Annotated in this window: 47 protein-coding genes (1 of these 47 running past the window's edge); 30 read left to right on the forward strand and 17 right to left on the reverse strand. The window is 64.8% G+C overall.

The features are described from left to right. Positions 1-132: 132 nt before the first annotated feature. Positions 133-2,172 carry a methyl-accepting chemotaxis protein gene (locus tag ACFQX9_RS28670; RefSeq protein ID WP_377791206.1) on the reverse strand — a complete coding sequence of 680 codons (2,040 nt, stop codon included), beginning with the start codon at positions 2,170-2,172 and terminating at the stop codon, positions 133-135. 344 nt (positions 2,173-2,516) lie between these two features. Here ACFQX9_RS28670 and ACFQX9_RS28675 point away from each other — a divergent pair, with 344 nt between their 5' ends. The 4 genes from ACFQX9_RS28675 (at position 2,517) to ACFQX9_RS28690 (ending at position 7,566) form a co-directional block, all read left to right on the forward strand. Next, the gene (locus ACFQX9_RS28675) at positions 2,517-3,002 is read left to right on the forward strand and encodes a (2Fe-2S)-binding protein (protein ID WP_377791207.1); all 486 of its coding nucleotides are present in this window, start codon (positions 2,517-2,519) and stop codon (positions 3,000-3,002) included. Between the two features lie 84 nt (positions 3,003-3,086). Further along, positions 3,087-5,429: a xanthine dehydrogenase family protein molybdopterin-binding subunit gene (locus ACFQX9_RS28680; protein WP_377791208.1), complete on the forward strand. Its 2,343-nt coding sequence runs from the start codon at positions 3,087-3,089 to the stop codon at positions 5,427-5,429. 13 nt (positions 5,430-5,442) lie between these two features. Next, positions 5,443-6,243 (forward strand): xanthine dehydrogenase family protein subunit M, encoded by an 801-nt coding sequence (locus ACFQX9_RS28685; RefSeq protein ID WP_247474479.1) that lies wholly within the window; start codon positions 5,443-5,445, stop codon positions 6,241-6,243. Positions 6,244-6,453: 210 nt separating this feature from the next. Further along, positions 6,454-7,566, forward strand: coding sequence for a CaiB/BaiF CoA-transferase family protein (locus tag ACFQX9_RS28690; protein ID WP_026233200.1), 1,113 nt, complete (start codon positions 6,454-6,456; stop codon positions 7,564-7,566). A 205-nt stretch (positions 7,567-7,771) separates the two neighbouring features. On the opposite strand, the gene hppD is transcribed toward ACFQX9_RS28690, so the two are convergent. Next, positions 7,772-8,887: a 4-hydroxyphenylpyruvate dioxygenase gene (gene hppD, locus ACFQX9_RS28695; RefSeq protein WP_018456583.1), complete on the reverse strand. Its 1,116-nt coding sequence runs from the start codon at positions 8,885-8,887 to the stop codon at positions 7,772-7,774. Between the two features lie 121 nt (positions 8,888-9,008). Here hppD and ACFQX9_RS28700 point away from each other — a divergent pair, with 121 nt between their 5' ends. Together ACFQX9_RS28700 and ACFQX9_RS28705 are read left to right on the forward strand one after the other, a co-directional pair. Next, positions 9,009-9,488, forward strand: coding sequence for an Lrp/AsnC family transcriptional regulator (locus ACFQX9_RS28700; RefSeq protein ID WP_018456584.1), 480 nt, complete (start codon positions 9,009-9,011; stop codon positions 9,486-9,488). A gap of 74 nt (positions 9,489-9,562) precedes the next feature. Next, entirely contained in the window at positions 9,563-9,874 is a 312-nt protein-coding gene (locus ACFQX9_RS28705; protein ID WP_018456585.1) for a DUF1272 domain-containing protein, read from the forward strand. Between the two features lie 134 nt (positions 9,875-10,008). On the opposite strand, the gene fahA is transcribed toward ACFQX9_RS28705, so the two are convergent. From fahA to ACFQX9_RS28730, 5 genes are all read right to left on the reverse strand, one after another. Continuing rightward, positions 10,009-11,280 (reverse strand): fumarylacetoacetase, encoded by a 1,272-nt coding sequence (gene fahA / locus ACFQX9_RS28710; protein WP_377791209.1) that lies wholly within the window; start codon positions 11,278-11,280, stop codon positions 10,009-10,011. Between the two features lie 174 nt (positions 11,281-11,454). After that, positions 11,455-12,801: a homogentisate 1,2-dioxygenase gene (hmgA, locus tag ACFQX9_RS28715; RefSeq protein ID WP_377791210.1), complete on the reverse strand. Its 1,347-nt coding sequence runs from the start codon at positions 12,799-12,801 to the stop codon at positions 11,455-11,457. Next, on the reverse strand, positions 12,798-13,760 hold the full coding sequence (locus ACFQX9_RS28720) for an MBL fold metallo-hydrolase (RefSeq protein ID WP_377791211.1): 963 nt from the start codon (positions 13,758-13,760) through the stop codon (positions 12,798-12,800). The genes hmgA and ACFQX9_RS28720 overlap by 4 nt, the downstream gene beginning before the upstream one ends. 25 nt (positions 13,761-13,785) lie before the next feature. Further along, positions 13,786-14,007, reverse strand: a complete 222-nt coding sequence (locus ACFQX9_RS28725; protein ID WP_027515089.1) for a DUF2783 domain-containing protein — start codon at positions 14,005-14,007, stop codon at positions 13,786-13,788. 13 nt (positions 14,008-14,020) lie between these two features. Further along, on the reverse strand, positions 14,021-15,661 hold the full coding sequence (locus tag ACFQX9_RS28730; protein WP_377791212.1) for an FAD-dependent oxidoreductase: 1,641 nt from the start codon (positions 15,659-15,661) through the stop codon (positions 14,021-14,023). Positions 15,662-15,770: 109 nt separating this feature from the next. On the opposite strand from ACFQX9_RS28730, the gene ACFQX9_RS28735 reads away from it, so the two are divergent. Beyond that, on the forward strand, positions 15,771-16,313 hold the full coding sequence (locus ACFQX9_RS28735; protein ID WP_018456591.1) for a MarR family winged helix-turn-helix transcriptional regulator: 543 nt from the start codon (positions 15,771-15,773) through the stop codon (positions 16,311-16,313). Here ACFQX9_RS28735 and ACFQX9_RS28740 read toward each other — a convergent pair whose 3' ends face one another. Further along, on the reverse strand, positions 16,314-17,120 hold the full coding sequence (locus tag ACFQX9_RS28740) for an N-acyl homoserine lactonase family protein (RefSeq protein WP_377791213.1): 807 nt from the start codon (positions 17,118-17,120) through the stop codon (positions 16,314-16,316). 383 nt (positions 17,121-17,503) lie between these two features. Between ACFQX9_RS28740 and ACFQX9_RS28745 the strand changes: the two genes are divergently transcribed. The 4 genes from ACFQX9_RS28745 (at position 17,504) to ACFQX9_RS28760 (ending at position 24,069) form a co-directional block, all read left to right on the forward strand. Further along, positions 17,504-19,015, forward strand: coding sequence for a caspase family protein (locus tag ACFQX9_RS28745; protein ID WP_377791214.1), 1,512 nt, complete (start codon positions 17,504-17,506; stop codon positions 19,013-19,015). Between the two features lie 145 nt (positions 19,016-19,160). Next, positions 19,161-19,832 carry an OmpA family protein gene (locus ACFQX9_RS28750; protein ID WP_026233202.1) on the forward strand — a complete coding sequence of 224 codons (672 nt, stop codon included), beginning with the start codon at positions 19,161-19,163 and terminating at the stop codon, positions 19,830-19,832. 158 nt (positions 19,833-19,990) lie between these two features. After that, the gene (locus ACFQX9_RS28755; protein ID WP_018456595.1) at positions 19,991-20,920 is read left to right on the forward strand and encodes an efflux RND transporter periplasmic adaptor subunit; all 930 of its coding nucleotides are present in this window, start codon (positions 19,991-19,993) and stop codon (positions 20,918-20,920) included. Next, positions 20,920-24,069 carry an efflux RND transporter permease subunit gene (locus ACFQX9_RS28760; RefSeq protein WP_085348880.1) on the forward strand — a complete coding sequence of 1,050 codons (3,150 nt, stop codon included), beginning with the start codon at positions 20,920-20,922 and terminating at the stop codon, positions 24,067-24,069. Before ACFQX9_RS28755 ends, ACFQX9_RS28760 begins: the two co-directional genes overlap by 1 nt. A 205-nt stretch (positions 24,070-24,274) precedes the next feature. Here ACFQX9_RS28760 and ACFQX9_RS28765 read toward each other — a convergent pair whose 3' ends face one another. Beyond that, positions 24,275-24,949 (reverse strand): Crp/Fnr family transcriptional regulator, encoded by a 675-nt coding sequence (locus ACFQX9_RS28765; RefSeq protein WP_018456597.1) that lies wholly within the window; start codon positions 24,947-24,949, stop codon positions 24,275-24,277. A 235-nt stretch (positions 24,950-25,184) separates the two neighbouring features. On the opposite strand from ACFQX9_RS28765, the gene ACFQX9_RS28770 reads away from it, so the two are divergent. Together ACFQX9_RS28770 and ACFQX9_RS28775 are read left to right on the forward strand one after the other, a co-directional pair. Then, the gene (locus ACFQX9_RS28770) at positions 25,185-27,254 is read left to right on the forward strand and encodes an AsmA family protein (protein WP_377791215.1); all 2,070 of its coding nucleotides are present in this window, start codon (positions 25,185-25,187) and stop codon (positions 27,252-27,254) included. A gap of 284 nt (positions 27,255-27,538) precedes the next feature. After that, entirely contained in the window at positions 27,539-29,986 is a 2,448-nt protein-coding gene (locus ACFQX9_RS28775) for an adenylate/guanylate cyclase domain-containing protein (RefSeq protein ID WP_377791216.1), read from the forward strand. 102 nt (positions 29,987-30,088) lie between these two features. Here ACFQX9_RS28775 and ACFQX9_RS28780 read toward each other — a convergent pair whose 3' ends face one another. Together ACFQX9_RS28780 and ACFQX9_RS28785 are read right to left on the reverse strand one after the other, a co-directional pair. Then, entirely contained in the window at positions 30,089-31,384 is a 1,296-nt protein-coding gene (locus tag ACFQX9_RS28780) for a Spy/CpxP family protein refolding chaperone (protein WP_377791217.1), read from the reverse strand. 138 nt (positions 31,385-31,522) lie between these two features. Beyond that, complete coding sequence (locus ACFQX9_RS28785) at positions 31,523-32,551, reverse strand: LysM peptidoglycan-binding domain-containing protein (RefSeq protein ID WP_377791218.1); 1,029 nt, start codon at positions 32,549-32,551, stop codon at positions 31,523-31,525. Positions 32,552-32,737: 186 nt separating this feature from the next. On the opposite strand from ACFQX9_RS28785, the gene ACFQX9_RS28790 reads away from it, so the two are divergent. The 10 genes from ACFQX9_RS28790 to ACFQX9_RS28835 all read left to right on the forward strand — a co-directional run bounded on the left by ACFQX9_RS28790 (position 32,738) and on the right by ACFQX9_RS28835 (position 43,442). Next, positions 32,738-33,430 (forward strand): hypothetical protein, encoded by a 693-nt coding sequence (locus tag ACFQX9_RS28790; RefSeq protein WP_377791219.1) that lies wholly within the window; start codon positions 32,738-32,740, stop codon positions 33,428-33,430. A 139-nt stretch (positions 33,431-33,569) separates the two neighbouring features. Then, positions 33,570-36,233: an EAL domain-containing protein gene (locus ACFQX9_RS28795; RefSeq protein ID WP_247474458.1), complete on the forward strand. Its 2,664-nt coding sequence runs from the start codon at positions 33,570-33,572 to the stop codon at positions 36,231-36,233. A 212-nt stretch (positions 36,234-36,445) separates the two neighbouring features. Beyond that, on the forward strand, positions 36,446-37,405 hold the full coding sequence (locus ACFQX9_RS28800; RefSeq protein ID WP_368506871.1) for a helix-turn-helix domain-containing protein: 960 nt from the start codon (positions 36,446-36,448) through the stop codon (positions 37,403-37,405). A gap of 98 nt (positions 37,406-37,503) precedes the next feature. Next, positions 37,504-37,794: a hypothetical protein gene (locus ACFQX9_RS28805; protein WP_085348874.1), complete on the forward strand. Its 291-nt coding sequence runs from the start codon at positions 37,504-37,506 to the stop codon at positions 37,792-37,794. Between the two features lie 103 nt (positions 37,795-37,897). After that, positions 37,898-39,103 carry an NAD(P)/FAD-dependent oxidoreductase gene (locus ACFQX9_RS28810; protein ID WP_085348873.1) on the forward strand — a complete coding sequence of 402 codons (1,206 nt, stop codon included), beginning with the start codon at positions 37,898-37,900 and terminating at the stop codon, positions 39,101-39,103. A gap of 79 nt (positions 39,104-39,182) precedes the next feature. Further along, positions 39,183-39,980: an acetoacetate decarboxylase gene (locus tag ACFQX9_RS28815; RefSeq protein ID WP_018456607.1), complete on the forward strand. Its 798-nt coding sequence runs from the start codon at positions 39,183-39,185 to the stop codon at positions 39,978-39,980. Between the two features lie 32 nt (positions 39,981-40,012). Continuing rightward, positions 40,013-41,017 carry a patatin-like phospholipase family protein gene (locus tag ACFQX9_RS28820; protein WP_377791220.1) on the forward strand — a complete coding sequence of 335 codons (1,005 nt, stop codon included), beginning with the start codon at positions 40,013-40,015 and terminating at the stop codon, positions 41,015-41,017. Between the two features lie 34 nt (positions 41,018-41,051). After that, entirely contained in the window at positions 41,052-41,834 is a 783-nt protein-coding gene (locus ACFQX9_RS28825) for a 3-hydroxybutyrate dehydrogenase (protein WP_247474453.1), read from the forward strand. Positions 41,835-41,962: 128 nt separating this feature from the next. Further along, the gene (locus tag ACFQX9_RS28830; protein WP_166517548.1) at positions 41,963-42,880 is read left to right on the forward strand and encodes an MBL fold metallo-hydrolase; all 918 of its coding nucleotides are present in this window, start codon (positions 41,963-41,965) and stop codon (positions 42,878-42,880) included. 202 nt (positions 42,881-43,082) lie between these two features. Next, positions 43,083-43,442 carry a hypothetical protein gene (locus ACFQX9_RS28835; RefSeq protein WP_377791221.1) on the forward strand — a complete coding sequence of 120 codons (360 nt, stop codon included), beginning with the start codon at positions 43,083-43,085 and terminating at the stop codon, positions 43,440-43,442. Positions 43,443-43,509: 67 nt separating this feature from the next. Here ACFQX9_RS28835 and ACFQX9_RS28840 read toward each other — a convergent pair whose 3' ends face one another. Then, positions 43,510-43,632 (reverse strand): hypothetical protein, encoded by a 123-nt coding sequence (locus tag ACFQX9_RS28840; protein WP_018456612.1) that lies wholly within the window; start codon positions 43,630-43,632, stop codon positions 43,510-43,512. A 95-nt stretch (positions 43,633-43,727) separates the two neighbouring features. Then, a complete protein-coding gene (locus ACFQX9_RS28845) occupies positions 43,728-43,904 on the reverse strand; it encodes a hypothetical protein (RefSeq protein WP_157642977.1) in 177 nt (58 codons plus the stop codon). A gap of 138 nt (positions 43,905-44,042) precedes the next feature. Between ACFQX9_RS28845 and ACFQX9_RS28850 the strand changes: the two genes are divergently transcribed. From ACFQX9_RS28850 to ACFQX9_RS28860, 3 genes are all read left to right on the forward strand, one after another. Next, positions 44,043-44,174, forward strand: a complete 132-nt coding sequence (locus ACFQX9_RS28850) for a hypothetical protein (RefSeq protein WP_256465316.1) — start codon at positions 44,043-44,045, stop codon at positions 44,172-44,174. A 120-nt stretch (positions 44,175-44,294) separates the two neighbouring features. Continuing rightward, complete coding sequence (locus tag ACFQX9_RS28855; protein ID WP_377791222.1) at positions 44,295-45,419, forward strand: lactonase family protein; 1,125 nt, start codon at positions 44,295-44,297, stop codon at positions 45,417-45,419. A 282-nt stretch (positions 45,420-45,701) separates the two neighbouring features. Beyond that, entirely contained in the window at positions 45,702-46,589 is an 888-nt protein-coding gene (locus ACFQX9_RS28860; protein WP_026233210.1) for an efflux RND transporter periplasmic adaptor subunit, read from the forward strand. 165 nt (positions 46,590-46,754) lie between these two features. Here the strand turns inward: ACFQX9_RS28860 and ACFQX9_RS28865 are convergent, their stop codons facing one another. Continuing rightward, complete coding sequence (locus ACFQX9_RS28865; RefSeq protein ID WP_018456617.1) at positions 46,755-47,603, reverse strand: caspase family protein; 849 nt, start codon at positions 47,601-47,603, stop codon at positions 46,755-46,757. 424 nt (positions 47,604-48,027) lie between these two features. On the opposite strand from ACFQX9_RS28865, the gene ACFQX9_RS28870 reads away from it, so the two are divergent. From ACFQX9_RS28870 to ACFQX9_RS28880, 3 genes are all read left to right on the forward strand, one after another. Next, positions 48,028-49,755, forward strand: a complete 1,728-nt coding sequence (locus ACFQX9_RS28870) for a hypothetical protein (protein ID WP_085358483.1) — start codon at positions 48,028-48,030, stop codon at positions 49,753-49,755. Between the two features lie 215 nt (positions 49,756-49,970). Next, entirely contained in the window at positions 49,971-50,711 is a 741-nt protein-coding gene (locus tag ACFQX9_RS28875) for a thermonuclease family protein (protein ID WP_026233211.1), read from the forward strand. A 107-nt stretch (positions 50,712-50,818) separates the two neighbouring features. Beyond that, positions 50,819-52,006: an alanine--glyoxylate aminotransferase family protein gene (locus tag ACFQX9_RS28880; protein ID WP_018456620.1), complete on the forward strand. Its 1,188-nt coding sequence runs from the start codon at positions 50,819-50,821 to the stop codon at positions 52,004-52,006. Between the two features lie 103 nt (positions 52,007-52,109). Here ACFQX9_RS28880 and ACFQX9_RS28885 read toward each other — a convergent pair whose 3' ends face one another. Beyond that, positions 52,110-53,222 carry a hypothetical protein gene (locus ACFQX9_RS28885; protein ID WP_377791224.1) on the reverse strand — a complete coding sequence of 371 codons (1,113 nt, stop codon included), beginning with the start codon at positions 53,220-53,222 and terminating at the stop codon, positions 52,110-52,112. Further along, on the reverse strand, positions 53,222-54,658 hold the full coding sequence (locus tag ACFQX9_RS28890; protein WP_231189627.1) for an MBOAT family protein: 1,437 nt from the start codon (positions 54,656-54,658) through the stop codon (positions 53,222-53,224). The genes ACFQX9_RS28885 and ACFQX9_RS28890 overlap by 1 nt, the downstream gene beginning before the upstream one ends. Before the next feature lie 148 nt (positions 54,659-54,806). On the opposite strand from ACFQX9_RS28890, the gene ACFQX9_RS28895 reads away from it, so the two are divergent. After that, a complete protein-coding gene (locus ACFQX9_RS28895; RefSeq protein ID WP_377791225.1) occupies positions 54,807-56,906 on the forward strand; it encodes a S9 family peptidase in 2,100 nt (699 codons plus the stop codon). A gap of 110 nt (positions 56,907-57,016) precedes the next feature. Here ACFQX9_RS28895 and ACFQX9_RS28900 read toward each other — a convergent pair whose 3' ends face one another. Beyond that, on the reverse strand, positions 57,017-57,671 hold the 3' portion of the coding sequence (locus tag ACFQX9_RS28900; RefSeq protein ID WP_085358481.1) for an SMP-30/gluconolactonase/LRE family protein. Its footprint extends 437 nt past the window's final position; the window shows 655 of its 1,092 coding nt (coding positions 438-1,092); its start codon lies beyond the right edge, outside the window — the gene reads right to left on this strand; it ends in the stop codon at positions 57,017-57,019.

The raw sequence follows: 57,671 nt of genomic DNA on the forward strand, positions 1-57,671 counted from the left end.
CACCCCGCGCAAATGCCTTGACTTCAGAACCCCGGCCGAGGCCTTCTCCTCTCAACTGTTGCACTTCGAGTGTGAATCCACCTCCTGGCTTTCGCCAGGACGACGGCGGAGGCGTGGCGCGAAGGTCGAGCGCTACGCCGCCCGGATATTCCCCATGAAGCGGTCGAGCTCGGCGCGCAGGCGGGTGCTTTCGGACGACAGCGTCTTGGCCGAGTGCAGCACCTCTTCCGAGGCCGAGCCGGTTTCGGCGGCGCCGCGGTTGACCTGGCCGATGTCGGTGGCGGCGGTCTGAGTGCCCTGCGCGACGGTCTGGACGCTGCGCGCGATTTCCTGCGTCGCCGCGCCCTGCTGCTCCACCGCGCTCGCAATCGAGGTCGAGATCGACGAGATCTGGCCGATGGTGGCGCCGATCTCCTTGATCGCCGCAACCGACTCGGCCGTGGCGCCTTGCATGCCCGTGATGTGCGAGGAGATCTCGTCGGTGGCCTTCGCGGTCTGGCTCGCCAGCGACTTCACTTCGCTGGCGACCACTGCAAAGCCGCGGCCGGCTTCGCCGGCGCGTGCCGCCTCGATGGTCGCGTTCAGAGCCAGAAGATTGGTCTGCTCGGCGATCGCCGTGATGAGCTTGACGACTTCGCCGATCTGCTGGGCGGCATGCGAGAGCTTGCCGATGCGATTATCGGTCTCCTTTGCCTGCACCACGGCAGCTTCGGCAATGCGGCTGGAATCGCGGACCTGGCGGCCGATCTCCTCGACCGAGGCCGAGAGCTCTTCGGTCGCGGTCGCCACCGACTGCATGTTGCTGGAGGCCTGCTCGGAGACGTCGGCGACCTGGCTCGACAGGCTCTGGGTGGTCTCGGCGGTGCGGGTCAGCGTCGAGGCCGCCGATTCCAGCTGCACGGCGGAAGCCGAGACGTTGGAGACGATGGCACCAACCGCGCTCTCGAAATCATCGGCGAAACGAATCAGCTCGGAACGACGGCTTGCGGCCTGCTCCCTGTTCTGAAGTTCGTTGGCGGCGGCGTCGCGCTCGGCCTTGGCCACGGCCTGCACCTTGAATTCTTCGACCGCGCCGGCCATCTCGCCGATCTCGTCCCTGCGGCCGAGGCCCGGCAGCACGACGTCGAAATTGCCCGAGGCGAGCTCGCGCATCGCCTTGCACATCGCAATCATCGGACGCGAAATGCCGGTGCCGAGCAGGAAAGCGAGGACCGCGCCGAGCAGCGTACCGCCGACGGCCAGCATCAGCACCAGTTGCTCGGTCTTCCCGATGGTCGCTTCCGATTCGGACTCCAACCGCTGCTGCTCGGCAACGAGGTCCGCCTTCATGGCGGTGGCACCCTGAAGGATCGCGCCGGCCGAGCCGCTCATCTCGGTGACGAGCTCGTCGATCATCTTGGCGTTGGCTATCAGTTTCTCCAGCGATTCCCGATAGGCACCGAGCAATCCCTTGGCGTCCTTCAGGCCGGCGACGATCTTGTCGTCCATGGAATAGACCGCGTTGAGCGAGTTCTCGACGAATTTCAACCGCGCCAGCGCGCTGGTTGCGATCGCCTGGTCGGACGTCAGCACGAAATTGGTCGCCGCCCCGCTCGCGGTCTGGAATTGGGCATTGACCTGCTTGGTCCCGAACTCGATCGCCTGCGCCTCGGAATCGGAGGCATTGTTGCCGATGTCGTCGAGCTTGTATTTCAGGAGGTTGGCGTTGCGCATGAGCTGGTTCTGCACCAGCAGCGCGCTGTCACGCTTGGCCTGGAGGACTTTCGCGAAGGTCGCGGAGAAGTTTGAAAACTCCTTGGCGAGCTTGTCCAGACTTTCCTGCCGCGCCGGCTTCTTGGCGCTCTTGACCGCCTGGTCGATGGCGCTCTTCAGGCCGGTCTCCGCGTCCAGCGCCGTCTTGGCGTCGTCCTCCTTGCCGGTGACGACGAAATATCTGACGGCCGAGCGATAGGCGAGCAGCTCCCGGTCGATGTTACGGGCGAGATCGGCCTCGGTGACACTGGTGCGGTAGGACCCGACCCCGGACGAGACCCGCTCGAAGCCAAAATAGGAGAAGGCCATGCTGCCGGCGGAGATCACCAGCACCGCGGCAAAGCCCAGAATGATCTTGGCGCGGAACCTGAGGGTCGGCATTATTGTGCGCTTCGACGACGACGCGATACGCCCGGACATTCCCACCCCCATTTTCATTCAGCCGAGATCCGGTGGCGCCCCGCCCCCTGACCTGGCTGCGCAAAACTAAGGCAGAATCGATAAGGGGCGGTAAATTCGGTGCGCCCGCAGAGTTTCCGGCTCTATCGGCCAAGGCGAGCCGGATGGGCGATATGGACGCTGGCATCCCAGCTGGCGCCCCGGCGCCGCAACCCGATCCGGCCGACTCGCCCCCCAAACCAATGTTGGGCATTCTGGATCAATGACTTTTCCATGACGCGGGCGACCAAAATCGTAGTTGCAAAGTTCCGGGTCGCTGTCTCTAATTAGAAACAATCAAAATCGATCCCGGGAGGACTTCAGCCGTGTCTACAGTCAAACTGACGGTGAACGGCAAGGCCGTTGCCGTCGACGTCGAGGACCGCACGCTGCTGGTACAGCTGCTGCGGGACCACCTCAACCTCACCGGAACCCATGTCGGCTGCGACACCAGCCAGTGCGGCGCCTGCGTCGTCCATATAGACGGCAAGGCGATCAAATCCTGCACCATGCTGGCAGGACAGGCCGACGGCGCCAGCATCACCACGATCGAAGGCATCGCCAAGGGCGACGAGCTGCACCCGATGCAAGCGGCCTTCCGCGACAATCACGGCCTGCAGTGCGGCTATTGCACGCCGGGCATGATCATGTCGGCGATCGACATCGTGCACCGCTATGGTGGCCAGCTCGACGAGGCCACCGTCCGCCACGAGCTCGAAGGCAATATCTGCCGCTGCACTGGGTACCACAACATCGTCAAAGCCGTGCTGGATGCGGCAGGCCGCATGAAGGTCTCGCAGGCGGCCGAGTAAGCGGCCCGCCTCGAAATAAGAACGATCGCCGCCGCTTTCGAGGGAAAGCGCGGTCAAGACAAATTCCGGTCGGGAGGACCAGACATGGGCGTTGAAGGCATTGGCGCGAGCGTCGTGCGCAAGGAAGACAAGCGTTTCATTACCGGCAAGGGCCGCTACGTCGACGACATCAAATTGCAGGGCATGACCCATGCCCATTTCATCCGCAGCCCGCACGCGCATGCCAAGGTGAAGGGGATCGATCCCGCCGAGGCGCTGAAGATGCCGGGCGTGGTCGCTGTGCTGACCGGTCAGCAAATCGTCGACGACAAGGTCGGTAACCTGATCTGCGGCTGGGCCATCACCTCCAAGGACGGCAGCCCGATGAAGATGGGCGCATGGCCGGCAATGGCGCCGGAGACCGTGCGCTTCGTCGGTCAGGCCGTCGCAGTCGTGATCGCCGAGACCAAGAATCTCGCACGCGACGCGGCCGAAGCCGTGGTCGTGAACTATGAAGAGCTGCCCGCGGTCGCCGACGTCCACGCCGCGATCAAGTCCGGCGCGCCGCAGCTGCATCCCGAAGCTCCCGGCAACCAGGTTTATGACTGGGTGATCGGCGACGAGGGCGCCACCGATGCCGCCTTCGACAAGGCCGCCAACGTGGTGAAGCTCGACGTCACCAACAACCGTCTCGCGCCGAACGCGATGGAGCCGCGCGCGGCAATTGCCGATTACGATTCGGCGGAAGAGCATTTCACGCTCTACACGACGTCGCAGAATCCGCACGTCGCCCGCCTCGTGCTGTCGGCGTTCTACAACATTGCACCCGAGCACAAGCTGCGCGTGATCGCACCCGACGTCGGCGGCGGCTTCGGCTCCAAGATCTTCATCTATCCCGAAGAGATGGTGGCGCTGTGGGCCTCGAAGAAGGTCGGCCGTCCCGTGAAATGGACCGGCGACCGCACCGAAGCCTTCCTCACCGATGCGCATGGCCGCGACCACGTCACCCACGCCGAGATGGCGTTCGACGCCAACAACAAGATCACCGGATTGAAGGTGAAGACCTACGCCAATTTCGGCGCCTACATGTCGCTGTTCTCGTCGTCGGTGCCGACCTATCTCTACGCGACGCTGCTGTCGGGCCAGTACAACATCCCGGCGATCCATGCCGAGGTGGTCGGGGTCTACACCAACACCACGCCGGTCGACGCCTATCGCGGTGCCGGCCGCCCCGAGGCGAGCTATCTGATCGAACGTCTGATGGAGACGGCGGCGCGGCAGTTGAAAGTCGATCCGGCCGCGCTGCGCCGGACCAACTTCATCACCCAGTTCCCGCACCAGACGCCGGTGATCATGGCTTATGACACCGGCGACTTTAACGCCTCGCTCGACGCCGCGATGAAGGCGATCGACTATGCCGGCTTTGCCGGGCGCAAGGCCAAGGCGAAGGCCGACGGCAAGCTGCGCGGCATCGGCGTGTCCTGCTACATCGAGGCCTGCGGCATCGCGCCGTCGAAGGCCGTCGGCAGCCTGGGCGCCGGCGTCGGTCTTTGGGAGTCCGCCGAAGTCCGCGTCAACCCGGTCGGCACCATCGAGGTCCTGACGGGATCACACAGCCACGGCCAGGGTCACGAGACCACGTTCTGCCAGCTCGTAGCCGAACGCCTCGGCGTTCCCATCAGTCAGGTCTCGATCGTCCATGGCGACACCGACAAGGTGCAGTTCGGCATGGGCACCTATGGCTCGCGCTCGGCCGCCGTCGGCCTCACCGCGATCCTGAAGGCCATGGAGAAGATGGAATCCAAGGCCAAGAAGATCGCCGCGCATGCGCTGGAAGCCTCGGAAGGCGACATCGTCATCGAGAACGGCGAGTTCAAGGTCGCCGGCACCGACAAGGCGATCGCCTTCCCGATGGTCGCACTCGCGGCCTATACCGCGCACAATCTGCCCGACGGGATGGAGCCGGGCCTGAAGGAAAGCGCCTTCTACGATCCGACCAACTTCACCTTCCCGGCCGGCACATATATCTGCGAGCTCGAGGTCGATCCCGGCACCGGCAAGACCTCCTTCGTCAACTTCGTCGCGGCCGACGATTTCGGCCGTTTGATCAACCCGATGATCGTCGAGGGCCAGGTCCATGGCGGTCTTGTGCAAGGCATCGGACAAGCGTTGCTCGAGCACGCGATCTACGACGCCAACGGGCAGCCGGTCACGGCCTCGTTCATGGACTACGCCATGCCGCGCGCCGACGACGTTCCCTCGTTCAACCTCTCCCACACCACGACGCTGTGCCCGGGCAATCCGCTCGGCATCAAGGGTTGCGGTGAGGCCGGTGCGATCGGGGCGTCAGCGGCCGTGATCAATGCGATCACGGATGCGATCGGCAAGAACAATCTGGAAATGCCCGCAACCCCGGACAGGGTGTGGCGCACGATCCACGCGGCTTAAGGGAGGAACGAAGATGTACCAGACCGTTTATCATCGCGCGTCCTCGGTTGACGAAGCCGTCAGCCTGTTCTCCAAGAGCAGCGAAGCCAAGTTCCTCGCCGGCGGCCAGACGCTGCTGCCGGTGATGAAGCAACGCCTCGCCAGTCCGTCCGACGTCATCGACCTCGGCAAGATCAAGGAGCTGCAGGGCGTCGAGCTCTCGGGCGACGTGCTGACCATCAAGGCCGGCACGACCTATTTCGACATCATGCAGAATGCCGACGTGAAGAAGGCGATTCCCGCAATTGCCTATCTCACTTCGGTGCTCGGCGACCCCGCCGTGCGCTATCGCGGCACGATCGGCGGCTCGATCGCCAACAACGATCCCGCCGCGGATTTTCCCGCCGCGCTGCTCGCGCTCGGCGCCACCGTGAAGACCAACAAGCGGTCGATTACGGCGGATGACTTTTTCCAGGGCATGTTCACGACCGCGCTGGAGGACGGCGAGCTCATCACCGCCGTGTCGTTCCCGGTTCCGGCGAAGGCTGGCTACGAAAAGATGCGCCATCCTGCGTCTCGCTTTGCGCTGACCGGCGTGTTCGTCGCGCAGACGAAGTCGGGCGAGATTCGGGTGGCCGCCACCGGCGCCTCGCAAGGCGGCGTGATGCGGGTCCCGGCCATCGAAGCGGCGCTGAAGGCGAACTGGTCACCGTCGGCGATCGACGGCGTGAGCATTTCGGCGAGCAATCTGCTGGCCGACATCCACGGCACGGCGGAGTACCGCGCCAACCTCATCAAGGTGATGGCGCAGCGCGCGGTGGCTGCCGCTCGCTGATCATCGCGCCTTAGCGCCTCGACGCAAATTTTCCGCGGCGCGCACTTCGGTGCGCGCCGTTTTATTTTAGCCACGCGACATGAAAACCGCTTGCCTCACTGGCGTGAAGGCGAGAAAAGTTAATCGGCCAATTAACTCGCCCCGCAGAGGAACGCCTTGGCGCTTGCCGACCATCGGCAATATGCGCCTTGGATCCGAGGAAACAAACACGTGCTCGATCAATCAGCCCAAAACTCCTCCGTCCGCACCTCCGGCCCGCTGTCGGGCTTCCGCATCGTTGAATTCGCCGGCATTGGACCGGGCCCGTTCGCCTGCATGATGCTGGCCGACATGGGCGCCGAAATCGTCACGCTCGATCGGGTCGGCGCCAGGAAGAACATGAAGTCGGTCGCAGGCCGCGGCCGCAAGGTGGTCGAGCTCGACCTCAAGGACCAGGCGGCGATCGCGGAGGTACTCGATCTGCTTGCGAATGCCGACGCGCTGGTCGAGGGTTTCCGTCCCGGCGTGATGGAGCGGCTCGGTCTCGGGCCTGACGTGGTGCTCGCGCGCAATCCAAAGCTGGTCTACGGCCGCATGACCGGCTGGGGCCAGCAAGGCCCGCTCGCCAATGCCGCCGGCCACGACATCAACTACATCTCCATCACCGGCGCGCTCGCCGCGATCGGCACGAAGGAAGCGCCGGTGCCGCCGCTCAACCTGGTCGGCGATTTCGGCGGCGGCGCGCTCTATCTCGTGGTCGGCGTGCTTGCGGCGCTGCTGGAGGCCTCGCGGTCAGGCAAGGGCCAGGTCGTCGATGCCGCGATGTGCGACGGCGCGGCATCGCTGATGTCGTTCTTCTTCGACATGACCACGCTCGGCCGCTGGACCGAAGGCCGCAACGAGAACTTTCTCGACGGCGGCGCACATTTCTACGGCGTCTACGAATGCGCCTGCGGCCATTTCGTCTCGATCGGCTCGATCGAGCCGCAATTCTACGCGCTGCTGCGCGAGCACGCCGGCCTGACCGACCCCGATTTCGATGCGCAGATGGACCGCAAGGCTTGGCCCGCGCTGAAGGAAAAACTGAAGACGGTGTTCAAGAGCAAGACGCGCGAGGACTGGTGCAAGATTATGGAAGGCACCGACATCTGCTTCGCGCCGGTGCTGACCATGTCGGAAGCGACCGAGCATCCGCACATGGTCGCCCGCAACGTCTTCGTCGAGCGCCACGGCGTGAAGCAGCCGGCGCCGGCGCCGCGCTTTTCGCGGACTCCATCGGCGGTGCGCGAGCCGGAAGTGGCGGAGATCGGCGCGGTGACCAAAGCCTGGAAGGCGGAGCGTTAAGTCCTCCGCTGTCGCATCACACTCCGGGTCGTCCTGGCCTAGTGCGCAATTGCGCACGGGGGCCAAGACCCATAGCCACCAACGCGGTTTGACGAAGACTCGGAGTTACCAGTTCGCCCAATGACCGCTCCCTGGGGTAATTGGTCCTGGCTTTCGCCAGGACGACGGCGGCACTTAATGCCACCGCGTTCCAGACAACGGCCGCCTACGCCGCATCCACCTTCAGCACCCCGCGCCGGATCTGGTCCTCCTCGATCGATTCGAACAGCGCCTTGAAATTGCCTTCGCCGAAACCGTCGTCGCCCTTGCGCTGGATGAACTCGAAGAAGATCGGGCCGATCGCGTTGGCCGAGAAGATCTGCAGCAGCACCTTGGTCTGGCCGCCGTCGACTACGCCTTCGCCGTCGATCAGGATGCCGTTCTTCTGCAGCCGCGCGATGTCCTCGCCATGCTTCGGCAACCGCGCGTCGATCCGCTCGAAATAGGTCGCGGGCGGCGCTGGCATGAAGGGCAGACCGGCCTCGCGCAAGTCCTCGATGGTGCGGTAGATGTCGCGGCAGCCGCAGGCGATGTGCTGGATGCCCTCGCCGCGATAGATATTGAGATATTCCTCGATCTGCCCGGAATCGCCGGCGTCCTCGTTGATCGGAATCCGGATCTTGCCGTCGGGGCTGGTCAGCGCGCGCGAGAACAGGCCCGAGGCGCGGCCCTCGATGTCGAAGAAGCGGATCTGGCGGAAATTGAAGAGCTTCTCGTAGAAGCCCGTCCACACGTCCATGCGGCCGCGGTGGACGTTGTGGGTGAGGTGATCGAGATAGAACAGGCCGGCGCCGGCAGGACGCGGATCGCGCGCACCCAGCCATTCGAACTCGCTGTCATAGGCCGATCCCTTGGCGCCATAGCGATCAGCGAAATAGAGCAGGCTGCCGCCGATGCCCTTGATCGCGGGGACGTCGAGCGTCTTCTGCGCGGAGGACGCATCGGCAGGTTCGGCACCGAGCGAAATCGCGCGGTCATAGGCCTTCTTCGCATCGACGACGCGAAACGCCATCGACGGCGCACAGGGGCCGTGCGCGGCGACGAAATCGTGACCCTGGGTGCCGGGCTCCTCGTTGACGAGGTAATTGATGTCGCCCTGGCGATAAACCGTGATCTTCTTCGTTCTGTGCCGCGCGACGGGCACATAGCCCATCAGCTTGAACAAGGCGTGCAACTCTTGCGGATTGGGATGCGCATATTCGACGAACTCGAACCCGTCGGTGCCCATCGGATTCTCGGCGCTGATCGTGGCCGGCGGTGCATCGTGCGGAAACGGACCCATGGTGTTCTCCCAAATTGCTGCTGAGAGGAACTATCCTTCATGGGACGCGCAAGGGGCGTGCAAATGAGACGGCTTTTGATTAACGTATGCACAGTTTGTGCATGAAGTGGGTGAAACGCGCATGACTTTGGTGGATGCCTTCGACCTCAAGATCCTGGGCGCGCTCCAGGACGACGGCCGTCTCACCAACCAGGAGCTCGCCGACCTCGCAGGCCTCTCGGCCTCGCAATGCTCGCGCCGGCGGATGCGGCTGGAAGAGGAGAAGGTCATTGCGGGCTATCATGCCGATCTCTCCAGCGAGGCGCTCGGCTTCGGCGTGGTCGCCTTCATCCAGGTGACGCTGGCGACCCACTCGCCGGACAATTCCAAGCGGTTTCGGACTCTGGTCAACCGCATCGACGAGATCCAGGAGGCCTACTCGCTGACAGGCGACGCCGACTACGTGCTCAAGGCCGTGCTGCACGACCTCAAGGGCCTCTCCAACCTCGTCAACGACGTGCTGATGCCGCACCAGAGCGTCGCGCATGTGCGCTCCTCGATCGTGCTCGACAGGCTGAAGGAAAGCACGCGTCTGCCGCTGAAGGAAATCAAGCCCGGCTGAAATCGAGGGAAATCCGGCATTCGCGCTGCGCGCGCGATCTGCGATGATCCCGGCCAATCTGCGGAGATTGAGCCATGGCCCTCCAGCTTCGACCGAACTGCGAATATTGCGACCGCGATCTGCCCCCGAACGCAACCGATGCGCGGATCTGTTCCTATGAATGCACGTTCTGTGCGGACTGCGTGGAGACGAAACTCTCCAACGTCTGCCCGAACTGCGGCGGCGGTTTTGCGCCGCGCCCGATCAGGCCCACGCAGGAATGGCGACCGGGCGTGTGCACGACCAACCAGGCGCCGTCGGACAAGCGGGTGCATCTGAAGTACAGTCTGGAGGACGTCGCGACGCATTGCGCGCGGTTACGTGAGGTGCCGCCGGAGAAGCGGTAGACTCTCACCATGTCATTGCGAGGAGCCCTTGCGACGAAGCAATCCAGACTGCCACTGCGGAAAGACTCTGGATTGCTTCGCTACGCTCGCAATGACGGAGAATGTGGATAGAGCGTCGCATCGCTTCCCAGCAATCACTCCGCCGCCAAAATCGTCCCCTCGACCTCGCCAAAACCAACGCGATAGCCTTCGCCCTGGCACCAGCCGCGCATGACGAGGCTGTCGCCGTCTTCCAGGAACGACCGCTTGGCGCCGCCGGGCAATTCGATCGGCTCGGTGCCGTTCCAGCTGATCTCCAGCAGGCTGCCGCGCTGGTTCTTCTCCGGACCGGAAATGGTGCCGCTGCCGAGGAGATCGCCGACATTCATGGCGCAGCCGGAGGAGGCGTGGTGCATCAGCTGCTGCACCGACGACCAGTACATGTATTTGAAGTTGGTGCGGCTGATGCCGGCGGGCGCGTTGGCTCCGGCGGCGCGCAAGGAGACGTCGAGTTCGAGATCGTAGTTCTGCGGCTTGCCCTGCTTGAGGTAGTCGAGCGGCACCGGCTCCTGCTGCGGCCCGTTGAGGCGGAATGGCTCCAGCGCCTCGCGCGTCACCACCCACGGACTGATCGAGGTCGCGAACGCCTTGGCGAGGAACGGCCCGAGCGGCACATATTCCCATTGCTGGATATCGCGCGCGCTCCAGTCGTTGAGCAGCACGAAGCCGAAGATCATCTCCTCGGCTTGCGGCTCCGTGAGCATGCCGCCCATTGGCGACGGCTGGCCGACCACCACGCCCATCTCCAGCTCGAAATCGAGCCGCTTGCACGGTCCGAAGCTCGGCGCCTCCACATTCGGCGGCTTGAGCTGCCCGCGCGGGCGCTTCACCTTCGTGCCGGAGACCACGACAGTCGAGGCACGGCCGTTGTAAGCGATCGGCATATGCAGCCAGTTCGGCTGCAGTGCATTGTCCTTGCCGCGGAACATGACGCCGACATTGGTGGCGTGTTCTTTCGACGAATAGAAATCGGTGTAGCCGGAGACCGCAAACGGCAGATGCAATCTTGCGTCGCGTATCGGCACCAAGGCCTGCTTGCGCAACTCCTCGTTGTCGCGCAGCTCGGGATGATCGGCGCGCAGGAGTTCGCTGATCCGCGCCCGCGTCTTCGTCCAGACCTTTGGCCCCAAGGCCATGAAAGCATTGAGCGACGGCGTCGAGAACACGCCGAGCGGCCCCACGTCGAGCCGCGAGTCCTGCTCAAGCTCCCAGAGATCGAGCACATAGTCGCCGATCGCCACGCCGACGCGCGGCGTCGGATTGGCCGCGGTCGAGAACACACCATAAGGCAGGTTCTGGATCGGAAAATCGGAGGCGGGATCGACGCCGATGAAGGAGCGGAGGCTGGGGTCGTTGGGATGTGGCATCACTTGGCTCGGTCTTTCCCTTCTCCCCTTGTGGGAGAAGGTGGCGCGAAGCGCCGGATGAGGGGTATCTGTCCGCGAGTCCGAAGGAGAGGTTCACGCGCGGATAGAACCCCTCACCCGTCTCGCCGCTATGCGGCGAGCCACCCTCTCCCACAAGGGGAGAGGGTAAGAAGCTTACGGCTTGCTCGGATCGAACCGCTTCTCGAGGCCCTTCCAGCAATCCGCGTAGTCATGCTGCAACGTCGCGGAATTCGCGGCGTGCGCGGTGACGCGCTGCGCGTAGCGGGTCTCGAACATGAAGGCCATGGTGCCGGTCAGCTTGACCGGCTTCAGCTCGCCGTTGCTGGCGTGCTCGAAGGCATCGCGATCGGGGCCGTGCGGCAGCATGCAATTGTGCAAACTCATGCCGCCCGGCACAAAACCTTGCGGCTTGGCGTCGTACACGCCGTAGATCAGGCCCATGAACTCGCTCATGATGTTCATGTGATACCACGGCGGGCGGAAGGTGTTGTCGGCGACCATCCAGCGCTCGGGGAAGATCACGAAGTCGATATTCGCCGTGCCCGCGGTCTCCGACGGCGAGGTCAGCACGGTGAAGATCGAGGGATCGGGATGATCGAAGCCGATCGCGCCGACCGGCGAGAAGGTGCGCAGATCATATTTATACGGCGCATAATTGCCGTGCCAGGCGACGACGTCGATCGGCGAGTGGGGCAACTGCGTCCTGAACAACGATCCGCCCCATTTCACGAACAGCTCGGTCGGTGAGTCCTTGTCCTCGTAGTGCGCGACCGGCGTCAGGAAGTCGCGGGCATTGGCGAGGCAGTTGGCGCCGATCGGCCCGCGCTCCGGCAGCGTGAAGGCGCCGCCGTAGTTTTCGCAGAGATAGCCACGCGCCGGTCCGCTCGGAATCTCCACCCGGAACTTGACGCCGCGCGGGATCACCACGATCTCGCCGGGCTCGGCGTCGATGCGGCCGAACTCGGTGACGATGCGAAGATTGCCCTGCTGCAGCACGAACATCAGCTCGCCGTCGGCATTGTAGAAGTGCTGGTCCACCATCGATTTGGTGATGAGATAGACGTGGGCGGCCATGCCGGCCTGGGTGTTGACGTCACCGGCGGTGGTCATGGTCTGCACGCCCTGAAGGAAGGTCATGTCCTCCTTCGGGATCGGCGCCGGATCCCAGCGCAATTGCGCGATCGGCAGGTCGTTTTCGTGGCACGGTGCCGAACGCCACAGGCCGCGGTCGACCTTCTCGAAACGACCCGAGTGTTTCACCGACGGGCGAATGCGATAGAGCCATGAGCGCTCGTTGCTGCCGCGCGGCGCCGTGAAGGGCGAGCCGGAGAGCTGCTCGGCATAGAGGCCGTAGGCACAGCGCTGCGGCGAGTTGCGTCCGATCGGCAGCGCGCCCGGCAGCGCTTCGGTCTCGAAACTGTTGCCGAAGCCGGACATGTAGCCCGGCGTGACCTGGGCCGTGCTGCGAATGATCTGATCGGGCGAGGTGTTGATGTTCATGATGATCCTCCTCCTTGCAGGGCGGCCCACATCTCCTGGTCGCGCTTGTCGGTCCAGATCACGGGGTCGTCGATCCCCGACGCCTCGTCATAGGCGCGAGATACGTTGAACGGCAGACAGTGCTCGTAGATGGCGAAGCTCGAAAATTTCGGATCCATGACCTCGCGCGTCGCGGCCATCGATTCCTTCAGCGTGCGGCCCTTGGCGACCGAGATTTCGGCGGCGCCGTAGAGCGAGGTGACGAAGTCGCGCGTCATCGCGATGGCTTCGCGCACCGTGGCGACACCCTTCAACGCATCGCCGCGGCCCGGCGCGATCGCCTTGGGATTGAAGTGACGGATCTCGTTCAGCGTCAGCGGCCATTCGCGCAGGTGTGCGTCGCCACAATAGCAGGCCGAGTGGTATTCGATCAGGTCACCGGAGAACATCACCTCGGCATCCGGCACCCAGGCGACGATGTCGCCCGAGGTATGGCCGGCGCCAAGCTGCATCAGGCGTACCTCGCGCTTGCCGAGATAGATCGACATCTCGCCTTCGAAGGTCAGCGTCGGCCAGGTCAGGCCGGGTATGCTCGATGCGTCCTGAAACAGGCGCGGGAAGCGGCCGTACTCGGAATCCCAATCCTGCTGGCCACGCTCCTCGATGAGGCGATAGGTCTCCTGCGAGGCGACGATGCCCTGCGCCTTGTAGGCGGAGGCGCCGAGCACGCGCACGGCGTGATAATGCGACAGCACGACATATTTGATCGGTTTGTCGGTGACGGCACGGACGCGCTCGATCACCTTGTTGGCCATCGCCGGCGTCGATTGCGCGTCGAACACCAGGCAGCCGTCGTCGCCGACGATGATCGCGGTGTTCGGATCGCCCTCCGCGGTGAAGGCGTAGAGATCGGTGCCAATCTCGGAGAAGGTGATCTTCTTCTCGGAGAGGTCGCCGGTGGATGCGAAGTTCTTCGCCATCAATTCATCCTTCAAGTCTTTGGGGCTATTGTTGTTGCTGCTGCTGCTGGCCGTCGATCATGCGCCGCTTGGCGAGGAGGATCGCCTCCCGCAGCACGTCGATATCGCCGATATGGTTGGCGAGGATCAGTACCAGCGCCGCGTCGAAGTCCGCGCTCTGCTCGTCGGTGAAGCCACGATGCGCCTCCACAATGGCGCGAAAGGCGTCGTCGGGTCGCGCGAAGTTGGAGCTGGTGGAGAGCGGCATGCGAGTCCTCAATTCAAGCAAATTCTTGATTCAAGCCCTGCGCCCGTGACAGCGCTGCCGCGACGCCAGCGCGCGTGGGGTGGCGGAAGCGCGCCGCAACGTAACCGTCCGGCCTTAATAGGTAGGCTGAGCCTGGTTCCGCATCATAGCGCTTTGCAGTGAGCCCTGCCGGATCTGCGAGCCCGTCCTCACCGCCGATGCAGATGTCCTTCACACCAACAGGCGCATCGATCGCCGCGCCGTTGCCGAACGACAGCAAGGTGAAGTCTGTTCCACCCTTGCGGAATGCATCCGTCAAATAGGCTTGCTCGCCCGCGCGCGTCGTAACGGGAGCATCGAGCATCGAACAACCCGGGAGCGGGCCACCGCGCCACGCATCCGCATCCGGCGATGACAGCGGCGAGTCATAGCTGCACGGCACCGAGAGCCGCCCGCCATTGACCATGCGCTTGCCGAATTCCGTTTCCTTGGCCAGCGACAGCACCGCCTTGCGCAGCCGCGCTTCCTGATGCGAGTTCGGCGCCATGAAATCGGTCGAGCGGGTGGATTCGCGGATGTTCTCGTCGGCCGCCAGACTGCGCTCGACGTGATAGCTCTCGAGCAGGCTCGCGGGTGAGGCGCCGCGCAGCACGCGGTCGAGCTTCCAGGAGAGATTCTCGGCGTCCTCGAGTCCCGAATTGGCGCCGCGCGCGCCGAAGGGCGAGACCTGGTGCGCGGAATCGCCTGCAAAGATCACGCGGCCATGGACGAAGCGATCCATCCGCCGGCACTGGAATTTGTAAAGCGAGATCCACTCGAACTCGAACTTGTCGTGGCCGAGCATGCGCGCAATCCGCGGCCGCACGTTCTCGGGCTTCTTCTCGACGACGGGGTCGGCATAACGATTGAGCTGAAGGTCGATGCGCCAGACATCGTCGGGCTGTCGGTGCAGCAGCGCCGAACGTCCCGCATGAAACGGCGGATCGAACCAGAACCAGCGCTCGGTCGGGAATTCCGCGGTCATCTTGACGTCGGCGATCAGGAACTGGTCCTCGAACACCTGTCCGGCGAAGTCCGCGCCCACCATCTGCCGCAGCGACGAGCGCGCGCCGTCGCAGGCGACGACATATTGCGCGTGCAGGCGATAGGCGCCCTCCGGCGTCTCTATCGTCAGCGCGACGGAATCGTTGCGGCTCTCCAGCGCCGTCACCTTGTTGCGCCAGCGCAAATTGATCTCGGGCAGCTCGCTGATGCGGTCGACCAGATAGGCTTCGGCGTAATATTGCTGGAGATTGATGAAGGCCGGCCGCTTGTGACCGTCCTCCGGCAGTAGATTGAACTGGTAGAGCTGCTGCTCGCCGTGGAAGATGCGGCCGACGCTCCAGACCACGCCCTTGTCGACCATGCGGTCGCCGACGCCGAGCCGGTCCCAATATTCCAGCGAGCGTTTCGAGAAGCAGATCGCGCGGGAGCCCTCTCCGATGCGGTCGGCGTCATCCAGAAGAACGACGCGCTGGCCGCGTTGGGCAAGGTCGATCGCAAGCGACAGCCCGACCGGGCCAGCGCCCACGATCACCACGGGATGCTCGGCCGAGCTCTGGCCGGGACGATCCTGATCGGGGTGGCGGCGATAGCCGAACTGGGTTTTGGCCTGATGCGTATTGGCCTTCGCCATGCGCTAACCTCGGCTCTGGTCAGGAGAGGCCTGATCTGCTAATAGTCTCACGTGCAACTATTTTGGACCGGAGCCGGCCGGCCGTCAACTGGAATTCGGAGCGCTCTCCTTGGCGAGGACATCCAGCGACATCGCGCTGAAGACACGCGAGGCCGATGAGGCTTCACCGCGGCCAAAAACACGGCTCGACCTGTTCAGGTTCGTGCCGTTCCGCCTCAACCGGCTCGCCGCGGAGGTGAGTTCCGCACTCGCCGTCGAATATCAGGAGCGTCACGGCCTCGACATCCCCGCCTGGCGCGTGATCGCGACGCTCGGCTTCCGCAACGATGCCTGCAGCGCGCAGTACGTCGCGCAATGCACCCGCACGCACAAATCCACGATCAGCCGCGCGGTGACCATGTTGCTGCACCAGGGTTTGATCGAGCGCGTCGAGAACGAAGCCGACCGTCGCGAATTCCGCCTCCGACTGACCAGGAAAGGCCGCACGCTCTACGAGGAGCTGTTTCCGCAATTGCTGCGGCGGGAAGACGAGATCCTCGCCTGCCTCACCGCGCAGGAGCGCAAACAGCTATCGACGCTGCTCGGCAAGATCGAACAGAGCCTCGATTTGATCCAGACCAGCGAAGAGGCCGACGCCAAGCAGGCGTATTGATCACTTCGCAAATGATCGCGACGGCGGCAAATGCAGCGCCCAGACATCGACCTTGTCGCTGGCGCGCGGATAGATCTCCGTCACGATCGGATCATGGCCGGGAATGAACCGGTCAGGATGGCCGGCGAGGCGCTCGATGGTCTCCCAGCCAACCGCCATGTCGCCGACATTGTAGACGATCGGGAATGGGCTTCTGCGCTGGAGATTGGCGTAATAATGCGCGGCATCGGACGCCAGCACCACCGGTCCGCGCGCGGTCTCGACTCTGACCACCTGCAAGCCGTCCGAATGGCCGCCGACGCGGTGCAAGGTGATGCCGGGCGCGACCTCGCCGTCGCCGGAATAGAAATTGACGCGCTCGCCATAGACATGGCGGACCATCTGGGTGACGTGCTCGACCGAGAACGGATGTCGCAGCAGTCCGTTGCACATGCAGCGCCCCGTCGCGTAGGCCATCTCGCGCTCCTGGAGATGGAAGCGGGCGTTCGGGAAGCGGTCGAGATTGCCGGCATGGTCGTAATGCAGATGCGTCACGATGATGTCGCGAATGCTCGCTGCCGCGACACCAAAGCGCTCCAGCGCGTCGACCGGATTGAGCGTCAGCTTGCGCGCCCGCGCGGACGCTTCCTCGGCATTGAAGCCGGTATCGACCAGGATGTCGCGGCCGTTGCCGCGGATCAACCAGACGAAATAGTCGAGATCCTGCGCCGCGCTGTCATGCGGGTCGGGCGCGAGGAAGTTCATGTGGGGCGTGCGCGGCGACATCGTCGCATAGCGCAGTGCGTAGATTTCGTAGGCGTTTCCCATGGTTTTGATCTTGCTCTTTTTGTGGATGCACCTTCAGCGGCGATCGACCGCACCAAGCCATCGTCCACCGCAAAGGTCAAACACCGCAGGTTGAAGGAGGCCCGTCCGCAATGTGAGACCAATCACATTGTTGTCGCCATGGCTGCCCTAATTTGCAGCCGCAATGACAACCAGCATGACAACCAGAATGCATCGCGTGCGATCATGACCGCCCGTTTATTCCCCCGCAACATGCCCATGCGTCGCGGTCAATTGTCGCGATAGCGCCGAATCCGCAAGCGGTTGACGCCCCCCTCCCCCGGTTTGATAATGCACATTGCGTAAGTTAAGGTCGCCGCGGCGCAAGCTGGAAACGGCGCCTTTTTGGCTGGATCGCGCTAATTATGAAAATTCGCCTGCTTTTCGTTCTATCCTTGCTCGCGTCGCTCATCCCGACCGCTCCGTCACTTGCGGCCGGCGATCGCTTTGCGCTGGTCATCGGCAATGCCAAATATCCGGACGCCGACGCTCCCCTGAAGGAACCGCTCAACGACGCGCGCGACGTCGCCGACGAGCTCAAGCGCGACGGCTTTTCCGTCGAGATCGGTGAGAACCTGACCGGCGACGGCATGCGCCGCGCCTTCGACAAGCTCTACGGCAAGATCAAGCCGGGGTCGGTGGCACTGGTGTTCTTCAGCGGCTTCGGCATCCAGTCCGCGCGGCAGAGCTATTTGCTGCCGATCGATGCGCAGATCTGGACCGAATCCGACGTGCGGCGCGACGGCATCAGCCTCGAAACCGTGCTCGGCGAGCTCAACACCCGCGGCGCCGGCGTCAAGATCGCGCTTGTCGACGCCTCCAGGCGCAATCCGTTCGAGCGTCGGTTCCGCAGCTTCTCGGCCGGCCTCACCCCCGTCATAGCGCCGAACGGCACGCTGGTGATGTATTCGGCGGCGCTGGCCTCGGTGGTCTCGGACGCCGGCGGCGAGCACAGCCTGTTCGTCCAGGAACTCCTCAAGGAAATCCGCGTCCCCGACCTGATGGCCGAGGAGACGCTGAACCGCACCAAGATGGGCGTCACCCGCGCCTCCAGGGGCGAGCAGGTGCCGTGGATATCCTCATCACTGGCCGAGGATTTCTCGTTCATTCCAGGGGCCGGCGGGTCGCGCCCGACCACCACGCCGCCACCTGCGCCTCCCCCGCCGCCGGTCGTCGCCAACAACCCGCCGCCGACTCCACCCGCACCTTCACCGCCTCCGCCGCCGAAACCGGCCGAGACGGTGGCTGCGCCCGCTCCGTCACCGAAGCCGCAGGTCGAGGCTGCCTTGCCGCCGGCACCGCCGCCGCCTCCGCCTGTGATTCCGGCCGATCCCGCCACCGCTCCGAGCATGGAGAGCGGGCCGAGTGCGGCCGCCCTGGCCGAGGACCCCACCATCAAGGGGCTGACCGCCAAGATCGCGGCCAATCCGGATGACGTGAACGCGCTTTACCGGCGCGGTCAGGTCTATGCCAGCAAGGGCGCCTACAGCCTGGCCATCAAGGATTTTGACGAGACGCTCCGGATCAACCCGAAGGACGTCGAGGCGTTGAACAATCGCTGCTGGACCCGCACCGTGGTCGGCGACCTCCAGGGCGCGCTGAAGGATTGCAACGAGGCCCTGCGGCTGCGACCGAACTTCGTCGACGCGCTGGACAGCCGGGGGCTCGTCAATCTGAAATCGGGGGCGGTCAAGAACGCTATCGCCGATTTCGAGGCCGCCCTGAGGATCAATCCGCGCTTGACCTCCTCGCTGTTCGGACGCGGGATCGCCAAGCAGCGCAATGGCTCGGCCCAAGAGGGCGCGCTCGACATCGCCAATGCCAAGGCGATGGACCCGAACATTGTTCAGGAATTCGCAAGCTACGGAGTGCGTTGATATTTTTTTGAATCGGGGCCGATGTGCCTCGAACCCGCGACGGCCCGGCGAAGACTAATCGAACGGATGCCGCAGGCCGTCCTTTCGGGGGGCTTATTGCAGGATTTTCGAACCGCACCAGCTGGCTGCGCAGGAGGGACTGGCTATGAGATTGGCTGCAAAGGGACTTACCGCAATCCTGTCCATCATCACCGTCGGCGCCGCGCTGTCGCTGACGATCCCGCTGGCATTCGCAGCCGACGACGGCAACAGCAAGAACGTCACCGAGGACGAGATCGTCCGCGCGCTGGCGCCGCCGCCGAAGAAGCCGCTGACCCGCGGCCTCTCGATCGCTCCGCAGGCCGATCCCGCACCGAGTGCCACGGAGACCAAGCTGATCCAGTCCGTGCGCGGCCGCTCGACACGGTCGCTGTCGTCGACCGAGCGTGAAGAAATCGCGTCGGCGGCCAAGGACAAGCCGAACATCGATCTGGAAATCACGTTCGACTACAACTCGGCCAATATCAGCGCCAAATCGCTTGCCTCGGTCCAGGCGCTCGGCCGCGCGCTGACCAGCCCCGACCTGAAAGGCTCGACCTTCGTGGTCGCCGGCCATACTGACGCCGCCGGAAGCGAGAGCTATAATCAGGATCTGTCGGAGCGCCGCGCGGATTCGATCAAGCGCTATTTGGTCGACAAATACAGCATCTCCGCGACCGACCTCGTCACGGTCGGCTACGGCAAGAGCAAGCTGAAGGACCCGGCCCAGCCGATGGCGGAAGTCAATCGTCGCGTGCAGGTCGTCAACATGGAAAACAAGACTACCGCATCGAAGTGACCACGACGTAATCCTTTGAAGTGACAAGTCGTGATGTGGTGTAAAGTCTCGCTTCCAGCGCGCGTCCCGCAGCCTTGCGGGACGCTGCTTTATTTCAGGGAAACGCTCTCCATGGGCCGCGCGCGGATGGCCGTGAGCCAGGCCAGGACGATCCGGCAATGAACCTCTCCCAATATCTCAAGCCAGCCGGAACGGTGATCTTCGTCGTCGCGCTCGGCGTCGGCTATTATCTGTTCGAGCACCGGCACCGCGCCGAGCCCAAGGAAACGCCGAGCGAGGCGCTGGTCATCGTGACCAAGTCGACCAATGCCTGCTTCTCCGACCTGGTCCGAGTGACCGGCTTCTTCGTGCCGCGCCGCGAAGCCGTGGTCGTCGCCGACCAGGAGGGATCCAGGGTCACCGACCTCTTCGTCACCGAAGGCACCCTCGTCACCGACAATCAGGAGCTGGCGCGCCTGACCGCACCGCCCCAGATTCCGGGCCAGCCGCCGCGGCCCGGCCCGCAAGGTCCGGTCTCGCTGAAGGCCTCTGCGCCGGGCCTCGTCACCGAGGTCCGCACCATCGTCGGCGCGCCGGCCTCGCCGCAGGCCGGCCCGATGTTCCGTATCGCCGTCAACAACGAGATCGAGCTGGACGCGCAGGTGCCCGCGGTGCACATGGCCAAGCTCAGCTCCGGCGCGACCGTGCGCATCAGCCGCGACGACGCGCCCGATTTGATCGGGCGGGTCAGGCTAGTCGCGCCCGAAATCGATCGCGCCACCCAGCTCGGCCGCGTGCGCATCAGCGTCACCAACAATCCCTCGCTGAAAGTCGGCGTGTTCGCCCGCGCCTCGATCGACGCCAAGCGAAGCTGCGGCGTCGCGGTTCCCAAGACCGCGATCGACCATCTCACCGTGCAGGTCGTCAAGAGCAACATTGTCGAGACGCGCAAGGTACGGGTCGGGCTGTCTTCGGACAGCGCGACGGAAATCCTGGAAGGCCTCAATGTCGGCGAGATCGTCGTCGCCGACGCCGGCTCTTCGCTGCATGATGGCGACCAGATCAAGACCATGTTCGCTGATGAACTCGATCGCACGCGGGTACGCTGATGGCTCTCAATATCTCGGCATGGTCGATCCGCAATCCGCTGCCGTCGGTCGTATTTTCCATCATCCTCCTGATCCTCGGCTGGGTGTCCTTCACCAAGCTCGCGGTGACGCGGCTACCCTCGGCCGACATTCCCGTGATCTCGGTCGCGGTATCGCAGTTCGGCGCGGCACCCGCCGAGCTCGAATCCCAGGTCACCAAGACGGTTGAAGACGCCGTCTCCGGTGTCGAAGGGGTCAGGCACATCACCTCGCAGATCACCGACGGCCTGTCGGTGACGACAATCCAGTTCGCGCTGGAAACCAACACCGACCGCGCGCTCAACGACGTCAAGGACGCGGTGACGCGCGTGCGCTCGAACCTGCCACAGAACGTCACCGAGCCGCTGATCCAGCGCGTCGATGTCATCGGCCTGCCGATCGTCACCTATGCCGCGATCTCGCCCGGCAAGACGCCGGAGCAGCTCTCCTATTTCGTCGACGACGTGGTCAAGCGCGCGCTGCAAGGCGTGCGCGGCGTCGCCCAGGTCGAGCGCATCGGCGGTGTCGAGCGCGAGATCCTGGTCTCGCTCGATCCCGACCGCCTGCAATCGATGGGGCTGACGGCCGTCAACGTCAGCCAGAGCCTGCGCGGCACCAATGTCGACGTCGCCGGCGGCCGCGCCGAGATCGGCAAGAACGACCAGGCGATCCGCACCCTCGCCGGCGCCAAGACGCTGAGCGATCTCGCCGGCACCATGATTCCGCTGTTCGGCGGCGGCGAGGTCCGGCTCGACGATCTCGGCACCGTCACCGACACCATCGCAGACCGCCGTACCTTCGCCCGCTTCAACGGCGAGCCGATCGTCGCGCTCGGCATCAAGCGCTCCAAGGGTGCCAGCGACGTGAAGGTCGCCGAGGCCGTGCAGAAGCGCATCGACACGCTCAAGGCAACTTATCCCGACGTCGACCTGAAGGTGATCGACACTTCGGTCGAATATACCAATGGCAATTACCACGCGGCGATCTCGACCCTGTTCGAAGGCGCCATCCTCGCCGTCGTCATCGTGCTGTTGTTCCTGCGCGACCTGCGCGCCACCATCATCGCCGCGATCTCGCTGCCGTTGTCGATCTTCCCGGCATTCTGGGCGATGGACCTGCTCGGCTTCTCGCTCAACCTCGTCAGCTTCCTCGCCATCACGCTGTCGACGGGTATTCTGGTCGACGACGCCATCGTCGAGATCGAGAACATCGTCAGGCACATGAACATGGGCAAGTCGCCCTATCGTGCCGCCCTGGAAGCCGCCGACGAGATCGGCCTCGCGGTGATCGCGATCTCGCTGACGATCATCGCAATCTTCGCGCCCGCGAGCTTCATGTCGGGCATCGCCGGACAGTTCTTCAAGCAGTTCGGCATCACCGTCTCGGTACAGGTGTTCTTCTCGCTGCTCGCGGCGCGCTTCGTCACGCCGGTGCTCGCCGCCTACTTCCTCAAACATAGCAATCACCAAGAGCCGCCGCCCGGCCGCGTGCTGCGGTCCTATCACAGGCTCGTGGCCTGGTCGGTGAAGCACTATTTCATTACGGTGCTGGTCGGCTTCGGCGTCTTCGCCGCCTCGATCTGGAGCATTACGCTGCTGCCGCAGGGTTTCCTGCCGGCGCAGGACAGCTCGCGCTCGTTGGTTGCGCTCGAGCTGCCGCCGGGCACGCAGCTCGCCTACACCGAAAAAGTCACCGAAGACATCGTGGCGCGCCTGCGCAAGCGGCCCGAGGTGAAGAGCATCTTCGTCGACGGCGGCCGCGTTCCACCGGGGACCCAGGAAGTCCGGCGCGCCGCCTTGATCATCAATTACACGCCCAAGGACAGCCGCGACATCACCCAGCGCGAGCTCGAATTCTCGATCAGCCAGGAGCTGGAGAACATTCCAGACATCCGCTTCTGGTTCCTCGACGAGAACGGCCTGCGCGCCATCTCGCTGGTCGTGACCGGCGCAGACGCCAACATCGTCAACAACGTCGCCAGCGAACTCGCGACGCAGATGAAGCGGATTCCCACCATCTCCAACGTGATCTCGGAAACCACGCTGGAGCGGCCCGAGCTGCGCGTCGAACCGCGCGCCGATCTCGCCGCACGGCTCGGCGTCTCAACCGAAAGCCTATCGCAGACCATCCGCGTCGCCACCATCGGCGACGTCGGCCCCGCGCTTGCCAAGTTCGACGTTGGCGACCGTCTGGTGCCGATCCGAGTGCAGCTCGAGGATGCCGCGCGCGGCAATCTGAAGACGCTCGAACAGTTGCGCGTGCCGCTCGGCGAGCACGGCGAGAAGGGCGGCGTGCCGCTGTCCGTCATCGCCGACGTCAAGCTCGACCAGGGTCCGACCAGCATCAACCGTTACGATCGCGAGCGACAGGCGACCGTCGCGGCCGATCTCGTCGGCTCCGCCGCGCTCGGCGACGCCACCAAGAAGATCTACGATCTGCCGGTCATGAAGAGCCGTCCGAAGGGCGTGAAGGTCTCCCCCTCCGGCGACGCCGAAAGCCTGAACGAACTGTCCGAAGGCTTTGCCACCGCGATCACGGCGGGCCTGATGATGGTCTACGCCGTTCTGGTGCTGCTGTTCGGCACTTTCCTGCAGCCGATCACCATCCTGTTCTCGCTTCCGCTCTCGATCGGCGGCGCGATCGCGGCCCTGCTGATCACCGGCAAGCAGCTCACGACTCCAGTGTGGATCGGCATCCTGATGCTGATGGGCATCGTCACCAAGAACGCGATCATGCTGGTGGAATTCGCCATCGAATCCATTCACGCCGGCACACCGCGCGAAGAAGCCATGATCGACGCAGGCATGAAACGCGCTCGCCCGATCGTGATGACCACGATCGCGATGGCCGCGGGCATGATGCCCAGCGCGCTCGCGGTCGGCGCGGGCGGCGAGTTCCGCTCGCCGATGGCGCTCGCGGTGATCGGTGGCCTAATCTTCTCGACCATCCTGTCGCTGGTGTTCGTGCCCGCGATGTTCATGGTGATGGACGATCTCGGCGCCCTGATCTGGCGCTTCGCCAAGCGGCTGGTCGTGCACAGCGAAGATGCGGAGGGCGCAAGTCATCACGGAGCTGCGCCGGCCGAAGCGATGCCGCGGCCGAAGAATATCGTGCACCCTGCGGCGGAGTAGATGTGGCACCAGCGTCAAGCACACGAGGCAGTTCAGCGAGCGCCATCCGAGAACCCGACATAGCGGAGGATCGTCTTCGCTACCAGGCATTCAGACGTACCGGTCGTGCTGTGCCGATCGAGGTCGTTAAAGCGTGGGTCGCGAGTTGGGACTCTTCCGACGAACTCCTTCGCCCCGATTGTAGCGACCCAGCCTAACGGCCCCCCTACTCGTTCCGCGCGATCGCCGTCAGCTTGGTCATGTTCCGCAGCAGGATGCGGCCGCGCTGGAGATCGAGGATCGCTTCCTTGCGCCAGGCCTGAAGCTGGCGGTTGACGCTCTCGCGGGCGGCACCGACGAAGACGCCGAGTTGCTCCTGCGAGATGTGCACCTCCGAGCCGAAATCGGCGGCGAGCGCGCAGAGGCGCCGCGCGAGGCGAACCGGCAGCGGCTGGAGCATGGACTCTTCCATGCGCTCGCTCTGCCAGCGGATGCGCTGGCAGAGCAGCGCGATGATCTTGATCCCGACTTTCGGCTCGCGTTCGAGGAAGGCGAGAAAGTCTTCGCGCCGCAGCACGAACAGCTCGCTGGCTTCGCCCGCGGTGGCGTCCGCAGTGCGGCTCTGGCCATCCAGCACCGCAACCTCGCCGAACAGGTCGCCGGGCCCCATGAAGTTCAGCGTCAGGCGGCTGCCGTCGGAGGCGCCGGTCTCGATACGGACCTGGCCTCGGCGCACGCCGAACAGCGCATCGCCTGGATCGCCCTTCTGGAACAGCACCTCGCCATTCCCCAGATGCTGGGTGTGGCAGAGATTCGCCAGCCGCTGGAGTTCGTCTGCGCCGAGATCGGCGAACATCGCATTCATCTTGAGGATGACCGCAAATTCGGCCTGCTTGCTCATTTCAATATCCTTGTGAATTTCGTTGGCAAATCGCTTGGAACCATCAACATCAAGATCGCGTAAAACCGCGCCCGGGAAGTGTGCCATAAGTCACATAACTTTGCAGCACCCCCAGACTATTTTTACGTGCTTGGAGCCGCTTCCCGTCCCGGGATAAACTCAGGAGCCAAGGACGGGTGCAAATGACGGTCATGTGCCGGATTCGACGCCGATCGTCCGCCGCTGGAAAGTCGATATGAGAGCCGTGAAATTCGCCGGCGCGGCGGTGGCCGCAATCGTCATCGTGATCGCACTCCTGCTGGTGGTCGGGATCCCCTCGGGCTTCCTGAGTTCGACGATTGCCTCGCGTGTCGAGAGCGCGACCGGCTATCGCCTGTCGGTCGACGGCACCACCAGAATCAGTTTGTGGCCGACGCTGAACGTGACGCTGAACGACCTCACGCTTGCCGACCCCAAGGACCGCAGCGGCATCACGCGCCTGTCCATCGACAGCGTGCAGGCCGACATGTCGCTCTCAAGCGTCTGGTCGGGCCGCCCGAAGATCAGCGAGCTCGTCGTCACCCATCCCGTGCTCTACCAGCCGCTGCTGCGTGAGCGCCTGCCGAATGCCGGCGGCACGTCGAAGCCGGTCGCGCTCGATCTCGACGGCGCCGCCATCGATCGCATCAAGGTCACCGATGGCGAGATCGCATTCGCGCGCGTGCGCGATCGCGTCGAGAGCCGCATCAGCGCCGTCAATGCCGATGCGATCGTCGGCCGCGACCGCAAGATCAACATCACCGGCACCGCACGGGTCGGCGAGCATCCGACCAAATTCGACATCAAGGCGACCACGCCAGCGCCGCCGGCCGACCGACCGACCATTCCGGTGGATTTCGCCATCGACATGCCGGACGTGCTGAAGTCCCGGCTCGCGGGCCATGCCGAGGTGCGGCTGAGCGGCGATGTCGTGATGATCAACGGCCTGAATGGCACGCTCGGCGATGGCGCGTTCAATGGCTGGGCCTCGGTCGATATCGCGAGCAAGCCTCTGGTCAAGCTCGATCTCGACTTCCAGCGGCTCGCGATCCCGCTGGCGAAATCGCCGGAAGGCGCGTCCGGGCAGCCCTGGAGCGATGCGCCGATCGACGTCTCCGGGCTCAACTATGTCGATGCGCAGATCAGGATCTCCGCGCATGAGGCGGTGATCGGCGAGGCACGCCTCGCGCCGCTGGCGGTCGATGCAAAACTCGCCGGCGGCGTGCTGAAGGCCGGCACCGCCAATCTCGGCGCCTATGGCGGCCAGGTTACGGGCGAATTGATCCTGGATGCGACCAGCGGCGCGCCGAGCTTTGCCATGCATTCCGACCTCGCCGGCGTGCGCGCGCTGCCGCTGCTGCAGGGCCTCGCCGAATTCGACCGGATCGACGGCAAGCTGCAGGCCAAGCTCGCGCTGCGCAGCGCCGGCAGCAGCCAGCGCGCGCTGATGGCGAACATGCAGGGCACGGCCTTCGTCAATTTCCAGGACGGCGCCATTCGCGGCATCAACGTCGCACAGATGATCCGCTCGCTGACATCGGGCACGCTGTCCGGCTGGCAGGAAAACGGAGACAGCAGTCGGGAGCAGAGCACGGATTTGTCGCAGCTCTCGGCGTCGTTCCGGATCGACAAGGGCCAGGCGGTGACCACCGATCTCAACTTGACCGGACCGCTCGTCCGCGTGACCGGTGCCGGCACGATCGCACTCGACACCAAGATGATGGGCTTTCGCGTCGAGCCGAAACTGGTGATGACGACCGAAGGCCAGGGCCGCGCCGCCGAGCCGGTCGGCTTCGGCATTCCCGTGATGATCCAGGGCACCTGGTCGCAGCCGCGAATCTATCCCGACATGGCCGGCATGCTGGACAATCCGGACGCCGCCTATGCCAAGCTGCGCGAGATGGGCAAGGGGCTGTTCGGCGCTGATGGGGCCGGGCTCGGCAATATTTTGGGCAGCCTTGGTCTCGGGGGAGCCACCGCGCCGGGTGGCGGTAATGCCGCCGGCACTGCCAATCCGCAAAGCCAGCAGCCCGCCGGACAGAACAATTTGCTCGGCGGCCCCCTGGGGGAGGCGCTCGGCAATCTGATCCAGCAGGGACTTTCCGGTGGCGCGGGAAACGGCACCGGGACCGGGACTGCCACCGGCCGCAGCCGCAGCCTGCCTGCAGCGCCATCCGCACTGATGCCGCAAGCCTCGCCGGCGTCCCCCGCCCTGGAGGACCCGCCGGCGGCGCAGCAGGACAGCCAGCCGATGAACGACGTGCTGCGGCAGCTCTTTAATCGATGATTGGAGGACCAAAGCGCTGGACTCCAGCCCTCCCTTGCCAAGGCGATCCCCTTACATCGGCGTCCCCGGCCGCGGCTTCCTCCAAACGGATGAGACTGCGACAATTCACCATGCTTCCGCCTGCCAGCATCCAAGGGAGTAACCGAGGCCGGTAACCACGCCGGGTGCTCGGCCGTCCGTTGACCAGTCCCTTCACAGTCCCCTGGGACCAAATTGTGCTAGAAGGCTCGCAGGGTCCGTGCGGCCCGTAGCGCCGGCGCCGATGGCGGCGCGAGAGGATCGGGATGGCAGGAGCGAACGACAAGACACGGTTTCTGCGCGAGGGTCTGTTCGCCAAATACGTCGTCTCTCTCGTCGGCCTCGTCGTGTTCGTGCTCGCCGTCAACGGCGCGATGGAGAGCTGGATCTCCTACCGCGCCACCAAGACACAGCTGACCGACGGTCTCGAGGACAAGGCGCAGGCTGCCGCGCGGCGGATCGAGCAGTCGATCTCGGAGCTCGAGCGCCAGATCAGCTGGGTAACCCGGGCGAGCCAGGACACACTCGAGAAGCGCCGCGCCGACTACGCCCAACTGCTGCACCAGGTCTCGGTCGTCACTCAGCTGTTCCAGCTCAACGGCGACGGCCGCGAGGTGCTGCGCGTCTCGCGCCAGTCGACCACGACCGGCAGCAATGCCGACCTCTCCCGCGACATGCGCTTCACCGACACCGTCGCCCGCGGCGTCAGCTACGCGCCGGCCTGGTTCTCCGACCGGACGCCGTTCATGTCGATCTCGGTGGCGCATTCCGGTTTCAACGCCGGCGTCACCGTGGCCGAGCTCGACCTCAGCTTTCTCTCCGAGTACCTCACCGACGCCCAGGTCGGCAAAGCCGCCTTCGCCTATGTGGTTGATCCGCACGGCCGCGTGCTGGCGACGTCCTCGAAAGGCCCCGAGATCGGTAAGGATTTGTCGAAGCTGCCGCAGGTTGCGGCCGCGGTCGCACCGGGCCACGAGCCCGACAATTCGGGCACCGACTTCAACGGCCATGCGGTGATGAGCGCCGCGAGCACCGTGCCGAAGCTCGGCTGGAGCGTGATGTTCGAGCAGCCGGCCACGCAGGCCTTGATGCCGATCCGCGACCAGCTGGTGCGCATTGCGCTTTTGATCGGCATGGGCCTGCTGGTCGCAATCCTTGCCGGCACGCTTCTGGCGCGCCGCATGATCATCCCGATCACGGCGCTACGCGACGGCGCGCACAAGCTCGGCGAGGGCGATTTCAGCCATCGCATCGAGGTGCACACCGCGGACGAGCTGGAAGATCTCGCCGGCCAGTTCAACCGCATGGCCGACCAGATCCAGGAGACCTATTCGGACCTGGAGACCAAGGTCGAGGAGCGCACCCGCGATCTCGCGCAGTCGATCAACGAGCTCAAGGTGCTGGAAGAGGTCGGCCGCGCGGTCGCAGCCTCGCTCGATCTCAACGCCGTGCTGCCGACGATCGCCGCGCGCGCGATCGAGATCACCCATGCCGACGCGGTGCTGATCTACGGCTATGACGCGCAGGCGCGCCGCTTCAATCTGGTCGAGGCCAACGGCATCGACAAATCCGCCGACGGCGCCCATGTCACGATCGACGAAGGCCAGGATATCCTGAGCGATGCGGCCGGGAGCGGCGAACCGATCGCGCTACCCGATCTCGACCAGGCCTCCGAGCAGCCGCTGCGCGACGTCGCGATCGAAGCCGGCTTCCATTCGGTGCTGGTGGTGCCGCTGGTCGACCAGCAGGGCACGCTCGGCTCGCTGGTGGTGCTGCGCCGCGCCAGCGGCGAGTTCGCCGCCAGCATCATCGGCCTGATGCGCACGTTCGCCAACCAGGCCGTGCTGGCGATGCGCAATGCGCGGCTGTTCACCGAGGTCGACCACAAGGGCCGCGAACTCGCGGCTGCGCACGAAACCGTGCAGCAGCAGGCCGCAAAGCTCCAGGAGCAGACCGAGCAGCTGCGCAACTGGAATCGCTCCCTGGAAGAGCGGGTCGAGAAGCAGTTGGGGGAGATCGGCCGCATCAAGCGGCTCGAACGTTTCCTCGCGCCGCAAGTCGCGCAACTGATCGCCTCGTCCGACGGCCACGATGCGCTGCTCGACAGCCATCGCCGCGAGGTCACCGTCGTGTTCTGCGATTTGCGCGGCTTCACCTCGTTCACCGAGGCGACCGAGCCGGAAGAGGCGATGAACGTGCTGCGCGAATATCACGCCGCGCTGGGCGAGCTGATCCACCGCTATGAAGGCACGCTCGACCGCTTTGCCGGCGACGGCGTGATGATCCTGTTCAATGCGCCGATTCAGTTCGCCGACCATACCAAGCGCGCCGTGAAGATGGCGGTCGAGATGCGCGACACGATCGGCAAGCTGACCGAGAAATGGAAGAACCGCGGCCACTCGCTCGGCTTCGGCGTCGGCGTCGCCATGGGCTACGCCACGCTCGGCCAGATCGGCTTCGAGCAGCGGCTCGAATATGCCGCGATCGGCAGCGTCACCAATCTCTCCTCCCGCCTCTGCGACGAAGCCAAGGCCGGCCAGGTCGTCGTCAGCCGCCGCGTCTACGGCATGGTCGAGCCCTGGGTCGAAGCCCGCGCGCTCGACGATCTCGTGCTCAAGGGCTTCAACCACCCCGTGCTCGCGATGGAGATTCTGTCGTGGCGCGAGGAGGTGGAGAGCGTGGTGGATGCCGCCGCGGCAAGGCGAAGAGGGTAGCCACGACAAAAAACTGCGAAAACAACCCCATGCACAGTAGCAGGGGCCTGCAAGATCAATGACTTACGCGGGCACGGAATTGGCTGGAGGCGGTGCGGTTGATCACACCCCGCGCTTCGGCCCGATCGCCTCGAAGCCGGCCTTCTGCTCGTCGCTTAAGTCAGCTTCGAAATCGTCGAGCGCGTCACTGACGCCGTTCACCGCTTGCAGCATCGTCTGCAGCCGCGCCTTCACGGCGGTGAGGCGTGCCTGTGGTGTCGGTGCGGCCGGTGACGGACAGGCGCTGAGCGTTTCCATGGTGCGCAGTGTGGTGTCCTGGAGCACGTCGAGGCGGGCGCGGCCGGTGTCGTCGAGCTTGAGCGTGGAGGCGATCTCGGCCGCGGGCCATTGCTGCTGCACGAGCTGCTCGTATTGGCGCTGCAGCTTCTCGTCGTAGCGGGGATCGCTGTCCGCCTGGCAGGCCGATGCCGCCTGGGGATTCTTTTGCTGGATCGACGCGAGCGCGGCGCGGCGCTCCTTGGCCAGGCCGTCGAGCTTGGCCTTCTGATTGTCGTCGAGGATATCGACGAACTTTGCCAACGCAGGTGCGACGGCGTCCGTTCCCTTGATCATGGCCTCGATGCGCTCGCGCATCAGGCCGAGGCGCTCGATGGCCGTCGCGGGGACCTGCGTCGGACAGGCGGCGCGGATAGTGTCGCGCGCGGATGCCCACGCGGTGGCGAGCTCGTCGAGCGCTGTGCGCTGCAATTCATTCGGCTGCACGATAGCGGCGATGCGATCGACCGGCAGGCCGCCGGTGTCGCTGGCATCGCAGACCGTCTCCGCGGTCGGGACCCGCCGTCCGCGCCGGCCATGCGGCGCGGTGTAGGCCGCAAGCTCGGTGGCCGCATAGGGCGCGAAGATCGCGGCATAGATGTCGCCATAGCCATAGAGCGAGAGGCTGGTCGTATCGCCGAGCATGATCGCGGTGGTGAGATCGTCATACGCGAATGGCCAGAACACCGGGCCGACCCAGCCGTAGCTGCCGTCGGGATGTCGCCACCAGCCCTGCGGACGACGGCCGCCACGCCAGCCCGACAGCGCAGCTTGCGCGGTCATCGCCGCACGGAGCACGTATGGATTGGCAGGCTGGCCGCGCTCTGTGCCGCGAGGATCTTGCGACCGCAGCGCCGCGGAGCGGTATCGGCTGCCCCGCACCGCCATGCGGGCATGGCGCAGGCGCGACATGCCGATCATGTGGCCGACGGCGAAGCGCGCAACCCCGAGCGGGCCACCACGCAGGCCGAACTGCGCCTCGGCGCGATTTGGCAACAGCACCGCTAGAATCACGAGGGTTGCGCCTGTTAGCGCGAGCCCCAGCCTGGGTCGCAATTTTGGCCCCAAGCGTGATCTCGACATGACCACTGACCTGTCCACCTTGGCCCTCCTCCGGTGCCAAGCGCACATTGCGTCGCATCACCATGACGCGCGAGGGAACCAAATGTTCCGGAAGCGCACAGGGCAAAGCGCCGCAACGCGCGGCAGCGCGATGCGGTGTCACTCCGCCTTTTGCGGCAGCACGAAGGTTTGGCCGGGATAGATCAGATTGGGATTGTGGATCTTGGCGCGGTTGGCGTTGTAGATCACGGCAAAGCGGGCGCCGTTGCCGTAAGCGAGCCGGCTGAGCGCCCACAGGCTGTCGCCGCGGGAGATCACCCGGCTGCCGCCTGTTTCCGCCGCTGCTCCGCTGACGGCGTCCGCCGGCGAGGCCGATGCAACGGTCGTGGCCGCGGGCGCCCGCGCCATGACCCCCGATCCGCCCTTCGGTTTCGGTGCGCCCATCAATCTCGGCCGGGCTGCGGGCCTGTCCGACACCGATGCCACGACATCCGACTTGTCGTCGGGCTTCTCGGCCTTCGCCTCTTGTTTCGCCTCTTGCCGCGCGACCGGTGCAGGGCGAGCGGGCGGCGGTGCGGCATCGGCGATGACGACCGGCATGCTGCGGCCGGATTGCGTGACGGTGCCGTCAGGCGATTTCGCCCGCAAGGTCAGCTCGTAGGAACCGGCGGGAAGCTGCGGCGGCGTCATCACGAATTGGCCCGACGCATCCGCCACCACACTGTCGAGCGGCTTGCCGTCGCGCAGCAGCTCGACCTTGGAGCCGGGCGTCGCCCGACCCGCGATCACCGCCGCCTCGCCGTGATCGTCGACGCGTGCAACGTCGAAGCGGGGGCCGGTATCCGCAATCGCCGGCGGCGGCTTGACCGGTGCAAGATCGGCAAGCGCGGCCGTGACCTGCTTTTGCGTCTCGGCCAGCGCACCCGCCTTCGTTTCAGCGGGGGACGCGGCCGGCACCGGCGGCGCGCTTGCGGCTAGCTTGGGCTCTTCCGGCTTGAGTTCCGGCTTGAGTTCCGGCTTGGGTTCGACCTTCTGTTCGACCTTGGCCTCCGGCTTGGCGGCGACCACGGAATCGGTCTTGGCCCCGATCGGCAGCAGGCGACGCAGCTCGGTGGGGCCGATCACCAGCACGGTGCCGCCCACCGCGAGCAGACAGAATGCAATGAAGGCCTTGGTCGCGGTCACCATCGGAAACGAACCTTGATCAGGAAGAACCTAGCAAATCAATCGAGCCGGCAAGGTGCGCCGTTTTGGCCACGGCAGCAAGACGGTCGATGGGATGATGCGCCGGCACGCCGGGATGAACCGGCGCACCCCCGCCGGCGTCAAATGATCGAGGCCGCATCGCGGCATTTTTCTTGAGGAATTTTTTCCGTGACCGCATTTTACCGTCCCGCACAATGGCTGGTGGCTGCCCTCATCCTGGCCGCAACTCCGGCGCTCGCCGCTTCCGGCCCGCCGTCTGGCTTCGCTCTCACTGACGATGCCGATCTAGCCTTCACCTCGCCCGACAAAGCCACCAAGATCGAGCAGTACATGAAGGACAGCGGAGATTTCGACGTCAAATGGCAGGCCTGGGCGAGGCGTGGCGACCAGATGACGGAGCTGAAGCCCGAGCAGGGCTACGGGGCCGGCTTCCGCTTCACCCCCGACTCGCAATGGCTGGTGCGGATGCAGAAGACCGGCTCCGGCGAGCAGGACCTCTATCTCTACCATGTCGACAAAGGCGCCTTCGTCAGCGCGACGAAGACCTCGTTCAGCGACCTGGCCTGGGCCTATTTCCACAGCCGGCCGGACACGGGGAAGATGAAGCTCGACTACCACATCTCGGCCAATCTCGTGAAAGGCACCGAAGAGGCCTATCGCGGGCTTGGCGTGCACTGGCCGGACAACCGTTACCTCGTGATCTCGCTGTCGGGCGAAATGGACAAGCACCCGAAGAACGTCGCCGTGAAGGGGTTGGCCGACTGGCGCTGCCGCTATGATCTCAAGACGGGGACCTTCGACGTGCCGGCGATGTTCGCCAAGACCAATGCGGAAGCGTTGCGATGGGAAATCCGACGCTGAGGGAACCATGACCCCCAGCACCTTCAGACAAGCGATGGAACCAACCCTCTGATTCCGTTCCGATTCATGTTTTCCTAACCCTCACTGGTAACGTGGTCTTGTCGGTTTTGCCGCATCTTGCATCCCACGGGAGGGCTGCATGGGCACATCGATCCGATGGAGCGCGCGCATGCGCGCGTTGCTGCGCCGTTGGCGCGGCGCGCCGCTGACATGGCTGATCGCAGGGGGCTTCGTGCTGATGGCCGCAATGGCGATCGGCACCGCGCTCACCGTCGACCGCTTCCGGCAGAATGCGATCGAAAGCGGCCGCGACAGCGTGGAGAGCGCGGTCCGGTTGCTCGCGCGCCATTTCGACCGCGAGTTCGAGGACTTCGCGGTGCTGCAGAAGAGCATCATCGCCGAGCTCGAAAGCCATGGTATCGACTCCGCCGACGTCTTCCGCAGCGAGATGGGCACGCTCGCTGTGCACGAGGCGCTGCGCGCCAAAGCCAGCGGCTGGTCGGACGTCGCCGGCGCCAACGTGTTCGACGCCAAGGGCGTGCTGATCAACTCGTCGCGGCGCTGGCCGGTCGCCGATGTTTCAGTCGCCGACCGCGGCTATTTCAATCGCCTCAAGAACGATCCGGCGTCGCAGGAAGAGATCGAGGTCGTGCCGGGACGGTTGGGCAGCGGACCGGCGATCGTGTTCGCGCGCCGCGTCTCCGGTCCCCATGGCGAATTCCTTGGGCTGGTCTCGCGCGCGATCACGCCCGACCAGCTCGAATCCTTCTTCGCCTCGAGCGGGCTCGGCGAGGATTCCTCGATCGCGATGCACCACCAGAACGGCCAGCTGCTGGCGCGCATTCCGCATGTGGAGGCGATGATCGGGCAGAATTTCCGCAACGGCACGCGCGAGCAGATGGCGGTGTTCGAGCGCACCTTCGTCACGACCCAGCTCGCAAGCCCGATCGACGGCAAAGATCGCATCCTCGCCGCACGCCTCCTGACCGGCGAGCCGCTGGTGGTGGTTGCGACCAAGTCGCTGGATGCGACGCTGGCAACATGGCACACGCAGACCAAATTCTTCGTGACCGTCGCCGTGCTGTCGATCGGCCTGCTCGTGCTGACGCTTTATTCCATCTTCCGCCAGATGACGCGCCGGCTCGCCGTGGAGAAGCAGCAGCTCGATACCGCGATGAACACGATGACGCAGGGCTTGCTGATGTTCGACCAGGACCAGCGGCTGATCGTCTGCAACCGCCGCTACATCGAGATGTACGGGCTGTCGGCCGAATTGGTGAAGCCCGGCGCGTATTTCCGCGACGTGATTCAGCATCGCCATGACACCGGCTCGTTCGACGGCGACGTCGATTCCTATTGCGACGGTATTCTGGGCAGCGTCGGCCAGACCCACAGCGCGATCGTCGAGACCTCCGATGGCCGCCTGATCGAGATCAAGAACCAGCCCGGCGCCGGCGGCGGCTGGCTCGCGACCCATGACGACGTCACCGAGCGCATCCGGGCCGACGAGCGCATCGCGCATATGGCGCATTACGACGCCCTCACCGACCTGCCCAACCGCGTGCTGATGCGCGGCCATCTGGAGCGGCGCGTCGCCGAGCTTGCCCAGGGCAAGCCGTTCGCGATCCTCTATATCGACGTCGACGAGTTCAAGGGCGTCAACGATTCGCTGGGCCACGAGGTCGGCGACGAGCTGCTGCGCCAGGTCGCGAACCGCCTGCGCGCCTGCGTCAGCGGCAGCGACATGGTCGCACGGCTGGGCGGCGACGAATTCGCCATCGTCAAGGCCGGCAGCCGCGACGAGGCCGAGCTGACGGCTCTCGCCGAGCAGATCCTGAAGGCGCTGCGCGCCCCCGTGGACTGCAACGGCCAGGAAATCCCGACCGATGCCAGCATCGGCATCGCGATCGCCCCCGACCATGGCGACAATCTCGACGATCTGCTCAAGCGCGCGGATCTCGCGATGTATGCGGCGAAATCCGAGGGCCGCCGCACGTTCCGTATCTTCGCGCCCGAATACGACGCCAAGGCGCGGCTGCGCCGCCAGCTCGAGTTCGATCTGCGGCAGGCGCTGGCCCGCGGCGAGTTCGAGGTGCACTACCAGCCGCTGGTCGATCTCGCGGCCAATGTCGTCACCGGCTGCGAAGCGCTTCTGCGCTGGCACCATCCGGAACGCGGCATGGTCTCGCCCGCCGACTTCATCCCGGTTGCGGAAGAGACCGGATTGATCGGCGAGATCGGCGAATGGGTGCTGAGGCAGGCCTGCCTCGAGGCGGCCTCCTGGCCCGGCGACATCCACATCGCGGTCAACGTCTCACCGGTGCAGTTCCGCTCGCGGACGCTGGCGCTGAAGGTCGCAGCCGCACTCGCCGAGTCGGGTCTCGCGCCCGGACGGCTCGAGCTCGAGATCACCGAGACGGTCCTGATCCGCGACGACCAGGAGGCGCTGACGATCCTGCAGCAGCTGCGCGAGCTCGGCGTGCGCATCGCGCTCGACGATTTCGGCACTGGTTATTCGTCGCTGAGCTATTTGCATCGTTTCCCGTTCGACAAGATCAAGATCGACCGCAGCTTCATCAGCGACATCGGTCAGTCGGAAGATTCCTCGCCGATCGTGCAGGCGGTGGTGCACATGGCCGCCGCCCGTCACATGGCGACGACCGCGGAAGGCGTCGAGACCGAAGCGCAGCGCGCGGTGCTGCTCCAGCTCGGATGCAGCCAGATGCAGGGCTGGCTGTTCAGCCCGGCCGTGCCGGCCGCGAAACTGAAGCAGCTGTTGTCGGCGCAGGCGGCCGCGGCCTAGCGGCGCACTGCCGCACGCTTTGTCATCAACATCTCTGTCCACTCCCGCCCGCCGTGCGTTCGCGAAAGCGCCGGCCGGCTTGGAGCAGGATCGGACAAAACATGGCGGGTTCAGGAAATACGCCCGGCAGCCACGGCGCCTAGAACACGCGCCGTTCCGTACAAATACGGACGACTGATCGAAAGCCCGAGCTGATCAGCAGGAGCCACATCATGACCGGGAACACTGCACTCATGCGCAATCCCTCGCACAAGGGCTTGCCGCCCGCACCCGACGTACAGCCTGTCGATCGCTCGACGTCCGAGCGGCGCGCCGCCGACGCGGAGATGGCGCGCGTGCTCAGAACCGAGCCGTTTCGCATGGCCTTGGACTCCTCCGGCGCGGGGATCGCGCATTGGAAACATGATGCGCTGCACGACGTCGTCGAGCCCATGCGCCACCACGTGATCATGGCGCATAAAGGCGTGATGCAGCGCATGGAGCGGCGCTCGGGAAAATCGATCGCGATCGGCACGTTTCGTCCGGGGGTCGTGAACATCGTTCCGGAAGGGTCGAGCTCCCGATGGGACATTCCGAAGCCCGTCGACGTCGTGCAGCTTTACCTTCCCGACGCAACGCTGCAGCGCGTCGCTGGCGAGGCCGGGACCGCCGGGACCGCCGAATTGATTGAGCGAACGGCGCATCCCGACACCATCACGTCCCGACTGCTCCTGAGCGCCGCGGATTCGCTGGAGGGCCATGGCGTCCTTGATGCGCTGTTCCGGCATCAGCTCACGGATCTTCTGGCCACGCGCCTTTTGGCTGCGCATGCAGGCTCGCCAACCACGTTCCAGCCGACCATGGGCGGGCTGGCGCCGAAGGTCCTGCTCCGTGCGATCGAACGATTGCGCTGCGATAGCGAAGCGGACGTCTCGCTCGATGCGCTGGCGTCCGATGCCGGACTGTCGCGCTTCCATTTCTGCCGCTCCTTCAAGGAGAGCACCGGGCTATCGCCGCATGCCTGGCTGCGTCAGCACCGGCTCGAGCAGGCCATGAACATGTTGCGGGAGAGCGACGAATCGATCGTCTCGGTCGCCGCGGCGCTTGGTTACTCCTCGCAAACGGCCTTCGCCGCAGCATTCAAGAAGCTGACGGGCGAGACGCCGAGCGATTGGCGCAGGCGTATGCGTTAGCAGCAATCTCTCGACAGCGACGGCAATCGCGCTGGGGCAACGGCAAATCGGGTCAGCTACATCATCTCCATGTCCAGACCAATCGAGGGAGACCAAAGATGACCTGGAAAAACTTCGTCAGCCGACGGCTGATTGCCTCACGCCGCCGAAGCCTCGCGACCGCAACCCTGTACGGACTCTCGCTGGCCGTTCGCTTCACGTCGGCGACGGGCGAGGAAGTGGAAATTCCGGCTTACACCATGCACCCGGCACAACCGCCCGTTTCCATCATGATCCGAAATGGCGCCGGCCTTCCCTATCAGGACTGGAGTCGAAGTGAGCTTCAGCCCGTCGTCTTAGGTTACGGCCGGCCACCGAATTCGCTGCAGGCACGCTGCATCGCGCCCTGAGGCCAGCCATCCAACCCACCCCACGCGCCGACGCCGGACGCTGTTCTCAACGCAGCAGCGCGGTCGCGCGCGGTCTTTCGAACAGCAACCAAGGAGAAAATTCATGCGACTCGTCATCATCGGGGCCGGCTTCGCCGGCATGTACGCCGCGCTTTCCGCAGCCCGGCTGCGCGACATCCGGGGCGCCTCGCCGCAAGATCTGCAGATCGCGCTCGTTTCACCGGAGCCGACGCTGGTGGTCCGTCCGCGGCTCTACGAGTCGAAGCCGGAAACCGTGACGGCCCCGCTGCTCGACGTCCTCGAGGCGATCGACGTCGACTACATCCAGGGCAGCGCCGAGACGATCAACACCGAGGCCCGAACGGTGCAGATCGCGCCCGCGAAGGGCCCGCGAAAGACGCTGTCCTACGACCGCCTGGTCGTGACCACCGGCAGCCGGCTCTTCCGTCCGAACATTCCGGGCCTCGCCGAGCACGGCTTCAGCGTCGATTCGCTCGACGATGCCGTTGCGCTCGACAAGCATCTGCATGGCCTCGCGGAGCGGCCTGCCGTGAACGGACGCGACACGGTCGTCGTCGCCGGCGGCGGCTTCACCGGGATCGAAGCGGCCACCGAAATACCGACGCGGCTGCGCGAAATCCTAGGCCCCAATGCCAGGACTCGCGTCGTCATCGTCGATCGCAACACTGCGATCGCACCCGACATGGGTGCAGGCGCCCGCCCCGTCATCGAGGAAGCCTTGCGCAAGATTGGCGTCGAGACACGGCTCGGTGCCGGCGTCGCCGCGCTCGACGAGAGCGGCGTCACCTTGTCCAGCGGTGAGCACATCGAAACCGCGACGGTGATCTGGGCGGCGGGCATGCGTGCAGCGCCGCTGACCGGGCAGATTCCCGCCGAGCGCGACAATTTCGGACGGTTGCTCGTCGATCGCTGCTTGCAGGTGCCAGGCGTTCAGGGTGTCTTCGCGGCCGGCGACGCAGCACGCGCCGCCTGCGACGACGAGGGCAATTACGCACTGATGTCGTGCCAGCACGCCACGCGGATGGGCGCCTTTGCCGGCAACAATGCCGCGGCCGAATTGCTCGGCGTTCCGACCAGACCCTACCACCAGAAGGCCTACGTCACCTGCCTCGACCTCGGCGAAGCCGGCGCGCTGTTCACACGCGGCTGGGAGCGCAAGGTCGAGATGGTCGGCGATGTCGCCAAGAAGACCAAGCGTGAGATCAACACCGTCTGGATCTATCCGCCGAAGGCGGAGCGCGCCCTGGCGCTCGCTTCGGCCGATCCGGAACGCGTGACCGAAGTCTAGCCGCCTCACGTGATGATGGCCGCGCTCCCGCGGGGCGCGCGGCCCGCCACTGCAGACCGACCATTCAGGAGCCCACAGCATGAACCAGCAGATCCGCAACGTCGCGTTCGCGATGCCGCTGACGAACCCGGCTTTCCCGCCCGGCCCGTATCGCTTCATCAACCGCGAATATTTCATCATCCAGTACCGGACCGACCCGGAGGCGTTGCGCCGGATCGTGCCGGAGCCGCTGGAGCTGACCGAGCCTGTGGTGAATTACGAATTCATTCGCATGCCCGATTCCACCGGCTTCGGCGACTACACGGAAAGCGGCCAGATCATCCCGGTGTCCTTCCGCGGCCAGACCGGCAGCTTCGTCCACCAGATGTTCCTCAACGATCATCCGCCGATCGCCGGCGGCCGCGAGCTGTGGGGCTTTCCCAAGAAGCTGGCCCAGCCGAAGCTGGCCGTCGAGACCGATACCCTGGTCGGCACGCTCGACTACGGCTCGGTGCGCATCGCCACCGGCACCATGGGCTACAAGCATCGCGCCCTCGATCTTTCCACCGAAGCACGAAAGCTCATCGCTCCCAATTTTCTGTTGAAGATCATTCCGCATGTCGACGGCACCGCGCGCATTTGCGAACTGGTGCGCTTCCATCTCGAGGACGTGACGGTGAAGGGCGCATGGACGGGGCCCGCCGCGCTCGATCTCTTCTCCCACGCGCTCGCACCGGTCGCCGAGCTGCCGGTTCTTCAGGTGCTCTCGGCCAAGCATATCGTTGCCGATCTGACGCTCGGATTAGGCACCGTGGTGCACGACTATCTGGAGCGGTCCGCGGCGGCGCGATCGCGTGGAGCCGGATCTGAAATCCTGACCGAAACACACGCGGGCTGACCGAACAGGTCGCATTGCAAGGAGTAGTCACCATGTTCAACGTGACACGCGAACAAATCGATTCCGCACGACCGATCAATCCGCTGCCCTACGATGTCGTTGCGCTGGTGCTGCAGGGCGGCGGCGCGCTCGGGGCCTACCAGGCCGGCGTCTACGAAGGCTTGCACGAGGCCGGGATCCGGCCGAACTGGCTGGCGGGCATCTCGATCGGCGCGCTCAACGCCGCGATCATCGCGGGCTCCCCGGAAGACGAGCGCGTGGCACGGCTGCGCGAGTTCTGGGAGACGATCTGCGCAACCCCGGTGGAATGGCCTGCCGGCGAGGGACTGGCCGGTGCGCTACCGTTCGCGTTCGACTTCAACTCCCTGCACAACACGCTTGCCGCGATGCGCGCGCTGTTCCAGGGCCAGCCCGGCTTCTTCAGGCCGCGCTTCCCCTCGCCCCTGTGCTCGCCCTTCTCGGGCGACGCGTCGACCAGCTTCTATGACACGGCGCCGTTGCAACGGACGCTGGAACAGCTCGTCGATTTCGACCGGCTGAACTCGGGCGAAGTGCGTGTCAGCGTCGGCGCGGTCAACGTCCGCACCGGCAATCTCACCTATTTCGACACAGCCGAGCGGCGGCTCGGTCCGAAACACTTCATGGCTTCGGGCGCGCTGCCGCCCGGATTTCCCGCCGTCGAAATCGACTCCGAGCACTACTGGGATGGTGGCGTGGTCTCCAACACGCCTCTCTCTCGCGTCCTGTCGGGCGATGCGAAAGACACGCTGACGTTCCAGATCGATCTCTGGTCGGCGCGGGGCCGCGTGCCGCACGACATGATGGAGGTGTCGAGCCGGCAGAAGGACATTCAGTATTCCAGTCGTACCCGCGCCGTCACCGACCAGGCGCTACGGATGCAGGAGATGCGGCAGGCGCTGCAGCGGACGATCGACAGATTGCCGGACGCCGCAAGAAACGATCCCGAAATGCGCGCCATCGCCGAGCTCGCCCGTCACCGCTCCCACGTCACCCACGACATTCACCGCCGCGATTGACGTCGCCGGCAACCATCATCGAAAGGAGTTTTTCATGTTGAAAGGCAAAGTAGCGATCGTCACCGGATCGACCAGCGGCATTGGCCTCGGGATCGCAAGAGAACTGGCCAGGCTCGGCGCCGATATCGTCCTGAACGGTTTTGGAGATCCGGGGGAGATCGAGAAGATCCGCAGCGGCATCGAACGCGAGGACGGCGTCCGCGTCGCGTATGACGGCGCCGACATGTCTGATGGTGAGGCCGTGCGCGGAATGATCGCGGCAACCATCGAGAACTTCGGACGGCTCGACATCCTCGTCAACAATGCCGGCATCCAGTTCACCGCACCGGTCGAGGAGTTTCCGCCCGCCAAGTGGAAGGCCATTCTCGACATCAACCTGTCGGCCGCATTTCACGGCATCGCTTCGGCCGTGCCCCAGATGAAAAAGCAGCGATGGGGTCGCATCGTCAACATCGCTTCCACGCATGGTCTCGTCGCATCCACCCACAAGGCAGCCTATGTCGCGGCCAAGCATGGCCTCGTCGGCCTCACCAAGGTGGTAGGCCTCGAAACCGCCGGCAGCGGCGTCACTTGCAACGCGGTCTGTCCCGGCTGGGTGCGCACGCCGCTCGTGGAGAAACAGATTAGCGACATCGCGGCGGAGAAAGGCATCAGCCAGAAGCAAGCGGCCGAAGAGCTTCTCTCCGAAAAACAGCCATCGCTGGACTTCGCCTCCCCTAAGCAGATCGGTGGCACCGTCGCCTTCTTGTGCTCGGCCGCGGCCGACCAGATCACGGGGACGACGATCTCCGTCGATGGCGGCTGGACCGCGCAATGAGCGCGTGACGAACCTCTAACTCACCAAGCGATGACGGCCGCGCTCTCGCTGGCGGCGCGGCCTGCTCAACCAGGACCAGCCAGAGTCAACACCAACCAAGTGCCTCAACCTTGAAACAGGAGACCAACATGAATCTGCACAACACCTCATATCCCGTGTCATCGGGACCCGAAGAGCTCGTTCCGTCGCGCTACGCACTGAAGATCGGCGAGATCGACGTGCTGGTGGTCAGCGACGGCGTGCTGCCGCTGCCGACCAAGATGCTCGCACACAACGCCGACCCGGCGGTGCGGGCGACCTGGCTGCACGACATGTTCCTGCCGCAGGACGCTTTCGACTGGGCGCTGAACGCCGTCATGGTTCGCAGCGGCGGCAAGACCATCCTCATCGACGCCGGACTGGGTTCGGATCCGAACCTGAACTTGCCGCGCGCCGGGCAGTTGATCAGGCGACTGGCGGCCGCCGGCATCGATCTTTCGGCGGTGACCGATCTGGTGCTGACTCATCTGCACATGGACCACATTGGCGGCCTGCTGGTCGACGGCGTGAAGCAGCAGCTGCGCAAGGACCTGCGGATCCACGTCGCGGCCGCCGAGGTCAAGTTCTGGGAAAAGCCGGATTTCTCCCGCACTGCCATGCCGGAAGGCTTTCCGGACGCGCTTCGATCGACCGCCAAGCATTTCCTGAAGGAGTACGGCAGTCAGCTGAGGCTGTTCGATGACGAGCACGAGATTGCACCTGGCGTCATCGCCCGTCGCACCGGCGGTCACACCCCCGGACATAGCGTGGTTCGCATGGCGTCCGGCGATGATGCGCTGACATTCGCCGGCGACGCCGTGTTTGCCGTCGGGTTCGAGCAACCCGACTGGTTTAACGGGTTCGAACACGACCCCGAGGAGGCCGCGCGCGTTCGCATCCGTCTGTTGCGACAGCTTGCCGAGACCGGGGAAATGCTGGTGGCCACGCACCTGCCGTTCCCGTCCGTGGGCCGGGTGGCAGCCGACGGCGACGCCTTCCGTTGGGTGCCGGTGTTCTGGGACTACTGACCGCTTGCCGGGTTGGAGCTGAAGCAGGGCGCGGACTCGACAAGTCCGCGCCCTTGAAAATAGGATCAAACATCGACCCTCGCGGTTATCGCCCCGCTGAGACGGCTGGAACCGGTCGGCGGCGCCAGCCAGCATTGCGTCGCGTGCAGCGCAGGCGGCTCCTCGTCTGCGTTCGTGCGCGCGCGAGATCGAGCGAGGCGACATGGCGAGCGCGGCATTCAGGATGATCACTCTCGTGGCGGTTGCCGCCATGATCGGCCCATCCGTGCAGGCCCGCGACGACGGTCGCTACGCGAACTCGCCCCTCAAGGGCTGGTTCGAGAGCCTGCGCAGCAAGGGCGGCGGTCCCTGCTGTGCCGATGCCGATGGCACGGCGCTGGACGATGTCGACTGGGACACCAGCAACGGACATTATCGCGTGAGACTCCTGGGCGACTGGATCGAGGTGCCCGACGACGCCGTGATCACCGAGCCAAACCGCGTCGGCCGCACCATGGTCTGGCCGTATTACGTCAACGGCCGCGCCATGATCCGCTGCTTCATGCCCGGCAGCATGATTTGAGGTCTCAACCTTCGTCCCGTCTCGGCGCAGCATGCGATCATGCGCCGTCAAACCGGCCGGCGCGGGCTCACTTGACCTGCTTGGCCGCGTGGATCTCGACGAACTCGGAGTCGGGATGGGCGACGATGGTGGCGAACATGATGCCGCTGATGATGAGCGACCAGGCGGTGTCCCAATAAATCCAAAACACGTGCCAGCCTCCGTTTCGATCTGATCCGCCGCGGGATCAGGGTAACGGCAAGACGAGGCTGCCGTTCCCGGTGCGAGTGCAGCGCGGGCGAGATGCTATTTTGGTTTGGTCGGCGCGGAGTTGGGATCGGTTTGGCCGGTGTGGCGCTTTGCCACGACGTCCTCATCGCGCTCGCCCTGACGCGGGCGCGGCGGCGACTTGGGCTGGCCGGCCTGACCGCCATGCTTGCCGCCCATGTCGGGCTTACCTTCGAGATCGTTTTCACGGGGCATGCCGGTTCAATGCGCTCGCGCGGCATTGGTTCGGTTCGCCTGTGAACGAGTTCATAGGATCGCCGCGATTTGCAGTGCACGATCGCCAAGCCCGCTCCCCGGGAGCATTCTCTTCATATGACTGACGGATTCGGCCTGATGCGGAAACGACTCGTCGCCTGGACGATCCTGACCTGCGCGCTGCTCGCGGTCACCGTGTGGACCGTGCTCGGGCCGCCCCACACCCGGCCCGGGCTCCATCTGCCCTCGCGCACAGCGGCCATACGGTAGACCTCCACCGATACCATTTCGGCATCGATCGATCCCCATTGGAGTTTGGCGCGGCGGGGCGGCTGCCGCTATCCTCGCCGGCAAAACGACAAATGCCGCACCGGCATCCAGGAGGACCCCATGTTGAGATCGACCCGACGCATCAGATCCGGCGTACCCCGCGCCGCGATCGCCACCACGCTTGCTTTCCTCACTCTCATTTCTGGAGTCCGCGCCGGCATGGCCGAGACGTTCGCCTATGTCGGCAATGCCGACAGTAACGACATCAGCGTGTTCAAGATGGCCGAGAGCGGCGAGATGACGCCCGTGCAGACGGCCGGCTTCACCGGCGTCGAAAAGCTCGGCTCCTCGACGCCGCTCGCGATCACGCCCGACCATCGCGTGCTGATCGCCGGTGTCCGCTCGCAGCCGTTTCTCGCGGTGAGCTTTGCGATCGATCCGAAGACCGGCCAGCTCAGCCATATCGGCAACGGCCCGCTCGCCGACAGCATGGCCTACATCGCCATCGACCGCGGCGGCAAATTCCTGTTCAGCGCCTCCTATGGCGGCAACAAGGTCGCGCTGAATCCGCTGCTCGCCAACGGCGTCGCAGGCGAACCGAAGCAGGTGATCCCGACCGGGCTGAACGCGCACGCCTTCCTGCCCTCGCCCGACAACCGCTTCGCGTTCGCGACCAATCTCGGCTCCGACCAGATCCTGGCCTTCACGTTCGATGCCACGACCGGCACGCTCACGCCGAGCGATCCGCCGGCCCACAAGGTGCCGGAGAAATCGGGACCCCGGCATTTCGTGTTCCACCCCAACGGCAAGTTCGTCTATCTCCTGCACGAGCTAAACGGCGACGTCGCGGCGTTCGCCTATGAGGCCAAGGGCGGCGCATGGGACGAGATCCAGCGCACCAGCGCGCTGCCCGAAGGATTTACCGGAAAGCCCTGGGCAGCCGACATCCAAATCACCCCCGACGGCCGTTTCCTCTACGCCTCCGAGCGCACCACCAGCACGCTCACCGCCTACAAGGTCGATGCAACCACCGGCAAGCTGACCACCATCGGCAGCGTGCCGACCGAGAAGCAGCCACGCGGCTTCCATATCGATCCCGGCGGGCGCTACCTTGCCGCCGTGGGCGAGCTCTCCGACAGCATGACGGTCTATGCCATCGACCAGAGCAGCGGGGTGCTGACCAAGCTGAAATCCTACGCCACCGGCAAGAAGCCGAACTGGGTGGAGTTTTTGAGCCTGCCGTGAGCGGGCGCTGGTACCTCCTCGTCGTCATGGCCGGGCTTGTCCCGGCCATCCACGCCTAGCTACGCGGCACAAAGAACGTGGATGCCCGGACAAGCCCGGGCATGACGCGTTTGTTGGGCGGCCGACGAACCTCTTTGCTTGTGCGGCGACTAATTCAACGGGCGGCATCGCGCCGCCCGTGCTGCTGCGGCATTCTCATCCGGCCGGCCCTGACGTGCCCTTGGCTCGCAGCGATCGCTTCTGCTAACGATGAGGCCGTCAAGGCCCCAACCGGAATGACCCATGCGATCATTGCCTGCGCGTTCTGTTTCCAGACATCTCGTTGCGCTCGCCGGACTGCTGTTGCTGTCGGCCCAGCCCGCTGCCGCCGCCGATGACGACGCGCCCAAGGGGCCGGCGGTCACGGTGCTGAAGGTCGCAAAATCCTGTTTCTCCGACATCGTCGAGGGCACCGGCACCATCATCGCGCGCGAGGCAAGCTCGGTGCGGCCGGAGCGGCCCGGCCTGAAGGTGACAGAGGTGCTGGCGGAAGCCGGCGACACCACCACCGCAGGCCAGGTGCTGGCGCGGCTGGCACTGCCCGAGGGCGGCACGCTTCAGGTCACCGCCCCCGTGGCAGGCGTGATCGCGACGTCGACCGCGCAGATCGGCAACCTCGCCTCCGCCAAGGGCGAGGCGCTGTTCACGATCGTGGCGCGCAGCGAGTACGATCTCGTCGCCCTCGTCGCGACCAGCGATATGCGCAAGCTCGCGGTCAACCAGGTGGCGACCGTGCGCATCGCCGGCGCCGGCGATATCGACGGCAAGGTGCGCCGCATCGGCCCGACGGTCGAGCCGAACATCCAGCAGGGCATGGTCTATATCGGCATCTCCTCGCAGAAGCGGCTGTTGCTGAATGCGAGCGGGCGCGCACTGATCAAGTCGGGCCAGAGCTGCAACGTCGCGGTGCCGCTGACCTCGGTGCAGTATTCCTCCGCCGGCACCGTCGTGCAGGTGATCCGCCGCAACCGCGTCGAGACCAAGCGCGTCGAGGTCGGACTGATGTCGGGCGGCAATATCGAGATTCGCGACGGCCTCAACGAGGGCGATATCGTCGTCGCCCGCGCCGGCGCGCTGCTGCGCGAAGGAGATCCGGTGCGCACGGTGATGGCCACGGAAGCGGCGAAGTAGGATTGCTCATGTCCCGGACGCGCTGCAGCGTGTGACGCTGCCGCGCAGAGCCGGACCCATCTCTCGTCCAAGCGATAAGCTTAAAAACTAGGCCCCGGCTCTGCGTCGCATCATTGCATGATGCGCCGCGTCCGGGGCACGAGACTTCGCAGAACCTAAGAAAAACTAGCCGCCGGCTTCGCCGAAATGGACGTCCTCGAGCAGCGAGGAGGAGACGGTCGGGACCTGGTCGCCTTCGCTGGCGCGGGAGATGGCAAGGCGGGTCTTGTTGAAGACGCTCTCGGCGCTGCCCTGCGTATTGAGGTTGTTGAGGAACTCGCTGACCAGCACGCTGTGCTCGCCCTTGCCGTCGTCGACGACCTTGCCCGGCGAAGCCGAGGAGAGGATCAGCGCATTGTCCGTCGCGCTGATCGGCGCGAGGCCGTGGCTGTAGGAGCGGAAGCGGCGCTCATAGGGATTGCGGCGGGAGGCGTCGACCACGACGAGCTTGGCCTTGGCGCCCTGCTCCTTCATCATGTCGAGCACGCCCTCGATGGAGACGCCGTGACGGCGGACGTCGCTTTCCTTCCAGATCACGGCATCGACCGGCAGCATGTAGCTCTCGCGGCCGGCCTGCACGCCGTAGCCGCCGAAGAACAGCATGACGACGGTGTCGGGCTTGATCCGGGACTTCAGGCGATTGACGGCGCGGACCATGTCGTCCTTGGTCGCGTCTTCCACCATGTCGACGTCAAAACCGTTCTTGCGCAGCGACGAGGACAGCGCGCGGGCGTCGTTGATCGACTGCGTCAGCGGCGCGCTGGCGTCGGGGTAATGTCCATTGCCGATGACGAGGGCGAGACGCGAGGCTTGGCCGATCGAGCCGGTGACCTGGTCGGTCGAGACGGCCTTGGCGGCATCGAGCGCCCTCATATTGAGGGCAGCATGGGCGCCGATCACGAGCGAGACCGTGCCGATGAGGGCTGCGGCCACCGCGATCGTGCGTCGGGAAATGTCGAGCTGCGTTACATTCATCTCGCGTCATTCCTGTCAGTGCCAAAGACCAGCCAAACACGCGCACACTGTTTGAGTAGCGCGATAGCGTCTTTGGGTTTGAGGGATTGGCCGGGGGTGTGCCCCCGAATTGCGCGCAATTTGCGGCGCCGCACCAAACAAAGCCTTAACCGGATATCGCCTCCCCCGCAATAGATCGCCGAAAATTTGAGCTAAGTCTCTGGAAACATGAGCGAATTTTTACTGCCCAATGTGTGATTTTTTTGCGTCCCCGTAGCCTTCCGGAGCCTGATTATGCAGGCTTCGTGCCGGCTTTTTCTGTGACCCTCATCACATTTGTATTTCCTGCGAATCCGGGTAGCTTTTCAACGACTTGCAGGGGGTGGCGCGCGGCTGGGAGCGCGCCGGCCGGCCCCCCGGCCAATTCCCGCGACCAGGTTATTTCATGAGCTTTCAATATTTTGCCGGCGCCGCCTGCCGGGCGCTGACGGCGCGGAAGGACGGCCCCTCGCTTTACGACGTCTGCGATCCCGTACTGTCTGTTGCGGCCAGCGGCGATCCGCATCTGCCTAAGTTCTACAAGACCGCGCTCGGCAATCCCGCATTGCGGGTGCTGCTCCGCCGGGCCGGGCTGCCCGAGCTGCGCGACGAAGGCAAACTGGCCCGGCTGCGCCAGGCCCTAGTGCGCGCCCGCGACGAGGCCGAGCCCAATTGGGCGGCGGTCGGCCAGCCCGTCGCCGATCTCGTCGACAGCATCGCGCTGGATCATCCCAAGCCGCCGCCGGCCATGTTCACCGGCGCCATGCCGCAACAATCGCAGATCGACGGCGTGATCCGCGACTGCGCGCAGCATCTGCTGGGCTCGTACCGCAAAAATGGCTTTCTGCCGACCTACGCCGCGTTCAACCTGATCGGCGATCCCGATTTCCGCGGCCGAGAGCTGACCATGGCGCTCACGGGTCTCAACGCGCGCGGCTACAAGAACTCCTCGCTGCTGTTCAACCTCGCCCGTGTCTTCATCGCGCGATCTCCGGCGCGCGCAGTCGTCAATCCGCCCTGGCGAGGGGTTGCCGAACCGATGTGGGAGCCGGTGCAGATCCGCCACCGCTCGGCCTATTACGACGCGTTCTTCATCGAGGCGCTGTTGAGCTACGTTGAGACCGGTCTCGCCTCGCTCTCCGACAAGATGGCGGCGGAGCGCGCGGTTGCCGATATGGTCGATTTCTGCGTCAACATCAGCCGCGAAGAGGTCGAGGGCATCGACGGGGCGCGGTTCAACGTCATCACCGCGCTCGCGCCGGCACCGCATCCGCGCTTCTCACGGTACTTCGCCCAGATCAAGCAGGACCTCGGCTTCGGCGTCTACGTGCCGGATTGCGACACCACGGCGTGCTCGATCTCCGCGGCGACGCAGGCCGGCTGCACCGATCCGATCCTCGACCAGCCGCTGCTGGATTTCTATGCCGGCTATCAGGTGCGCGCCGGCGTCAACGAGCCGCGCGTGACCGTGCCGATCAACGACAATATCGATTACGAGGGCGGGGTTGCGACCTGGATCGACAATCTCAAGGGCGAGCGGCCCTATGGCAATGATCTCGATCCGACGCTCAATCTCGACATTCTCGAGGTCAGCTTTCGCAACCTCGCGCGCTGGAAAGTATTGGAGACGCCGGCGCGGCTCGCCACCGTGCATCGCATCCTCGGCTTCCAGAAGCGGCTGGCGGCGAGCGGCGCCTTCGCCAATCCGCGCTCGCATATCTACTATTTGCCTGAGCTTTACAGCGCCTATTTCGGTCGCTGCTATGCTGCCTTCCTGGCGCTGCCGCTGGCGGCGCAGGCGATCATCGATCCCGACGGCGATTTCGATTTCATCCGCCACCGCGTGCTCTCCTACGTCAAGGGCGAGTTGATGGCCGCCGAAATGAACGTGTTCGACGCAGCGCTCGCCCTGATCGCGCTCGGCCATCTCGGCGCCGACCCGCGCGCCTTTGCGCCGGCGCTGAACGTGATCGTCGCGAGCGTCGGCGAAGGCGGCCGCCGCGGCCCGTTCCGCGCCTATGAGTGGAACAAGATGAAGACGCCGACGCGGATCCTGGTGGGCGGTCCGGAGGTCACGTCGGCGTTCGTGCTGATGGCGCTGGCGGTGGCCAAGCGGGCGATGGCGCGGGGATGAGGTCGCGCAGGGTGGGTTAGCGAAGCGTAACCCACCACTTCTGCCGCCGATGGAGACGAAAGAGGTGGGTTACGCCTTCGGCTAACCCACCCCTACTAAACTTCGCCCGATGACAGGAAGTTGAAAGCCCAATTGCCAGGCATATGCTGGCCGAGCGGACAAAAGCCGACCACAATTGCGAGGTCTATCGCAGTTTTCATCACACGCGGGCCGGCATGTTGCGAAAACCCCTGATTGCGCTGTCATTGCTTGGCTTCTCCTTGTCCGGCTTGCCATCGCCGGCGCGGGCCGCCGACATCACCGGCACAGCGAAGGTCCGCGCCGGCGACGCGGTGGTGATCGGCAACACTCGGATCAGGCTCGGCGGCATCGACGCCCCCGCGGTCGACCAGCTCTGCCTCAACAACAAGGGCGAGCGCTGGACCTGCGGCATAGCGGCCCGCGACGAGCTCGCCAAATACGCCGACGGCAAGACCTGGGTCTGCCATGCGCGGTCGATCGACCGGCGCGGCCGCACCGTGGCGCGCTGCGACGTCGGCGGCGAGGATATCCAGAAATGGCTGGTGCGCGCAGGCTGGGCGCTGGCCTACACCCGCGTCTCGCGCGACTACGAAGCCGATGATGCCGCCGCGCGGGAGGCAAAAGCCGGCATGTGGCAAGGCGCCTTCATCGCGCCCTGGGACTGGCGCGAGCGCAACAAGAAGACCACCATCCTCGGCGCCACCAAGCCGCCCGATGGCGCACATGCGATCCTGCTCGCTTCGGCTTCGGGCCCGGTCGCGCCCTCGCCGGACTGCACCATCAAGGGCAACGTCAACAGCGCCGGCGAGTGCATCTATCACCGGCCGACCAGCCGCTGGTATGCGCAGATCAAGATGAAGATCAGCAAGGGCACGCGCTGGTTCTGCTCGGTGGAGGAAGCCGAGGATGCGGGCTGCCGCGAGACTAAGAGATAACCCACGTCAGACCTGCGTTTTCCGGCCTTTTCTTGCACCGCGGCGCCGCGTAAAAGTGTGAATCAGCGACCCACCATCCTATTCTCAGGCAACAAGGACCAACAGCAATGACCGTTCGCGCGGGCCGGGAATTTCTGGCCATCCCCGGGCCCACCAATATGCCCGACGAGGTGCTGCGGGCGATGCATCGTCCGGCGATCGACATCTACTCCAAACAGATGACCGATCTGACCGAGAGCCTGCTCAGTGACATCTCGAAACTGTTTGCCACCAAGGGCAAGTCCTACATCTACATCGCCAACGGTCACGGCGCCTGGGAAGCAGCATTGAGCAACGTGCTGTCGCGCGGCGACAAGGTGCTGGTGCTCGAAAGCGGACGGTTCGCGATCGGCTGGGGCCATGCCGCGGCGCTGATGGGTGCCGAGGTCGAGGTGCTCAAGGGCGACTGGCGCCGCGCGGTGCGGCCGCACGAGGTCGAGGAGCGCCTGCGCCGCGACAAGGAGCACACCATCAAGGCCGTCGTCGTCGTCCAGGTCGACACCGCCTCAGGCGTGCAGAACGACATCGAGGCGATCGGCAAGGCGATCAAGGCCAGCGGCCATCCGGCGCTGTACATGGTCGACACTGTGGCCTCGCTCGGCTGCATGCCGTTCGAGATGGACAAATGGGGCATCGACGTCGCGATGTCGGGCTCGCAAAAGGGCCTGATGACGCCGCCCGGCCTCGGCTTCGTCGCGGCCAACGCGCGCGCGCGCGAGGTGCAGAAGACCGCCAACATGAGCACGCCCTATTGGAGCTGGAGCGAGCGCGAGGGCAGCGAGCACTATCGCAAATATGCCGGCACCGCGCCGGTGCATCTGCTGTTCGCGCTGCGCCAGGCCATTGACCTGCTGCACGAGGAAGGACTGGAGAACGCCTTCCGACGTCACAGCCTGCTCGGCGAGGCCGCACGCCGCGCGGTCGGCGCGTGGTCGGAAGGCCAGGTGCTCGGCTTCAACGTCGCCGAAGCCAGCGAACGCTCCAACACCGTGACCACGGTGACCATGAGCAACGGCCACGATCCGGCAATCCTGCAACGCTATTGCAAGGAGAAGTGCGGCGTCGTGCTCGGCACCGGCATCGGCGATCTCTCGGGACAAGCCTTCCGCATCGCCCATATGGGCCACGTCAACGCCCCGATGCTGCTCGGCACGTTGGGCGTGATCGAGATCGGGCTGAACGCGCTGAAGATCCCGCACGGCAAAGGCGGGCTCGAAGCGGCGGTCGCGTATCTCGGCGAAGAGGTGGCGGTGTAGACGCCTTTTCCTTCTCTTGTGGGAGCAATCTTGTAGCCCGGGTGAGCGAAGCGACACCCGGGATTCTTGCGCGAGTCCCCGCATGTCGCTTCGCTCATGCGGGCTACGGCAGCGGCGGGAACCGATACGCCGCGACCTGCGCCTTCAACGCGTCCAGCGAGGCAAGTGGCGCCGTCGGATCGACCCGATACTCCCCACGCGCCAGCCACGACAGCACCTTCGCATCGATCACCGGCGAATGGTGGATGACGTCGCCGTAATTGTCGAGGTCGTGCGTCACGTCCTTGATCGCCCGGAAATCGTACAGACGCACATTGGGAAGCTGCGTCAGGCGCTGCGCAATGACGGCCGTGAGGTCCGTGACGATTTTCAGCGTCGCAGGCGAAGCGTCGCGCATCGCGACGAATTGCAGGATCGAATAGGGCGGGAAGTAGATGTCGAAGGTCACGTCCGGATGGCGCGCGATTAGGCCGACGGCGTCACGCTCGAAATGCCGGACCATCGCATCGTAACGATAGCCTTCGCCGAGAAAACGGCTGCGCACGGGATCGGTGATATAGGCGAAAGCCGCGAGCGTCCTTTTCGCATTATAGGCGCGCGCGACGTCGATATCGCGCGGCAACGCATAAATGTCGTCGACGTCTTCAAGCGCAAACTTGACGGGCAGAAAAGGCGCCGCCCGGGTCAGCGGCTCCCGCAGCGGCGGAACCGACCGCAGCAATGCGAACAGGGATTCCTTCGCCATCGCCGCACTGAACAGATAGGACGCGATCCCCTTTGCCGTCTCGCGATAGAGATCGGCAGCGAGATAAGGATCGGTCTCGATGTCGGCAGCATCGACAAAGATAAAATCGTCCATCGCCCAGATCACGCGCTTCGCGCCGCGGTCGATGGCCTGCTCGAGTACAAAGCCCTGCTGACGCGAATTGGAGCCGGTCATCGCCAACTTGAGCGAGTGCACGCCGAGGGCATGGTCGATGTCGCTCTGGCGGAAATGGATCGCGAGCGAGGTACCCATGAAGGCGGTATCGAACGACTGGCTGCGGATCAGTCCGGCATTCTGCACGCGCGTGTCATCGGAATAGAACGGCGCGACGAGACGCGAGGGCCGAAACAGTTGCAGGGGATCAATGACATAGGTGAGCGCAGCCGCGCCCAGCACGCACGCGATGCTCGCAAGGAGAAGACGCCCTGGATATGTGAACGCGCCGCGCATCAGAACCGGAAATAGATGAATTCGCTGTGGCTCTGGATACCCAAAATCCCGAACGCAAGCACCAGCGACGCACCATAGAGGACCAGCGGTCGCATCCGTCCGGACATCAGGCCATCGCCGACCCTGCGATTGGCGTGGTCGTACCCCATGAGTCCTTGCGTGTTCGGCGCCAGCCACACCAGCGCGGCATAGATCGTGACCATCACCGACGCCGCAATCTCCTCGCGGCCGAACACGATGTTGGAGGGATCGGCCATCGCATTCACAATCCGCATTGCCCAATCGACCCGTTCGGCACGGAAGAAGACCCAGGCGACAACGACGGCGAGGAATGTCAGCACGGCTCCGGCGACACGCGTCGTGTGCGCGAGCCACTTCGGAACATTCGGCACCAGCGCGTTGAAAGCGTGATTGATACAGAGATAGGCGCCATGCAGGGCGCCCCAAATGACAAAAGTCCAGGCCGCGCCATGCCAGAGCCCGCCGAGCAGCATCGTGAGCAGCAAGTTGATGTAGCGCAGCACGCGCCCGCGCCTGTTGCCCCCGAGCGGGATGTAGAGATAGTCGCGCAGGAAGTGCGACAGCGTCATGTGCCAGCGGCGCCAGAACTCGACGATGCTGGTGGCCTTGTAGGGCGAGTTGAAATTGACCGGCAGGAAGATGCCGAACATCAGCGATATCCCGATCGCCATGTCGGAATAGCCGGAAAAGTCGAAATAGAGCTGGAACGTGTAGGCGAGTGCACCGAGCCAGGCCTGATCAAAACTCGGCGCGCGCGCATCGAAGGCGAGCGCGACCAGCGGCTGGATGCCATCGGCAAGGCAGGTCTTCTTGAACAGGCCGATTGCGAAGATGATGAGGCCGCACAGGATCAGATGCGCATGCGGATGCTTGGTTTCCTCCCGCTCGAATTGCGGGATCATGTCCTTGTGGTGAAGGATTGGCCCCGCGATCAGATGCGGAAAGTAGGTCACGAACAGCGCATAGTGTGGCAGCGCGTAGGCCGCGACCTGCCCGCGCCAGGCGTCAACCAGGAACGCGATCTGGGTGAACGTGTAGAAGGAGATGCCGACCGGCAGCAGGATGTGGACCGCAAAGTGCGTGCCGGCCAGCGCGTTGACGTTCTCGGTGACGAAGCCGGCATATTTGAAGATGCCAAGTACGAGAAGATCGCCGGCGACGCCGAGGGCCAGTGCCACCTTTCGTTGCGACGAAGTAAGCTTGGCCACGATGAGGAGGTGGCCTATGCCGTAGTTGAAGGCGATCGATAGCAGCAACAGGGCCACGAACTGCCAGTTGCCAATGGCATAGAAGGTGAGCGAGGCCGCCGCCAGCCAGATCACCGGGGCCAGATTGCTGCGCCGCCCGAGCCAGAAATAGCCAGCCAGCGCGACGGGCAGGAACAGCAGGATGAACGGGTAGGAATTGAACAACATCAGGCTGGACCGGCGGCAGGACTAAAGACCCGGCCCCTAAAGCATACAAGCGGCCCGTCAACAACCCGGCGACGACGCCCGCAGCGACGCTGGCAATTCACGGAAGCGGGACGATATAAGGTGAAACACGCATCTGAATGAGGATCGAGTGACACAAGCCAAAACACCTTCCCTGCCCCCCCTCGCGCCGCGCCGGCCGCATTCCTTCACGCGACACGGGATCACCGTGACCGACGACTATGCCTGGTTGAAGGACGAGAAATGGCAGGAGGTGCTGCGCGACCCCGCGGTGCTCGATCCCGACATCCGCAAATATCTCGACGCAGAAAATGGCTACACCGAGAGCCTGCTCGGCCATACCGCGGCGCTCCAGAAAACGCTGGTGCGCGAGATGCGGGGGCGGATCAAGGAGGACGATTCCAGCGTGCCGTCGCCGGATGGTCCTTTCGCCTATTTCCGCAAATTCCGCGAGGGCGGTCAGCACGAGCTGTTCGGCCGTATGCCGCGCGACGGCGGCGAGGGCCACATCGTGCTCGACGGCGATGCGCTCGCCAAGGACCATGAATACTTCAAGTTCGGCGGCAGCCGGCACTCGAACGACCACAGGCTGCAGGCCTGGAGCGCCGACACCAAGGGCTCGGAGTATTTCTCCATCCGCGTGCGCGACTGGGCGACCGGCAAGGACCTCGACGACGTCGTCGAGGAGACCGACGGCGGCGTGGTCTGGAGCAAGGATGCGACGTCGTTCTTCTACGTGAAGCTCGACGACAACCACCGCCCGATGCAGGCGTGGCGGCATAAGCTCGGCACTGGGCAAGCCGACGACACGCTGGTCTACGAGGAGCAGGATTCCGGCTGGTTCACCCATCTGCAAGAGAGCACCAGTGGCCGCTTCTGCGTGATCGCGGGCGGCGACCACGAGACCTCCGAGCAGCGGCTGATCGACCTCGCCCACCCCGACGCACCGCCGCGCCTGGTCGCGGCACGCAAGGAAGGCGTGCAATATTCGCTGGCCGACCGTGGCGACGAACTCTTCATCCTGACCAACGCCGACGATGCCATCGACTTCAAGATCGTCACCGCGCCGCTCGCCTCACCCGAGCGCAAGAACTGGCGCGATCTGATCCCGTATCGCCCGGGCATCTACATCATCGACCTCGATCTCTATGCCGGCCACATGGTGCGGCTGGAGCGCGCCAACGCGCTGCCGTCCATCGTGATCCGCGACCTCGCCTCGAACGAGGAGCACGCGATCGCGTTCGACGAAGCGGCCTATTCGCTGGATACGATGGGCTCCTACGAATTCGAGACGACCAATTTGCGCTTCGCCTATTCGTCGATGACGACGCCGTCGGAAGTCTACGATTACGACATGGTCAAGCGCACGCGCACCCTTCGCAAGCGGCAGGAGATCCCGTCCGGCCACAATGCGAGCGACTACGTCACCACCCGCATCATGGCGAAAGCGCATGACGGCGCCGAGGTGCCGGTCTCGATCCTCCATCGCCGCGGACTCACGCTCGACGGCGCGGCGCCGCTGCTGCTCTACGGCTACGGCTCCTACGGCATGGCGATGCCGGCTTCGTTCAGCGCCAACCGCCTGTCGCTGGTCGACCGTGGCTTCGTCTATGCCATCGCCCATATCCGCGGCGGCGCCGACAAGGGCTGGGGCTGGTACCTCGACGGCAAGCGCGAGAAGAAGACCAATTCGTTCGACGATTTTGCCGCCAGCGCACGCGCGCTGATCGATGCGAAGTACACCAGTGCAAAGCGCATTGTCGGCCACGGCGGTTCGGCCGGCGGCATGCTGATGGGCGCGGTGGCGAACCGCGCCGGCGAATTGTTCGCCGGCGTCGTCGCCGAAGTGCCGTTCGTCGACGTGCTCAACACGATGCTCGACGACACGCTGCCGCTGACGCCGCCGGAATGGCCGGAATGGGGCAACCCGATCGAGAGCGAGAAGGATTTCCGCACCATCCTGTCCTATTCGCCCTACGACAATGTCGCGGCGAAAGACTATCCGGCGATCCTGGCGATGGGCGGGTTGACCGATCCGCGTGTCACCTATTGGGAGCCCGCCAAATGGATCGCGCGCCTGCGCGCGACCATGAGCGGCGGCGGCCCGGTCCTGCTCCGCACCAACATGGGCGCCGGCCACGGCGGCGCATCGGGACGCTTCAACCGGCTCGATGAAGTCGCGATCGTCTATGCGTTCGCGCTGTGGGCGGCGGGGATGGCGGAGGCGTGACTTCGTAGCCCGGATGGAGCGCAGCGAAATCCGGGATTAGTGCAGACGACATCACAGCCCCGGATTGCGCTGCGCTCCATCCGGGCTACGGCCTCGAGAGAGGCGAAGCCTCACACGGCCCCATGCGCCTCCACATACAGCGCATACACCGAGTGGCTGCTTGCCATATACAGGCGATTGTTCTTCGGCCCGCCGAAGCAGAGATTGGCGCAGCGTTCGGGCAGCTTGATGAAGGCGAGCGGCTTGCCCTCTGCGTTGAACACCATCACGCCGTCGAGATCCTCCGACTTGGCCTTGAGCTGATAAACCTTGCGGCCGGCGATGTCGGTCGGCTCGGATTGCAGCGCACCGTTGGAGCCCCAGCCGCACCAGAGATTGCCGTCGCGGTCGACGCGAAAACCGTCGAGCGAGGCCTGGTCAGCCGCGTCGATCAGCTTGGTCTTGCCGCTGAGCGAACCGTCGTCACCGACATTATAGCTCCAGATGCTGCGGTTGGGCGTACCTTTCCACTCGACCACGTAGAGCTTCTTCTCGTCAGGCGAAAAGGCGAGGCCGTTCGGATTGACGAGGTCGGTCAGCATAGCGCTGAGCTTGCCGTCCTTAGCGATGCGGTAGACGTTGGTGGTGGCTTGCTCGGCCTTTTCCTTCTTGCCCTCCCACTCGCCGTTGATGCCGAACAGCGGGTCGGTGAACCAGATGCTGTCGTCGGACTTCACCACGATGTCGTTCGGCGCGTTCAGCCGCTTGCCCTCGAACTTCTCGGCC

Source organism: Bradyrhizobium sp. GCM10028915 (genome assembly GCF_042666195.1).
GTDB classification, from domain to species: domain Bacteria; phylum Pseudomonadota; class Alphaproteobacteria; order Rhizobiales; family Xanthobacteraceae; genus Bradyrhizobium; species Bradyrhizobium canariense_D.

Coding starts and splice junctions, on each gene's coding strand:
- ACFQX9_RS28670 (WP_377791206.1), bottom strand. CDS start 2,172: ATGTCCGGGCGTATCGCGTCGTCGTCGAAGCGCACAATAATGCCGACC.
- ACFQX9_RS28680 (WP_377791208.1), top strand. CDS start 3,087: ATGGGCGTTGAAGGCATTGGCGCGAGCGTCGTGCGCAAGGAAGACAAG.
- ACFQX9_RS28685 (WP_247474479.1), top strand. CDS start 5,443: ATGTACCAGACCGTTTATCATCGCGCGTCCTCGGTTGACGAAGCCGTC.
- hppD (WP_018456583.1), bottom strand. CDS start 8,887: ATGGGTCCGTTTCCGCACGATGCACCGCCGGCCACGATCAGCGCCGAG.
- ACFQX9_RS28700 (WP_018456584.1), top strand. CDS start 9,009: ATGACTTTGGTGGATGCCTTCGACCTCAAGATCCTGGGCGCGCTCCAG.
- ACFQX9_RS28705 (WP_018456585.1), top strand. CDS start 9,563: ATGGCCCTCCAGCTTCGACCGAACTGCGAATATTGCGACCGCGATCTG.
- fahA (WP_377791209.1), bottom strand. CDS start 11,280: ATGCCACATCCCAACGACCCCAGCCTCCGCTCCTTCATCGGCGTCGAT.
- hmgA (WP_377791210.1), bottom strand. CDS start 12,801: ATGAACATCAACACCTCGCCCGATCAGATCATTCGCAGCACGGCCCAG.
- ACFQX9_RS28720 (WP_377791211.1), bottom strand. CDS start 13,760: ATGGCGAAGAACTTCGCATCCACCGGCGACCTCTCCGAGAAGAAGATC.
- ACFQX9_RS28725 (WP_027515089.1), bottom strand. CDS start 14,007: ATGCCGCTCTCCACCAGCTCCAACTTCGCGCGACCCGACGACGCCTTT.
- ACFQX9_RS28730 (WP_377791212.1), bottom strand. CDS start 15,661: ATGGCGAAGGCCAATACGCATCAGGCCAAAACCCAGTTCGGCTATCGC.
- ACFQX9_RS28740 (WP_377791213.1), bottom strand. CDS start 17,120: ATGGGAAACGCCTACGAAATCTACGCACTGCGCTATGCGACGATGTCG.
- ACFQX9_RS28745 (WP_377791214.1), top strand. CDS start 17,504: ATGAAAATTCGCCTGCTTTTCGTTCTATCCTTGCTCGCGTCGCTCATC.
- ACFQX9_RS28750 (WP_026233202.1), top strand. CDS start 19,161: ATGAGATTGGCTGCAAAGGGACTTACCGCAATCCTGTCCATCATCACC.
- ACFQX9_RS28755 (WP_018456595.1), top strand. CDS start 19,991: ATGAACCTCTCCCAATATCTCAAGCCAGCCGGAACGGTGATCTTCGTC.
- ACFQX9_RS28760 (WP_085348880.1), top strand. CDS start 20,920: ATGGCTCTCAATATCTCGGCATGGTCGATCCGCAATCCGCTGCCGTCG.
- ACFQX9_RS28765 (WP_018456597.1), bottom strand. CDS start 24,949: ATGAGCAAGCAGGCCGAATTTGCGGTCATCCTCAAGATGAATGCGATG.
- ACFQX9_RS28770 (WP_377791215.1), top strand. CDS start 25,185: ATGAGAGCCGTGAAATTCGCCGGCGCGGCGGTGGCCGCAATCGTCATC.
- ACFQX9_RS28775 (WP_377791216.1), top strand. CDS start 27,539: ATGGCAGGAGCGAACGACAAGACACGGTTTCTGCGCGAGGGTCTGTTC.
- ACFQX9_RS28780 (WP_377791217.1), bottom strand. CDS start 31,384: ATGTCGAGATCACGCTTGGGGCCAAAATTGCGACCCAGGCTGGGGCTC.
- ACFQX9_RS28785 (WP_377791218.1), bottom strand. CDS start 32,551: ATGGTGACCGCGACCAAGGCCTTCATTGCATTCTGTCTGCTCGCGGTG.
- ACFQX9_RS28795 (WP_247474458.1), top strand. CDS start 33,570: ATGGGCACATCGATCCGATGGAGCGCGCGCATGCGCGCGTTGCTGCGC.
- ACFQX9_RS28800 (WP_368506871.1), top strand. CDS start 36,446: ATGACCGGGAACACTGCACTCATGCGCAATCCCTCGCACAAGGGCTTG.
- ACFQX9_RS28805 (WP_085348874.1), top strand. CDS start 37,504: ATGACCTGGAAAAACTTCGTCAGCCGACGGCTGATTGCCTCACGCCGC.
- ACFQX9_RS28810 (WP_085348873.1), top strand. CDS start 37,898: ATGCGACTCGTCATCATCGGGGCCGGCTTCGCCGGCATGTACGCCGCG.
- ACFQX9_RS28815 (WP_018456607.1), top strand. CDS start 39,183: ATGAACCAGCAGATCCGCAACGTCGCGTTCGCGATGCCGCTGACGAAC.
- ACFQX9_RS28820 (WP_377791220.1), top strand. CDS start 40,013: ATGTTCAACGTGACACGCGAACAAATCGATTCCGCACGACCGATCAAT.
- ACFQX9_RS28825 (WP_247474453.1), top strand. CDS start 41,052: ATGTTGAAAGGCAAAGTAGCGATCGTCACCGGATCGACCAGCGGCATT.
- ACFQX9_RS28830 (WP_166517548.1), top strand. CDS start 41,963: ATGAATCTGCACAACACCTCATATCCCGTGTCATCGGGACCCGAAGAG.
- ACFQX9_RS28835 (WP_377791221.1), top strand. CDS start 43,083: ATGGCGAGCGCGGCATTCAGGATGATCACTCTCGTGGCGGTTGCCGCC.
- ACFQX9_RS28845 (WP_157642977.1), bottom strand. CDS start 43,904: ATGCCCCGTGAAAACGATCTCGAAGGTAAGCCCGACATGGGCGGCAAG.
- ACFQX9_RS28850 (WP_256465316.1), top strand. CDS start 44,043: ATGCGGAAACGACTCGTCGCCTGGACGATCCTGACCTGCGCGCTGCTC.
- ACFQX9_RS28855 (WP_377791222.1), top strand. CDS start 44,295: ATGTTGAGATCGACCCGACGCATCAGATCCGGCGTACCCCGCGCCGCG.
- ACFQX9_RS28860 (WP_026233210.1), top strand. CDS start 45,702: ATGCGATCATTGCCTGCGCGTTCTGTTTCCAGACATCTCGTTGCGCTC.
- ACFQX9_RS28865 (WP_018456617.1), bottom strand. CDS start 47,603: ATGAATGTAACGCAGCTCGACATTTCCCGACGCACGATCGCGGTGGCC.
- ACFQX9_RS28870 (WP_085358483.1), top strand. CDS start 48,028: ATGAGCTTTCAATATTTTGCCGGCGCCGCCTGCCGGGCGCTGACGGCG.
- ACFQX9_RS28875 (WP_026233211.1), top strand. CDS start 49,971: ATGTTGCGAAAACCCCTGATTGCGCTGTCATTGCTTGGCTTCTCCTTG.
- ACFQX9_RS28880 (WP_018456620.1), top strand. CDS start 50,819: ATGACCGTTCGCGCGGGCCGGGAATTTCTGGCCATCCCCGGGCCCACC.
- ACFQX9_RS28885 (WP_377791224.1), bottom strand. CDS start 53,222: ATGCGCGGCGCGTTCACATATCCAGGGCGTCTTCTCCTTGCGAGCATC.
- ACFQX9_RS28890 (WP_231189627.1), bottom strand. CDS start 54,658: ATGTTGTTCAATTCCTACCCGTTCATCCTGCTGTTCCTGCCCGTCGCG.